At 58.7% G+C, this 57,671-nt stretch carries 49 protein-coding genes and 7 tRNA genes (1 of these 56 running past the window's edge); 27 read left to right on the top strand and 29 right to left on the bottom strand.

Features of this window, described 5'->3' with window-relative positions; genetic code table 11:
* The 10 genes from HMPREF9463_RS00275 to rpsF all read right to left on the bottom strand — a co-directional run.
* Positions 1 to 201 carry the beginning of a hypothetical protein gene (locus tag HMPREF9463_RS00275; RefSeq protein ID WP_035136527.1) on the bottom strand. 762 nt of this gene lie to the left of the window's left edge, so 201 of the gene's 963 nt are visible here — the first part of the coding sequence; its start codon is at positions 199 to 201; its stop codon lies off the left edge, out of view.
* A 19-nt stretch (positions 202 to 220) separates the two neighbouring features.
* On the bottom strand, positions 221 to 1,993 hold the full coding sequence (locus HMPREF9463_RS00270) for an ABC transporter ATP-binding protein (protein WP_035136520.1): 1,773 nt from the start codon (positions 1,991 to 1,993) through the stop codon (positions 221 to 223).
* Positions 1,994 to 2,075: 82 nt separating this feature from the next.
* Complete coding sequence (locus tag HMPREF9463_RS00265; protein WP_198019881.1) at positions 2,076 to 2,771, bottom strand: NUDIX domain-containing protein; 696 nt, start codon at positions 2,769 to 2,771, stop codon at positions 2,076 to 2,078.
* 21 nt (positions 2,772 to 2,792) lie between these two features.
* Complete coding sequence (gene purD, locus HMPREF9463_RS00260; protein WP_035136518.1) at positions 2,793 to 4,097, bottom strand: phosphoribosylamine--glycine ligase; 1,305 nt, start codon at positions 4,095 to 4,097, stop codon at positions 2,793 to 2,795.
* Positions 4,098 to 4,215: 118 nt separating this feature from the next.
* The gene (locus HMPREF9463_RS00255) at positions 4,216 to 5,502 is read right to left on the bottom strand and encodes an adenylosuccinate synthase (protein ID WP_035136515.1); all 1,287 of its coding nucleotides are present in this window, start codon (positions 5,500 to 5,502) and stop codon (positions 4,216 to 4,218) included.
* Positions 5,503 to 5,595: 93 nt separating this feature from the next.
* Positions 5,596 to 6,993, bottom strand: coding sequence for a replicative DNA helicase (dnaB, locus tag HMPREF9463_RS00250; RefSeq protein ID WP_006235827.1), 1,398 nt, complete (start codon positions 6,991 to 6,993; stop codon positions 5,596 to 5,598).
* A gap of 219 nt (positions 6,994 to 7,212) precedes the next feature.
* Positions 7,213 to 7,752 carry a 50S ribosomal protein L9 gene (gene rplI / locus HMPREF9463_RS00245; protein WP_022094073.1) on the bottom strand — a complete coding sequence of 180 codons (540 nt, stop codon included), beginning with the start codon at positions 7,750 to 7,752 and terminating at the stop codon, positions 7,213 to 7,215.
* Positions 7,753 to 7,767: 15 nt separating this feature from the next.
* Entirely contained in the window at positions 7,768 to 8,034 is a 267-nt protein-coding gene (gene rpsR / locus HMPREF9463_RS00240) for a 30S ribosomal protein S18 (protein ID WP_006235829.1), read from the bottom strand.
* Positions 8,035 to 8,106: 72 nt separating this feature from the next.
* Positions 8,107 to 8,559, bottom strand: a complete 453-nt coding sequence (locus tag HMPREF9463_RS00235) for a single-stranded DNA-binding protein (protein ID WP_006235830.1) — start codon at positions 8,557 to 8,559, stop codon at positions 8,107 to 8,109.
* Between the two features lie 48 nt (positions 8,560 to 8,607).
* Complete coding sequence (gene rpsF / locus HMPREF9463_RS00230; RefSeq protein WP_006235831.1) at positions 8,608 to 8,901, bottom strand: 30S ribosomal protein S6; 294 nt, start codon at positions 8,899 to 8,901, stop codon at positions 8,608 to 8,610.
* A gap of 504 nt (positions 8,902 to 9,405) precedes the next feature.
* Here rpsF and HMPREF9463_RS00225 point away from each other — a divergent pair.
* Positions 9,406 to 9,496 (top strand) — tRNA-Ser (locus HMPREF9463_RS00225).
* Between the two features lie 48 nt (positions 9,497 to 9,544).
* Positions 9,545 to 9,635 (top strand) — tRNA-Ser (locus HMPREF9463_RS00220).
* Positions 9,636 to 9,792: 157 nt separating this feature from the next.
* Here the strand turns inward: HMPREF9463_RS00220 and HMPREF9463_RS00215 are convergent.
* Positions 9,793 to 10,800 carry a PDDEXK family nuclease gene (locus HMPREF9463_RS00215; RefSeq protein WP_035136513.1) on the bottom strand — a complete coding sequence of 336 codons (1,008 nt, stop codon included), beginning with the start codon at positions 10,798 to 10,800 and terminating at the stop codon, positions 9,793 to 9,795.
* Between the two features lie 304 nt (positions 10,801 to 11,104).
* On the opposite strand from HMPREF9463_RS00215, the gene HMPREF9463_RS00210 reads away from it, so the two are divergent.
* Both HMPREF9463_RS00210 and HMPREF9463_RS00205 read left to right on the top strand, forming a co-directional pair.
* Positions 11,105 to 11,794, top strand: a complete 690-nt coding sequence (locus tag HMPREF9463_RS00210; protein ID WP_226812580.1) for a trimeric intracellular cation channel family protein — start codon at positions 11,105 to 11,107, stop codon at positions 11,792 to 11,794.
* Positions 11,795 to 11,900: 106 nt separating this feature from the next.
* Positions 11,901 to 13,046 (top strand): bactofilin family protein, encoded by a 1,146-nt coding sequence (locus tag HMPREF9463_RS00205; protein WP_035136510.1) that lies wholly within the window; start codon positions 11,901 to 11,903, stop codon positions 13,044 to 13,046.
* 127 nt (positions 13,047 to 13,173) lie between these two features.
* Here the strand turns inward: HMPREF9463_RS00205 and typA are convergent, their stop codons facing one another.
* The 14 genes from typA to HMPREF9463_RS00135 form a co-directional block, all read right to left on the bottom strand.
* Positions 13,174 to 15,012 carry a translational GTPase TypA gene (gene typA, locus HMPREF9463_RS00200; RefSeq protein WP_006235837.1) on the bottom strand — a complete coding sequence of 613 codons (1,839 nt, stop codon included), beginning with the start codon at positions 15,010 to 15,012 and terminating at the stop codon, positions 13,174 to 13,176.
* Between the two features lie 117 nt (positions 15,013 to 15,129).
* Entirely contained in the window at positions 15,130 to 15,579 is a 450-nt protein-coding gene (locus tag HMPREF9463_RS00195) for a hypothetical protein (RefSeq protein WP_035136509.1), read from the bottom strand.
* Between the two features lie 30 nt (positions 15,580 to 15,609).
* Positions 15,610 to 15,999 carry a hypothetical protein gene (locus HMPREF9463_RS00190; protein WP_052043970.1) on the bottom strand — a complete coding sequence of 130 codons (390 nt, stop codon included), beginning with the start codon at positions 15,997 to 15,999 and terminating at the stop codon, positions 15,610 to 15,612.
* Positions 16,000 to 16,500 (bottom strand): bifunctional nuclease family protein, encoded by a 501-nt coding sequence (locus HMPREF9463_RS00185; protein WP_035136508.1) that lies wholly within the window; start codon positions 16,498 to 16,500, stop codon positions 16,000 to 16,002.
* A 159-nt stretch (positions 16,501 to 16,659) separates the two neighbouring features.
* Positions 16,660 to 16,736: transfer RNA gene (locus tag HMPREF9463_RS00180), tRNA-Ile, on the bottom strand.
* A 4-nt stretch (positions 16,737 to 16,740) separates the two neighbouring features.
* Positions 16,741 to 16,816: transfer RNA gene (locus HMPREF9463_RS00175), tRNA-Ala, on the bottom strand.
* Positions 16,817 to 16,883: 67 nt separating this feature from the next.
* Positions 16,884 to 16,960: transfer RNA gene (locus HMPREF9463_RS00170), tRNA-Ile, on the bottom strand.
* A 297-nt stretch (positions 16,961 to 17,257) separates the two neighbouring features.
* Positions 17,258 to 19,969 carry a DNA gyrase subunit A gene (gene gyrA, locus HMPREF9463_RS00165; protein ID WP_198019909.1) on the bottom strand — a complete coding sequence of 904 codons (2,712 nt, stop codon included), beginning with the start codon at positions 19,967 to 19,969 and terminating at the stop codon, positions 17,258 to 17,260.
* A 41-nt stretch (positions 19,970 to 20,010) separates the two neighbouring features.
* On the bottom strand, positions 20,011 to 22,041 hold the full coding sequence (gene gyrB, locus HMPREF9463_RS00160; protein WP_022094340.1) for a DNA topoisomerase (ATP-hydrolyzing) subunit B: 2,031 nt from the start codon (positions 22,039 to 22,041) through the stop codon (positions 20,011 to 20,013).
* Between the two features lie 105 nt (positions 22,042 to 22,146).
* Complete coding sequence (locus HMPREF9463_RS00155; protein WP_052043969.1) at positions 22,147 to 22,710, bottom strand: DciA family protein; 564 nt, start codon at positions 22,708 to 22,710, stop codon at positions 22,147 to 22,149.
* Positions 22,697 to 23,803 (bottom strand): DNA replication/repair protein RecF, encoded by a 1,107-nt coding sequence (locus HMPREF9463_RS00150; protein WP_035136507.1) that lies wholly within the window; start codon positions 23,801 to 23,803, stop codon positions 22,697 to 22,699. Before HMPREF9463_RS00150 ends, HMPREF9463_RS00155 begins: the two co-directional genes overlap by 14 nt.
* 10 nt (positions 23,804 to 23,813) lie before the next feature.
* The gene (gene dnaN, locus HMPREF9463_RS00145; RefSeq protein WP_035136506.1) at positions 23,814 to 24,917 is read right to left on the bottom strand and encodes a DNA polymerase III subunit beta; all 1,104 of its coding nucleotides are present in this window, start codon (positions 24,915 to 24,917) and stop codon (positions 23,814 to 23,816) included.
* A 238-nt stretch (positions 24,918 to 25,155) separates the two neighbouring features.
* Positions 25,156 to 26,880 carry a DnaA ATPase domain-containing protein gene (locus HMPREF9463_RS00140; protein WP_035136505.1) on the bottom strand — a complete coding sequence of 575 codons (1,725 nt, stop codon included), beginning with the start codon at positions 26,878 to 26,880 and terminating at the stop codon, positions 25,156 to 25,158.
* Between the two features lie 15 nt (positions 26,881 to 26,895).
* On the bottom strand, positions 26,896 to 28,320 hold the full coding sequence (locus HMPREF9463_RS00135; protein WP_229025827.1) for an ATP-binding protein: 1,425 nt from the start codon (positions 28,318 to 28,320) through the stop codon (positions 26,896 to 26,898).
* Between the two features lie 273 nt (positions 28,321 to 28,593).
* Between HMPREF9463_RS00135 and rpmH the strand changes: the two genes are divergently transcribed.
* From rpmH to HMPREF9463_RS00095, 9 genes are all read left to right on the top strand, one after another.
* On the top strand, positions 28,594 to 28,728 hold the full coding sequence (rpmH, locus tag HMPREF9463_RS00130) for a 50S ribosomal protein L34 (RefSeq protein ID WP_019127408.1): 135 nt from the start codon (positions 28,594 to 28,596) through the stop codon (positions 28,726 to 28,728).
* A gap of 20 nt (positions 28,729 to 28,748) precedes the next feature.
* Positions 28,749 to 29,087, top strand: coding sequence for a ribonuclease P protein component (gene rnpA, locus HMPREF9463_RS00125; protein ID WP_006236191.1), 339 nt, complete (start codon positions 28,749 to 28,751; stop codon positions 29,085 to 29,087).
* Complete coding sequence (gene yidD, locus HMPREF9463_RS10590; RefSeq protein ID WP_082222962.1) at positions 29,084 to 29,308, top strand: membrane protein insertion efficiency factor YidD; 225 nt, start codon at positions 29,084 to 29,086, stop codon at positions 29,306 to 29,308. The genes rnpA and yidD overlap by 4 nt, the downstream gene beginning before the upstream one ends.
* 29 nt (positions 29,309 to 29,337) lie before the next feature.
* Positions 29,338 to 30,108: a YidC/Oxa1 family membrane protein insertase gene (locus HMPREF9463_RS00120; protein WP_035136499.1), complete on the top strand. Its 771-nt coding sequence runs from the start codon at positions 29,338 to 29,340 to the stop codon at positions 30,106 to 30,108.
* Positions 30,109 to 30,152: 44 nt separating this feature from the next.
* Complete coding sequence (locus tag HMPREF9463_RS00115) at positions 30,153 to 30,722, top strand: Jag family protein (protein ID WP_022093802.1); 570 nt, start codon at positions 30,153 to 30,155, stop codon at positions 30,720 to 30,722.
* Positions 30,723 to 30,818: 96 nt separating this feature from the next.
* Complete coding sequence (gene rsmG, locus HMPREF9463_RS00110; RefSeq protein ID WP_229030414.1) at positions 30,819 to 31,556, top strand: 16S rRNA (guanine(527)-N(7))-methyltransferase RsmG; 738 nt, start codon at positions 30,819 to 30,821, stop codon at positions 31,554 to 31,556.
* A gap of 134 nt (positions 31,557 to 31,690) precedes the next feature.
* Positions 31,691 to 32,491 (top strand): ParA family protein, encoded by an 801-nt coding sequence (locus HMPREF9463_RS00105; protein WP_022093800.1) that lies wholly within the window; start codon positions 31,691 to 31,693, stop codon positions 32,489 to 32,491.
* Complete coding sequence (locus HMPREF9463_RS00100) at positions 32,484 to 33,389, top strand: ParB/RepB/Spo0J family partition protein (RefSeq protein WP_198019880.1); 906 nt, start codon at positions 32,484 to 32,486, stop codon at positions 33,387 to 33,389. The genes HMPREF9463_RS00105 and HMPREF9463_RS00100 overlap by 8 nt, the downstream gene beginning before the upstream one ends.
* Positions 33,379 to 33,633, top strand: a complete 255-nt coding sequence (locus tag HMPREF9463_RS00095; RefSeq protein ID WP_035136498.1) for a hypothetical protein — start codon at positions 33,379 to 33,381, stop codon at positions 33,631 to 33,633. The genes HMPREF9463_RS00100 and HMPREF9463_RS00095 overlap by 11 nt, the downstream gene beginning before the upstream one ends.
* A 199-nt stretch (positions 33,634 to 33,832) precedes the next feature.
* Here HMPREF9463_RS00095 and rlmN read toward each other — a convergent pair whose 3' ends face one another.
* Positions 33,833 to 34,885 (bottom strand): dual-specificity RNA methyltransferase RlmN, encoded by a 1,053-nt coding sequence (rlmN, locus tag HMPREF9463_RS00090; RefSeq protein WP_035136497.1) that lies wholly within the window; start codon positions 34,883 to 34,885, stop codon positions 33,833 to 33,835.
* A gap of 85 nt (positions 34,886 to 34,970) precedes the next feature.
* Between rlmN and HMPREF9463_RS00085 the strand changes: the two genes are divergently transcribed.
* Entirely contained in the window at positions 34,971 to 35,936 is a 966-nt protein-coding gene (locus HMPREF9463_RS00085; protein ID WP_035136496.1) for a D-alanine--D-alanine ligase family protein, read from the top strand.
* Positions 35,930 to 38,824: a helicase C-terminal domain-containing protein gene (locus tag HMPREF9463_RS00080; protein WP_035136495.1), complete on the top strand. Its 2,895-nt coding sequence runs from the start codon at positions 35,930 to 35,932 to the stop codon at positions 38,822 to 38,824. The genes HMPREF9463_RS00085 and HMPREF9463_RS00080 overlap by 7 nt, the downstream gene beginning before the upstream one ends.
* Here HMPREF9463_RS00080 and HMPREF9463_RS00075 read toward each other — a convergent pair.
* Both HMPREF9463_RS00075 and HMPREF9463_RS00070 read right to left on the bottom strand, forming a co-directional pair.
* Positions 38,821 to 39,738, bottom strand: coding sequence for a helix-turn-helix transcriptional regulator (locus HMPREF9463_RS00075; protein ID WP_035136494.1), 918 nt, complete (start codon positions 39,736 to 39,738; stop codon positions 38,821 to 38,823). The genes HMPREF9463_RS00080 and HMPREF9463_RS00075 overlap by 4 nt on opposite strands.
* A complete protein-coding gene (locus HMPREF9463_RS00070; protein ID WP_052043968.1) occupies positions 39,725 to 40,747 on the bottom strand; it encodes a helix-turn-helix transcriptional regulator in 1,023 nt (340 codons plus the stop codon). The genes HMPREF9463_RS00075 and HMPREF9463_RS00070 overlap by 14 nt, the downstream gene beginning before the upstream one ends.
* A gap of 198 nt (positions 40,748 to 40,945) precedes the next feature.
* Here HMPREF9463_RS00070 and HMPREF9463_RS00065 point away from each other — a divergent pair, with 198 nt between their 5' ends.
* Both HMPREF9463_RS00065 and HMPREF9463_RS00060 read left to right on the top strand, forming a co-directional pair.
* Entirely contained in the window at positions 40,946 to 44,092 is a 3,147-nt protein-coding gene (locus tag HMPREF9463_RS00065) for a hypothetical protein (protein WP_035136492.1), read from the top strand.
* A gap of 21 nt (positions 44,093 to 44,113) precedes the next feature.
* Positions 44,114 to 44,332, top strand: a complete 219-nt coding sequence (locus HMPREF9463_RS00060; protein WP_022094153.1) for a hypothetical protein — start codon at positions 44,114 to 44,116, stop codon at positions 44,330 to 44,332.
* A gap of 66 nt (positions 44,333 to 44,398) precedes the next feature.
* Here the strand turns inward: HMPREF9463_RS00060 and HMPREF9463_RS00055 are convergent, their stop codons facing one another.
* Positions 44,399 to 47,830 carry a SpaA isopeptide-forming pilin-related protein gene (locus HMPREF9463_RS00055; RefSeq protein ID WP_035136490.1) on the bottom strand — a complete coding sequence of 1,144 codons (3,432 nt, stop codon included), beginning with the start codon at positions 47,828 to 47,830 and terminating at the stop codon, positions 44,399 to 44,401.
* Positions 47,831 to 48,127: 297 nt separating this feature from the next.
* On the opposite strand from HMPREF9463_RS00055, the gene HMPREF9463_RS00050 reads away from it, so the two are divergent.
* The 10 genes from HMPREF9463_RS00050 to HMPREF9463_RS00005 all read left to right on the top strand — a co-directional run bounded on the left by HMPREF9463_RS00050 (position 48,128) and on the right by HMPREF9463_RS00005 (position 57,074).
* Positions 48,128 to 48,202: transfer RNA gene (locus HMPREF9463_RS00050), tRNA-Gly, on the top strand.
* A 425-nt stretch (positions 48,203 to 48,627) separates the two neighbouring features.
* On the top strand, positions 48,628 to 49,974 hold the full coding sequence (gene purB, locus HMPREF9463_RS00045; protein ID WP_035136489.1) for an adenylosuccinate lyase: 1,347 nt from the start codon (positions 48,628 to 48,630) through the stop codon (positions 49,972 to 49,974).
* A 128-nt stretch (positions 49,975 to 50,102) separates the two neighbouring features.
* The gene (locus tag HMPREF9463_RS00040; protein ID WP_006236206.1) at positions 50,103 to 50,366 is read left to right on the top strand and encodes a TIGR03905 family TSCPD domain-containing protein; all 264 of its coding nucleotides are present in this window, start codon (positions 50,103 to 50,105) and stop codon (positions 50,364 to 50,366) included.
* Complete coding sequence (locus HMPREF9463_RS00035; RefSeq protein WP_035136485.1) at positions 50,366 to 51,577, top strand: twin-arginine translocation signal domain-containing protein; 1,212 nt, start codon at positions 50,366 to 50,368, stop codon at positions 51,575 to 51,577. The genes HMPREF9463_RS00040 and HMPREF9463_RS00035 overlap by 1 nt, the downstream gene beginning before the upstream one ends.
* Positions 51,578 to 51,730: 153 nt before the next feature.
* Positions 51,731 to 52,453, top strand: coding sequence for a response regulator transcription factor (locus HMPREF9463_RS00030; protein ID WP_006236208.1), 723 nt, complete (start codon positions 51,731 to 51,733; stop codon positions 52,451 to 52,453).
* A gap of 11 nt (positions 52,454 to 52,464) precedes the next feature.
* Positions 52,465 to 54,030 carry a sensor histidine kinase gene (locus HMPREF9463_RS00025; RefSeq protein WP_035136482.1) on the top strand — a complete coding sequence of 522 codons (1,566 nt, stop codon included), beginning with the start codon at positions 52,465 to 52,467 and terminating at the stop codon, positions 54,028 to 54,030.
* A 118-nt stretch (positions 54,031 to 54,148) separates the two neighbouring features.
* Positions 54,149 to 55,027, top strand: coding sequence for a phosphoribosylaminoimidazolesuccinocarboxamide synthase (locus HMPREF9463_RS00020; RefSeq protein WP_035136481.1), 879 nt, complete (start codon positions 54,149 to 54,151; stop codon positions 55,025 to 55,027).
* Positions 55,028 to 55,603, top strand: coding sequence for an ABC-2 transporter permease (locus tag HMPREF9463_RS00015; RefSeq protein ID WP_035136480.1), 576 nt, complete (start codon positions 55,028 to 55,030; stop codon positions 55,601 to 55,603).
* Positions 55,604 to 55,692: 89 nt separating this feature from the next.
* Positions 55,693 to 56,973, top strand: coding sequence for an aminopeptidase (locus HMPREF9463_RS00010; RefSeq protein WP_035136479.1), 1,281 nt, complete (start codon positions 55,693 to 55,695; stop codon positions 56,971 to 56,973).
* A gap of 28 nt (positions 56,974 to 57,001) precedes the next feature.
* Positions 57,002 to 57,074: transfer RNA gene (locus tag HMPREF9463_RS00005), tRNA-Lys, on the top strand.
* Positions 57,075 to 57,671: the final 597 nt, after the last annotated feature.

Raw genomic sequence — 57,671 nt, 5'->3', positions numbered from 1 at the left:
GATATGTTTTGCCTGGCTCGCGCGGTCCTCGCTGCGCAGCTGCGCTAGCGCCGCTTTGTCACCGCGCTTGGCCGCAGCCTCCTTCTCACGCATGCGCTCGGTACGCTTTTTGGCGAGCGTGGGATCCAAGACGCCGGATGCATCGATTTCGGAGAATAACTCCGTCACTTCTTCCGGAGTCAAAGGGTTCTTGTCAGCCATAAACTTCCTGTCACATCAATCAGTCGAGCTCGTGCGCACGCGCACCTTCGAACTGCATTCGATAGTAACGGGCATAGGTGCCGCCACGGGCGAGAAGCTCCTCGTGCGTGCCACGCTCCACAACGCGACCATGCTCAACGGTCGCAATCTCATCGGCATGCTTAATGGTCGAAAGACGGTGGGCGATGATAATCGTGGTGCGGCCGCGTGCCAGCTCTTCGAGTGACTCCTGCACCGCCTCCTCGCTCTCGTTATCCAAAGCACTCGTCGCCTCGTCCAAAATCAGGATCTTGGGGTTCTTGAGAAACACGCGCGCGATGGCAACGCGCTGCTTCTGTCCGCCCGAAAGACGGCTGCCGCGCTCGCCCACCACGGTGTCGTAGCCCTGCGGAAGCGACTCGATAAAGGCATCGATGTTGGCGCGACGGGCGGCTTCGGCGATCTCTTCTGCCGTGGCGCCCGGCTTGCCGTAGGCGATGTTCTCGCCAATCGTACCGTCAAATAGATAGACATCCTGCTGCACCAGGCCGATGGCGCGGCGCAGGCTCTGCTGCGTCACATCGCGCACGTCCTGGCCGTCGATGCTAATGGATCCGGCAGCCACGTCATAAAAGCGCGGCAGCAGCGAACAGGTCGTGGACTTGCCACCGCCCGAAGGGCCAACCAGCGCGATGGTCTGCCCGGGCTTGATGGACAGATTCATATGGTCGATAACGGGACGCTCGTCGGCATAGCCCTCGCCCAGCTCGACATCCTCGTAGTTAAAGCACACGTCGTGATACTCCACGGCGCCGGCAGTCACCTGCAGATCCGTAGCGCCCGGCTTGTCCTGGATATCCGGCGCGGTCGAGAGCACCTCGTCCATACGTTTAAAGCCGGCGATGGCCTTCTGATACGTTTCGGCCGAATTGACGAGCGTCTCGAGCGGCGTGCAGAACAGCGAAATATAGAGTGCGAAGGTCGCCATATCGACCGCCTGTAGCTGTCCCTGGGCGACCAGCCATCCGCCCAGCAGCACTACGATCACATAGAGCACACCCGAGAGCAGGCCATACGTCGCGGTATAGACGCCCATGGCGTGATACATGTTCTCCTTGGACGAAAGATAGCGATTGTTGGAGGCGCGGAACTTGAAGCGTTCGGTCTCCTCATTGGCAAAACTCTTGACCACGCGTATGCCCGCCAGCGAATCCTGCAGCTGCGCATTGATGCCGCTGATCTTTTTGCGGTTGTCGCTAAAGACCTCGCGCATGCGCATGTTCTGCCAAAACATGATGACCGCAAACGCTGCCGTCACCACAGCCATGGCAAGCGCCAGCACCGGGGCGATGGTAAAGAGGATCACAAACGAGCCGATGATTTCGATGCCGCAGATGATGATCCACTCGGGCACGTGATGCGCCGCCTCGCAGATATCGAACAGGTCGTTGACCACGCGGCTCATCATGTCGCCCGAGCTGTTGCGGTCGAAGTACGCAAAGCTAAAGCGCTCATACTGGTCGAACAGGTCCTCGCGCATTTTGGACTCCATACGCGCGCCCATCACGTGACCCCAATAGCTCACAAAATAGCGGCAGGCGCAGCGGACGGCATACATCAGCACCAAGCCCACCGCGATCATACCGAGCGCCTGCATAATGGCAGTCTGACCCTGAGTAAACAGTCCACCGGTCAAATTGCGCAGGATAATGGGGAACGCCAGGTCAATGGCGGCAAGCACCAGAGCACAAACAGTATCAGCAACAAAAAGCCCCATCTGGCGCTTGTAGTACGAAAGAAACCTCTTCAGCATGTGATCCTCAAAGAAATATCAGCAACGTAAGGCCCTGGGACAAAGCAATCAGTAGTACTTGTCCCAGGGCTATCCCCACTCGTTAAAGCTCCGTGCCCCCAAGGCGGTGCGCGATGCTGTCGCAGGCAAGCGCGCCTACAACGGTCTTGGCGTCTTCGATCTTGCCGTCGAGCACGGCATCGATTAGCTCGTGCAGCGGCACCAGGTCCACGTTGACAAACTCGTCATCATCGGGGTTGGGCGCATCAAACTCGAGCTTGGTAGCCAAGTAGATGTGGATGATCTCATCGCAAAAACCGCAGGACGTGACAATCGACGTCAAAAAGCGAATACGACCAGCCCTAAAGCCCGTCTCCTCATGCAGTTCGCGCTTGGCGCAATCGAGCGGGTCCTCGCCCGGGTCGAGCTTGCCGGCGGGAATCTCGACCGTCACGCGGTCGATGGCGGTGCGGTACTGACGCACCAGTACGATCTTGCCGCTCTCGGTCAGTGCCACAACGGCCGCCGCACCCGGATGGCGAACGATATCGCGGGCGCTGCGGTGACCGTTGGGCAGCTCAACCTCAAGACGATGGACGTCGAGGATCTTGCCCTTCCAGGCGCACTCCTCCGAAAGAATCTTCTCGTGCAGCTCGGCATCGTGCGGGTCGTCATCGCCCAGCACCAGCACCGGCTCGTCAGCGACCTCGCCGCCAGACTCGCCCTCGGCGTGCCCATACACGCGGCTGTCCTCCTCGACGATCTGCGCGTCCACGAGCTCTTCGTTCTTCTCGTCCATCCGTCTCATCCCTCTCGGACTTTAGGCATCCCAGGCGTCGCGGCCACGCAGCGCGCGCAGGCCGATGTCATGACGCAGGGTCTTGCCCTCAAAATCAATCTTCTCGCAGGCCTCGTAGGCAAGGTTGCGAGCGTTCTCGAACGTGTCACCCAGAGCGGTCACGGCAAGCACACGGCCGCCGTTGGTCACGAGCTGACCGTCCACCACGGCGGTGCCGGCATGGTACACGGTCACGTTCTCCATGGCCTCGGCGTCGGCGATGCCGGTGATGACCTTGCCCTTCTCGTAGCTGCCGGGGTAGCCCGCACTCGTCAGGACAACGGCAACGGCCCACTCGTCACGCCAGTCGAGTTCAATCTGATCGAGCTCGCAGTTGGCACAAGCCAGCATGACCTCGACCAGGTCGTTCTTAAGGCGCGGCAGCACGACCTGCGTCTCGGGGTCGCCAAAGCGGGCATTGAACTCCAGCACCTTGGGGCCGGCAGGCGTGAGCATAAAGCCGCCGTACAGGCAGCCGCGGTAGTCGATACCCTCAGCAGCGAGCTCGGCCACGGTCTGCTCCATGACCTTCACCATGGTGGCGTGCTCCTCATCGGTCACGATGGGCACCGGGCTGTAGACGCCCATGCCGCCGGTGTTGGGACCCTTGTCGCCCTCGAGCGCACGCTTGTGGTCCTGCGAAGTGGCCATGGGGCGCACGGTCTTGCCGTCGGTAAAGGCCAGCAGCGAGCACTCGGGGCCGGTCAGCATCTCCTCGATGACCACGGTGTTGCCGGCATCGCCAAAGGTGCCGCCAAAGCACTCGCGCACGGCCTCCTCGGCCTGCTCAAGTTCGGTCGCCACGATAACGCCCTTGCCGGCGGCAAGGCCGTCGGCCTTCACGACCAGCGGGGCGCCCTGCTCACGCACGTAGGCGAGAGCCGAAGCCTCGTCGGTAAACGAACCATAGGCTGCCGTCGGAATGCCCGCACGCTCCATGAGCTGCTTGGAGAACAGCTTGGAGCCCTCCATCTGGGCACCCTCGGCACCCGGGCCAAAGCAGGGAATACCCGCCGCGCGCACGGCGTCGGCCACGCCCGCCACGAGCGGAGCCTCGGGGCCAATCACCACGAGTCCGCATCCGTGGCTCTGCGCAAACGCCGCCACGGCCGCAGGATCGCAGTCGTCGAGAACAACGTTCTCGCCGCAGCTCGCGGTGCCGCCGTTACCCGGCGCGATGTAGAGCTTGCCGGCGCGCGGTGATGCTGCGAGCTTAGCTGCCAAAGCATGCTCACGGCCGCCGCTGCCCAACAACAGGATGTCGATGGTTTGAGTGTCCGCCTTCAAGGGTGCCTCCTCTATGGATGAACGGCCCGCTCCGCGCGAGCCCTTTGCAAGCAAATATACCCCTCGGCCGCCCGTCCGGGCTGCAAAGGGGTATATCGCAATAACCAAATAGTCCCGATTACTTCCAGAATCGGTTGATGATCTTCTCGCGACCAGCGCCAACGCCAATGAACGTCACGCGGGTGTGTGCCAGATCCTCGATAAACGCCACGTAGTCCTGAGCCTCCTGCGGCAGCTCCTCAAAGCTGCGGCAGCCGGTGATATCGCACTTCCAGCCAGGAAGCTCCTCGTAGATGGGCTTGGCGTGCTCAAAGCGAACCTGATGCTCGGGCACGCTGGTATAGCGCTCGCCATCGACGTCGTAGGCCACGCACACCTTGATGGTGTCGAAAGCCGAAAGCACGTCGAGCTTGGTCATGGCGATATCGGTGAGGCCGTTGACGCGCGAGGCGTAGTTGGCGATGGGGCCGTCGAACCAGCCGCAGCGACGACGGCGACCGGTGGTCACGCCGTACTCGTAGCCCTCCTCGGTCAGCGTGTGACCGGCCTCGGACTCATAGGAAAGCTCGGTGGGCATGGGGCCCGAACCGACGCGGGTGATATAGGCCTTCATGACGCCCAGCACGCGGTCGACGTTCTTCATACCGACGCCGGAGCCGGTGATGGCGCCGCCGGCGGTGCAATTGGAAGACGTCACGTACGGATAGGTACCGTGGTCGATGTCGAGCAGCGTCGCCTGGGCGCCCTCAAACAGCAGGTCCTTCCCCTCGTCGATCATGTTGTTGAGCAGCAGGCTCGTCTCGGTGATGTAGGGACGCAGGCGCTCGGCCATCGGCAGGTACTCGTCGCAAATCTGGTCCACGGTGTAGGTGGGCAGGTTGTAGATGAGCTCGAGCTCGGGGTTCACGCGGGCGAGGGCGGTCTCCAGCTTGTCGCGGAACAGCGCCTCGTCCAGCATGTCCTGCATGCGCAGGCCAATGCGGGCCATCTTGTCCTGATAGCACGGACCGATGCCACGCTTGGTGGTACCGATGTTCTTCTTGCCGAGCTTCTGCTCAAAGGCGCCATCCAGATCGATGTGGTACGGCATGATGACATGCGCGTTGCCGCTAATCTTGAGGTTCTTGGTGGTGATGCCGTCGGCCTCGAACATGTCGATTTCCTCAAGGACAACCTTGGGGTTGACGACGCAGCCGTTACCGATCACCGACACGTGGTCGGAATACATGATGCCGGAGGGCACCTGGTGCAGGCCGTACTTCTTGCCGTTGACGACGATGGTGTGACCGGCGTTGTTGCCGCCCGAGTAGCGCACGACGGCATCGAAGTCGCCGGCGACCAGGTCGCAAATCTTACCCTTGCCCTCATCGCCCCACTGGGCACCGACCAAAACGGTTGACGGCATGTTTACTCCTTACATTCATGGACTGTCTACGCGCCACGCCGGCACGCAGAAGCACAAAACATTCCCAGTATACCCGTGCAACGGGCGCCTGTCCTACTCCTCGGCATGTGCCCCATCAAGCTCATAGAACTTGGTGGATGCCGGCAGGAACATCAGGTCGACGTCGCCGATCGGGCCCGAACGGTTCTTGGCCACGACGATACGCGTAACGCCCTCGTCGGGTCGATCGTCGCGCGAGGCTTCGGCCTCGTCGGCGGAGCGGTCCAAGAACATAACGATATCGGCGTCCTGTTCGATGGAGCCCGATTCACGAAGGTCGGAAAGCTGTGGGCGCTTGCCGGTACGGGATTCGACCTGACGTGAGAGCTGTGACAGCGCGATGAGCGGGATCTTGAGCTCCTTGGCCATGATCTTCAAACCACGCGACATCTCCGAGACCTCGACGGTACGGCTCTCGGAGCGGCGTCCCGGCGGAGGACTCACCAGCTGCAGGTAGTCCAAGATGATGATTGCCTTCTCCTTGTTATGGAGCATACGGCGGCTCTTGGCGCGAATCTCGGTCACTGTGGTGCCGGGCGTATCGTCAATCAGAATATCGAGCTTGGACAAGGTCTGCGTGGCCTCGTTGATATTGGCCCACTGCTCGGGGCTAATGCGGCCCATGCGGAAGTCACTGATCGAGATCATGGCGTAGGCACAAATCAGACGCTGGGCAATTTCCTTGCCCGACATCTCCAGCGAGAAGAAGCCGACGGTATAACCGGCAGCGGCAGCGTTGAGCGCCAGATTCAGGGCGAACGACGTCTTACCCACAGCAGGGCGGGCGCCGATAATGATGAGCTGGCCCTCGCGGAAGCCCATGAGCATACGGTCGAGTGACGGAAAGCCCGTGGGCACGCCCGCCGCCTGACCACCGGCCTGGCACACTTCCTCGGCCTCGTTATAGGCTTCGACCATAAACTCGGTCAACGTCTTGTAGCTCGACTTGACCTCGCGCGCCGTAACCTTGAGCAGCTTGCTCTCGGCCAGCTCGACAACCTCTTTGGTGTCGGTGGGGGCGTTATATGCCAGCGCGTTGATCTCGTTGGTGGCGCCGATCAGCTCACGCAGCATCGAATCGCGGCGAACGATGGCGGCATGATGCTGCCAGTTGACGAGCGACAGGGTCTGACCCATCAACTCCAAAATGTACGCTTCGCCGCCCACGGCATCGAGCTTATTGATGCTTCGCAGGTAATCGATCAGCGAGATGGAGTCGATGGGAATGCGGCTGTTGTACATATCGACCATCGCGGTATAGATGGTCTTATGAATGGGCCGGTAGAAGTCATCGGGCTGCAGCTCGACCTGGGCCTCTTCGACCACCTCGGGCGATAGCAGCATAGCGGCCAGTACATTGGCCTCTGCATCTTGGTTTTGGGGAAGACCCAACTTTGAGCCGCGGTCCTCAACCGTCAGCCCGGTCTCCCTATCGTCATATGCCATGAGCATCCTCATTCATATCGCTTGCGAGCATCCATAGTATCAGCCACGGTCCCAAAACGCGCCGCGCGCGACCAATCATCACCGAACCAAACGGATGAACGGTCCCACGAATAGACCTCACCGCAACGCCCTCTATGGCGCTCGCATCGCGCTAAAAAGCAAAAAGGGCGCCCTGGTTTCCCAGAGCGCCCTTCTTAGAACAAGATTGTTGCGTTGCAGCAAATGCTACTCGGCAGCAGCCTCAGTCTCGACCTCGGCGGTCTCGGCCTCGGCGACCTCAGCGGCCTCCTCGACCTCAGCCTCGGCAGCGAGCTCCTCGGCGGTAACGCCGACGAGAACGACAACCTCGGCCTTGATCTCGCGGTACAGCGAGATGGCAACGGTGTGGGCGCCGGCAACCTTGATGGGCTTACCGAGCTCGACGCGCTTGCGGTCGATGTCCATACCGAGCTGAGCCTTGATGGCGTCAGCGATCATAGCGGCGGTAACGGAGCCAAAGAGGATGCCCTCGTCGCCGACCTTGACGTCAACGGTGACCGTCTTGCCCTCGAAGGCAGCCTTGGTCTCGTTGGCGGTAGCCAGACGGACGGCCTCGCGCTTGGCGATGTTGTTGCGACGCTCGTCAAGCTGCTTGAGGTTGCCCTTGGTGGCGGCAACAGCGAGCTTCTTGGGGAACAGGAAGTTCTCAGCGTAACCCTGAGCGACCTCTACGACGTCACCCTCGCCGCCCTTGCCCTTGATCTCATCGAGAAGAATAACCTTCATGATGCGTCTCCCTTCTTAGCCGCGGTCGCGGTTGCCACGAGAGGAAACCACGGGGACGGTGTACGGCAGGAGAGCCATCTCGCGGGCGCGCTTGATGGCGTTGGCGATGTCATGCTGATGCTGCGTGCAAGCGCCAGTGACGCGACGGGGCTTGATCTTGCCACGGTCGGTCATGTACTTACGGAGAAGCTGAGTGTCCTTATAGTCGATGAACTCAGTGTTCTCCTTGCAGAACTGGCAGTACTTACGACGCGGCTGACGTGCAGAAAAATCATTAGCCATGTCAAAATACCTTTCGTTTGGCAACTTCGGCGAACCGAAGCCGCCTCTCACTCAAAAATAGGTGAACAACCCTTAGAACGGGATGTCCTCATCGTAGACGTCGACCGCGGGCGGCGTAGCCACCGGTGCGGCAGGACGTGCTGCGGGCGCGGGAGCTGCGGGGGCGTAACCGCCCTGATCGTAGCCACCCTGGCCACCACGGGAGCTCATAAACTCGATCTCATCGACGATGACCTCAAGCTTGCTCCGGCGCTGGCCGTCGCGCTCCCAAGAGCTGTAGCGCAGCTTGCCCTCGATCGCGACCTTGTTTCCCTTTGCCAGGAAACGGCTCACGGCCTCGGCGCGGGTGCCGAACATGGTGCAGTCGACAAAGTTGGGATAGTCCTCCCACTCGCCAGTCTGCGCGTTGCGGCGACGATCGTTCACGGCGACGCCAAAGGACAGAACCTGGGTTCCGCCGGCGGTGGCGCGCAGCTCGGGATCGCGGGTGAGGTTACCGGTGATGTTCACTCGATTGATGCTCATAACTCACTACTTCCTCTTGGGGCACAAGCCCAGTCCAAAACGACAGTCTTACTCCTGGTCGTCGCGACGGACGATCATGTGGCGGACCACAGCGTCGGTGATGCGCAGGACGCGATCAAGCTCGGCGATCTGGGTAGGATCTGCGTGGAAGTTGATGAGGGTGTAGTCACCATCGGTGAGGTCGTTGATCTCGTAGGCGAGCTTGCGCTTGCCCCACTCGTCAACGGAGTCGACCTTGCCAGCGCCCTCAGCGATCGTGGTATCGATACGCTTCATAACAGCGAGACGAGTCTCGGGGTCGAGCGACGGGTCAACAAAGAACAGCAGTTCATAAGCCTTCATATTGTCACCTCCTCTGGGCAAATGTGGCTTCAGGTCGTGAAGGTGCGCCTGAAGCAGGAAAAGACTTGGTAATAATATCTTTCAACCTCCTAGGCTGCAATAATTTGCAGCTACAACCTCATGACCTCCACATATACCCATACTCGCACGACGTTTCATGCGCATTCCAACCAAATGCTGACCAAAAGCTTGACGAATCTGTGGACAAGATACGGTGCCGTGGAGACAAGCTGAGCCAAGCCACAGGTCGACGGGCACAAGGCTGTGGTCGCAAAATGCATACCAGTGGCCCACAGCACCACCCAAAGATTTTTATATTCATTGCCAAGTCGCTTATGAATACCCCTTTTGAACAATTGAGTTGATCAACCACACTGGTCGGAAGCCGTTTTTTGGCACCTCAAACCCCACTGCAACGCCAAACGCGGCCAAGCGTTTTAAAAAATGCCAACTTTTCTGTTTGCACTTTGCGATTCCTCGTGTATACTGACTTTCGCATTTAACGGAGAGTTGTCCGAGTGGCCGAAGGAGCACGATTGGAAATCGTGTAGGCGTCAAAAGCGTCTCCAGGGTTCAAATCCCTGACTCTCCGCCAGTTAATTCCAAAGCAGGCCTTCGAGCCTGCTTTGTTTTTACCCCACGCGGAGGGGTGGCAGAGTGGTTGAATGCGGCGGTCTCGAAAACCGTTTGGCCTGTATAAGGTCACGAGGGTTCGAATCCCTCCTCCTCCGCCATTAGATGGTATGAGCCCCAGCAATGGGGCTTTTTTGTTATCGAAATACGTCTCGATCCCACGCTTCCCCAAACATGTACGTCACCCTCCAAAACCGACATTTTTCGACATCTTTGAAGGCTGGCGTACACGTTTGGATTGAGTTCACGGGAGTGGCACTATTCGGAAGGTGCCTCTTCGTCTCGCATGCCCTTCCAGTTGCGGATAAGCGCCTCGCGTAGTTCGTTTTGCTCTCGCTGGTACCCGGTGTCGGTACAGCGAGGCATGCCGAGTGCTTCGCGAATGTTGTTCATGGCGCGGTGAAAGGCGAGCTGGCTGCCGAACTGAGCCGAAGTGAGCGTAACGATTCGATATCCCATTTGGGAGAGAACGGCCTCTCGCTCCGCATCTGCTCCCTTGCGCTCGAGCTCATCGTGAAAACCGCCCTTATATTCGATACCGAGCTCCCTGCGCTTATAGGTAATGAGGGCATCGATTTTGAGTGTTCGGGCTTTTGTGCAATGCCAGAGACGTTGAGGGATCTCGAGCGGTTTGTTGAGTTCGATACCTCGGATACCAACGCCGCCTTCGCTTGTTGGGAGCGAGAGGGCGATTGCCGAAGCGGTCTCCATAGGCGAGGCCGAGTGATCGTAGATGTGCCTGAGCGCGAGCCGTGCACGTGTGGCACCGGGTTTGCCGGGGTGCCGATCGAGCAATTTGGTTATTTCATCCTTGGAGGTAGTGGCTGGTTGCCCGGTATAAGGGTCGGCGGGATTGAGCCTCATGCGATAATCGCCGCAAACTTCATAGCCATATTCGAGATATTCGATCCTATCCATCCACTCGGCAGCGAGCACAAAGGTGAAGGCTTCGTCGGTGATGAAGATTCCGGGCGTCAACTCGTTAATATGCTCGTAGGGAAGATTTTGTCCAAGAATGTGACAAACGACGCCTTTGGTACGAATTCGCTCGAATTCGAATACAACCGCGATATCGATAGTCTTAAGCATATCGGACGGAATGCCGCAGTCGGTAAGAGCCTGTCGTATGCGCGCAACACGTTGCTGGGTGGAGATGCCTTGTGCGCCTATCTGGTAGTCGTGCCGCGCAAGAGACTGAACCAAATTCTGGGGTGCATGATGGACAAGCCATGCGGTTTTATGCGAAATGAGAACAGGGGTATCCATTGAGGGCCTCTCGCTCTGAGCCGGTATCCAACTCTTATGTCCGTTGAAGTGGGGAAATATACCGGATGTGAGTAAATCGACTCATGCATGCCGCGCATGATATGCAAACGCGTACGTCACCCTCCAAAGATGCCGAAAAATGTCGTTTTTGGAGGCTGACGTACACGTTTTGGACCCCCGGCATTCCAACAACGCCACGCCCGCATCCAGTCCCGACCGTTTGCCGAGCAATAGGGTCGCAATCGGCGCCGAACATGTACTATGTACGGGCATTGTCAAAATCCGTAACCCAAAGGACCCCATCTTGCCCGTCGTCGCCGCCATAACCATTACCTCACATGCCTCGGATGCCATGGTCGCTATTCCGTTTTGGCTCGAGATGTTCGCTGTTGTCGCTGCATCGATCTCGGGCGTGCTGGTTGCGCGCGAGCATAAGCTCGACCTGGTGGGTGCAGTTGCGCTCGCCGTGGTCTGCGGACTGGGCGGCGGTCTTTTACGCGATATGACGCTGCAGGTAGGCAACGTCTACATCCTCAACCAGCCGATGGCGCTCCCGCTTTCCATTGCCACGGCAGCCATCATCTATATCTTCCCGGCTATCGTCGACAAGCCCGAAAAACTCATCCCCTTGCTCGACATCATCTCGGTCGGCATCTATGCGGCAACCGGCGCAGACAAGGCGCTGGTCTACGGCTTTGCGCCGGCGGTGTGCATCATGATGGGCTTTTTTACCGCGGTGGGCGGCGGCATGCTGCGCGACGGCTTTATGGGCGTGGTTCCGGGCATTTTCCAACGTACTAACTTTTATGCCATCGCCGCCATCGCCGGATCGACAAGCTATGTGTGTCTCGTTATGAGCGGCATCATGAGCAATGTCGCCGCGCTGGTCGTATGCGTTGTCGTGACCATGGGTCTGCGCTGGCTCTCGCTGCGCTTTGACATCAAAAGCCCCACCGAAGAAGATATCGCGCGCTTTTTGCACCGTAAAAAGTAGACAGCACGGCACGACCCTTCGAAATGCAACCGAGAGGTTCTTTTAGAACGCCCACGCGTTGGGTACCCTGTTAGGTATATGCCGAGTATCTAACAAAGGATTCACTATGCCCTGCAATCAATTCCCGTCGAGCCAGCGCCGTAAAGCGTGGGGCCGCATCACCATCCTATTCGCGCTCATCGCGCTGGCGATCACCGTGCTTCCCACGGCGTCGTTCGCCGGCACGGACACCGCAGGCAATGTACTTGCGACCGACAATGACGCCAATCCGTCCGGCGTCGATGGTGACCTGTACTGGGCCGGCCAGGCCCTCAACTTGGACGATGCCTCCATCGGCCGCGATATTATCGCGGCGGGCGAGAGCCTATCGATTCGCGACTGCACCGTAGGCGGCGCCATTCGCCTGGCGGCGCGCACCATCGACATCGCCAAGACCACGGTTGATGGCAGCGTCACGGTGGCCGGCCAGCACGTTGTGCTCAACACCGGTAGCACCGCCAACTGTTTCTATGCGATGGGCGAGACGGTTGCCCTGCGCGGCTCCGCCAGGTCGGCAGCGCTTGCGGGCGACACGGTAACCATCGATGGCACCGTCGATGGCGATGTCGAGGTTTGGGCCGACAAGCTCATCCTGGGCAAGAACGCCCACATCACCGGCACCGTGAACGCGCACGTCTCCGAGGACCCCGAGCGCGCCGCGGGAGCCGAGGTCGGCGCGCTCAAGATCGACCGCACCGAAAACGAGGATACTTCCACCGTTAACGATGTCATCGGCGGCACCGTCGCCGCGGCGCTTTCCACCTGCTTTGTCGCCCTGCTACTCGAGCTCGTCTTTCCGCGCGCGACCGCCAGCGCCGCCAGCATGCTCCACCAGCGCCCCACGCCCCTGTGGGTGAGCGGTCTTCTGGGCACGATTGCTATCGTCCCCGCCGTCCTACTGCTGATTATCTCCATCGCTGGTCTATCGCTTGCCGGAGCCCTCATGTGCGGCGTTATCGGCATCGCATTGGTGTCGAACGCCTTTGCGGGGTGCGCGATCGCCCGCATGGTCGGACACAGCCAAAACCGCTACGCCATGGCAGCCGTGGGTGGCATCGCCGCAGGCGCCCTCACAGGGCTTCCCCTCGTAGGCGGCTTCATCAGCGGTGTGGCCTTTGTCTTTATGCTCGGCTACATCATCCAGATCATCTGGCGCAACGCCCGCCTCAAGCCGCAGCAGCCGACTAACACGCCGGGACTCCCCACCGCTTAGCAGCTAACTGCCACAAAGATGCCAAGCACCTTTGTGGCGGCGCAAACGAACCTGCCCCCTGAACCAAAAAGGGCGCCGACCATCGCGGTCGACGCCCTTTCTTGTTAGACGCTATAAAGCCCAGCGCTTATTTGTTGACCTGGCCGGCGCGGACGGCAGCCTTCTTGCGGTCGGTGGCGTTGAGCAGACGCTTGCGTAGGCGGATGTTCTTGGGAGTGATCTCGACCAGCTCGTCGTCGGCGATGTACTCCAGCGCCTCCTCCAGCGAGAAGGTGCGGGGCGGCACCAGCTGGACGGAGATATCGGAGGTCGAGGAACGCTGGTTGCCCAGGTTCTTGGTACGGGCGATGTTGACGACCATGTCGCCAGCCTTGCTGCGCTCGCCCACGATCATGCCCTCGTAGCACTCGGTGCCCGGCTCAACAAACAGCTGGCCGCGCTCCTGCAGCGTACCCAGAGCGTAGGCAACGGCCTTCTCGGTGGTCATGGAGATCATGGCGCCGTTCTGACGGTTGCCGATCTCGCCGGCGTAGGGACCATACTCCAGGAAGGTGTGGTAGAACACGCCCTCGCCGTGGGTGACATTCATAATGCGGTTCTTAAGACCCATGATGCCGCGGGTCGGGATCTTAAACTCGAGGTGCGTCACGATGCCCGAGGTGTCCATACTCGTCATGATGCCGCCGGAGGTACCGAAGACCTCAACGACCTTGCCCGAGTACTCGTCCGGGCACTCGACGACGGCCTGCTCGACAGGCTCCATCTTGTTGCCGTTCTCGTCCTTCTTAAACAGGACGCGGGGACGGCCGACCTGGAACTCAAAGCCCTCGCGGCGCATGGACTCCATCAGGACGGACAGGTGCAGGATGCCGCGGCCCGAGACCTCGACGCCGCTCTTGTCCTCGAGCTCCTCGATCTTCATGGTCACGTTGTTCTCGGCCTCGTTGAACAGGCGCTCCTTGAGCTGACGGGCGCCCACGATGTCGCCGTCGCGGCCGACGAGCGGGGAGGTCGAAGCCTCGAAGACGATGGACAGGGTCGGCGGGTCGATCTCGATGGGCTCGAGCTCGACGGGGTTCTCGGGATCGGTGTAGACATCGCCGATATCGGTGCGGTCGATGCCCACGACAGCGGCGATGTCGCCGGCGCCGACTTCCTGGCACTCGGTGCGGCCCAGGTAGTCGAAGGTAAAGAGCTGCTTGACGGTGGCGGTAGCGCTGGAGCCGTCGTTCTTGACAACCAGGATCTGGTCGCCCTGGTGGATGGTGCCGGAGTACACGCGGCCGATGCCGATACGACCAACGAAGTTGGAGTGGTCGATGGTCACGCACTGCATGGCCAGCGGGGCGTTCTCGTCAACCTCGGGCGCGGGCATGTCGTCGATGATCATATCGAGCAGCGGATACATGTCCATGTTGCCGTCGTTGGGATCAAGGCGGGCAAAGCCATTCATAGCGCTGGCGTAGACCACGTGCTCCATGGCGAACTCAAGCTGGTCGTCGGTGGCGCCCAGGTCGGCCATAAGGTCCAGGCAGTCGTTGTAGGCCTTCTCGGGGTTAGCACCCGGACGGTCAATCTTGTTGATGACGATCATGATCTTGAGACCGGTGTCGATAGCGTGACGCAGCACGAAGCGGGTCTGGGGCATGGGGCCCTCAAAGGCGTCGACCAGCAGCAGGGCGCCGTCGGCCATACGCAGCACGCGCTCGACCTCGCCGCCAAAGTCGGCGTGGCCCGGAGTGTCGATGACGTTGATCTTAACGTCCTTGTACTCGATAGAGATGTTCTTGGCGAGAATCGTAATGCCGCGCTCGCGCTCCTGGTCGTTAGAATCCAGGACGCGGTCCTCGACCTGCTGGTTGGCACGGAAGGCGTCCGTGGCACGCAGGAGCTTGTCGACCATCGTCGTCTTGCCGTGGTCGACGTGAGCGATGATGGCGATGTTCCTCAGATTGTCTACGCGCATGTAGTTCCCCTATCTTCTATCTATATACAACCGGCACGCGTATGCGACCCGCCCAGCAACACAACGCTCAGCGGGAATATTGAGCCTTTTACCGAAAACTCGTTTATTTTAGCGATTTTAGATTAGAGGGGTTTCCTCACCTGCAGGTTCAGGGTCGCTCCACATAAAACCATCGCCGGCGCCCACACCCTCGTACAGTACGTATGCCGAAAAGCCGCTCTCGAGCGTGGTTTCGAAGAAGCTCACGAGCAGGGCGTCATGGTAGCCGCCATCGATCTCGACACAACCGGTGTAGCCGATGGCGTAACGGGCGATGCGGCCCAGGCCCTCGTCCTTAAGGCCCATCTTGTGCTCGGAGATAAAGTTGGTGGCCGCCTCCAGGCACGCCTCTTCGCCGTCCTCGTCGAGCGCCGCCAGATATCGGTTGGAAGCAGCGTCCTCGATTGCCACGACCACGCCCGGGTTCTCGCCCGCGGCCAGGTCGTCCAAGAAGGCGCCGATCAGATCGCACACCATGGCGTCGAGCTCGGCGGAGACGTTACCGGCGTCCTGCATATCCTGTGCCATCTTTAGACCTTCCCATCGAGTCCGGCGTCGTTACAGTTCCTGTGCCTCGGCGGCGATCTTAGCGGCAGCGTCGCGGGCGCGCATCATATCCATCGCGCGCTTGTCGAGCACCTTGATCTGACTAGTCAGCATTACCGCGTCGACCACACCCCAGATCACCAGGCCCGTAGAGATCGAAAACCCAAGCGCACCAACTGTACCACGAAGGCGCGAGCAGATTGCCGCGACAAGGACGGAGATGACAACCATCTTGATAAACAAGCCGCGGCGTTCACGAAGCGTGCGGGCCTGCGTCACATAGGCAATGCGAGCCGCCTCGGATGCCTCCGAGCGCATCTGGGCTTCACGCGCGATAGCCGCCGCCTCGGCAGACATGCCGCCGGCCATCAGCGAACGCTCCGCAACCTGGCCGCCCCGCATTTAGAAATCATCGGGGGAGAGCGTATGGACGAACTCGTCGAACTTCTCGAACTCCTGCTCGTCGTCAACTTCCTCGGCATGGGTAGAAACAGTGCCCAAGCGATTCATGATGTCATCCTCCACAAACATGGGAGCATTGCTGCGCACGGCAAGGGCAATGGCATCACTGGGGCGGGCGTCGATCTTGCGCTCGTCGCCATCGACCAGCACAACGATCGTCGCGTAGAACACCGGCGGCTCGGCGCGAACGATCTCGATGCGCTCGAGCTTGGCGCCCAGGGCGCTAACAGTATCGAGCAGCAGGTCATGGGTAATCGGGCGCTCGGCGCGGCCACTATCGATGCCACGGCTAATGGCAGCAGCCTCAAACGAACCAGTCTGAATGGAAAGGGAACGCAACGGCGCGGGCGAGTCCGATTTACTGCAGCGCTCGCGAAGCACGATAAGCGATGGCACGGGACCGGCGGCCATGACGATGGTCTCTATGTCGACACGAACCATGGAACACCTCCGGTACGTAGCGGTTAACACGCGGCAGGGTTGCCGCATTGAATAGCTATACTACCCAATCTTTCGCACAGCACACAAAACCAAAATGAGATTTATCGCAGACAAGAAAAAAGCCCCGAGGCAACGCCTCAGGGCTCTTCACAGTTTTGATGGTGGACCTGACAAGATTCGAACTTGTGACCTCCCGGTTATCAGCCGGACGCTCTAACCAACTGAGCTACAGGTCCATCATGGTGGAGGTTAGGGGGATCGAACCCCTGACCTCAGGCTTGCAAAGCCCGCGCTCTCCCAGCTGAGCTAAACCCCCACGGAGACAGTAATAAACACCCCAGCGGCGACTCGGCTCTCGCTGGGGTGTTTATTGCGAAAGAAAGTGGTGGACCTGACAAGATTCGAACTTGTGACCTCCCGGTTATCAGCCGGACGCTCTAACCAACTGAGCTACAGGTCCATCGCGCAAGGGATATATTAGACGAGTCGTTACGCGCGCGTCAACAACTTTTTTGAAAATCTTTGAGGGGTGTCGGCCCCGGCTGCCCGGCGGCATGCGAAGTCGCCTGCTCGGACAGTCCTGCTCGCACGGAGAGCACATTAAGTGCTCTCCGGCTCGTGCGGAACTCGCGATCGACTTCGCATGCCGTCGGGCAGCCGGGGCCGACGCGGGGTTCAATTTTCAAAAAAGCGGTCGGCGCGCAGTGCGCCGACCGCCGATATATGGGGTCTGATATTTTCTAACAGTTAGGGCCTCTTACTCGTCAAGGAGATCTTCCGGCATGTCGTTGCCGTCGCCTAGATCGACAGGGGTTTCTTCGGGGGCGGAGCCGTTTTCTATGGCTTCGCCCTCGGGCTTCTCTTTGGCGGTCGTCATGCGGGCCACGGCGCAGATGCGGTCGTTGTCGTCGACGGTCATCATCTTGACGCCCTGGGTGGCGCGGCCGGTCTGGCTGATCTCGTCGGTCTTGACGCGAATGACCGTCGCGCCCTCCGTCACGATGAACAGCTCGTGCTGCGGGCCCACCGTCTTCATGGCCGCGAGGTTACCCTTACGCTCGGTCATTTGAATGGTGTAGACGCCCTGACCGCCGCGATTCTGCTCCGGGTAGTCCGCGACCGGCGTGCGCTTGCCGTAGCCGCGCTCGGTGATGACGAACAGATCGCCGTTGCCGTTAGTGACTTCCATGCCCAGAACGCTCACGCCGTCCTTCATACCAATACCGCGAACGCCGCTGGTATCGCGGCCGGTGGCGCGCACCTGCTCCTCGGAGAACATGATCGCCTTGCCCGCGGTGGTGGCCAGGATAATCTTGTCGCCCTCGCGCACGCGGCGCACGTTCAGCAGCGCGTCGTCGTCACGCAGGTTGATAGCGATCAGGCCGTCGCGACGGCTGCGGTCATATGCGCTCATCACGGTCTTCTTGACCATGCCGCTCTTGGTGGCAAACATCAGGTACTCGTCGGCTGGGAACTCGCGGCAGCTGATGACGCTCGCGATCTTCTCGCCCTCCTCGAAGGGCAGCAGGTTGACGATCGCGGTACCGCGCGCCTGGCGCGTACCCACCGGCAGCTCGTGCACCTTCAGGCGATAGACCTTGCCCTTGCTCGAGAAGAACAGCACGTACTCGTGCGTGGACGCGATGAACATCTCGTCGATGACGTCGTCCTCTTTGAGGTTGACGCCCGACACGCCCTTGCCACCGCGCTTTTGGGCACGGTAGGCGGCCACCGGGATACGCTTAACGTAGCCGGTGTGGGTGATGGTCACGACCATATCCTCGTCGGCGATGAGGTCCTCGACATCCAGGTCCTTCTCAACCTGGCTGATCTCGGTGCGGCGCTTGTCGCCGAACTTCTTGGAGATCTCGCGCATCTCTTCCTTGATGACGCCCAGGATCTTCTCCTCGTGCGCCAGCAGGTCCTCGTAGTAGGCGATGGCGCGGCGCAGGCCGTCCAACTCTTCTTGGATCTTGTCGCGCTCCAGGCCGGTCAGGCGGCGCAGCTTCATCTCGAGGATGGCCGTGGTCTGCTCGGGCGTAAAGCCAAAGCGTTCGATCAGTCGGCTGCTGGCCTCGGAGTCGGTCTGCGAGGAGCGGATGATGCTAATGACCTCGTCGATATGGTCAAGGGCCATCAGGTAGCCCTCGAGGATATGCGCGCGGGCCTGGGCCTTCTTAAGGTCGAAGCGGGTGCGGCGGGTGACGACGTCGACCTGGTGGTCGATGTAGTGCTGCAGCATCTCGCGCAGGCTCAGGCATTTGGGAACGCCGTTGACGAGTGCCAGGTTGTTGGCGCCAAAGGTCGTCTGCAGCGAGGTGTACTTATACAGGTTGTTGAGCACGACCTGCGGAATGACGCCCTTCTTGAGCTCGATGACCAGACGGATGCCCTTCTGGTTGGACTCATCGCGCATATCCGAGATGCCCTCAATGCGCTTGTCGTTGACGAGTTGGGCGATCTTCTCCTGCAGGGTGCCCTTGTTGACCATGTAGGGAATCTCGGTAAAGACCAGGCGGCTGCGGCCGGTCTTGGTGGACTCCACATGTGCCTTGGCACGCACGGTAATGGAGCCGCGGCCGGTCTCGTAGCTCTGCTTAATGCCGGCGCTGCCCATGATGATGGCGCCGGTGGGGAAGTCCGGACCGGGCATGATCTGCATGAGCTCGTCGGCGGTGGCGTCGGGGTTGTCGATCAGGTAGCAGGTGGCCTCGATCGCCTCGGTGAGGTTATGCGGGGCGATGTTGGTGGCCATGCCGACGGCGATGCCCTGGCTGCCGTTGACCAGCAGGTTGGGGAAGCGCGCAGGCAGTGCCACGGGCTCGGCGAGCGATTCGTCGTAGTTGGGCTGCCAGTCGACGGTATCCTTCTGCAAGTCACGCAGCAGTTCCATGGCGGGCTTGGCCAGGCGGCTCTCGGTGTAACGCATGGCCGCCGCGCCGTCGCCATCGATGTTGCCGAAGTTGCCGTGACCGTCGATGAGCGGCGTGCGCATGGAGAACCACTGCGCCAGGCGGACCATGGCCTCGTAGACCGCATAGTCACCGTGCGGGTGGTACTTACCGATAACTTCGCCGACCGTCCAGGCCGACTTTTTGTGTGGGCGGTTGGGGTAGATGCCGCTCTCGTTCATCGCGTACAGGATGCGGCGGTGTACCGGCTTTAAGCCGTCGCGCACGTCCGGCAGGGCACGCGCTGTGATAACCGACATCGAATACTCGATGAACGACTGCTTCATCTCGCGACCGAACTCCGAAATCTGGAGCTGGCCGCCGTTGATGTCCTCGCCGGCCGAGGCGCCACGATCGACTTCGCCAAAGCTCTCCTCGAGCTCACCGTCGTCGTCCTCTTCCTCATCATCATCGGCATCGGGGTTATAGGCGTCCGGATCGCCGTCCTCGCCCTGCTCAGCACGGGCAAGCAGGCGCTTCAGATCATCGGGCATACCGGCATCGCCGGCCTCGCCCATACCCTCGTTGTTGTTGATATCGTCTGCCACGTTACCTCCTCTTAAGCGTCAAGGAATCGTGCATCATGTGCATGCTTCTCGATGTACTCGCGGCGATAGCCGACCTCGGAACCCATCAGCTCGCGCACGGCGCGGTCCGCCACCACGGCGTCCTCGATCGACACACGCTGCAGAATGCGGGTCTTTGGGTCCATCGTCGTCGAGGCAAGCTGTTTGGGGTCCATCTCGCCCAGGCCCTTGTAGCGCTGGACGGTATAGCCCTTGCGCTTTTTGGTGATCTTGCCGTCCTTGGCCTTGCCGTCCTCGTCGTTATCATCGGGGTTCAGGCCCAGACTCTGGATGGTATCGCGCAGGATCTCGTCTTCGGGCTGGCGGCCGTTGGGATACACGTAGTGGATCTTGTTGCGCACCTTAATGCCAAAGATGGGCGGGCAGGCAACATAGACGTAGCCGGCATCGATCAGCGGACGCATGTACTTGTAGAAGAACGTCAGCAGCAGGATGCGGATATGCGCGCCGTCGACGTCTGCATCGGTCATGATGATGATCTTGTGGTAGCGCGCCTTGGTGATATCGAAATCGCCGCCGTCGCCGGCACTCGTCGTGACGCCACAGCCGATCGCGGTAATCAGCGACTGGATGGTGTCACTCGAGAACGCGCGATGGTCACCAACGCGCTCGACGTTCAAAATCTTGCCGCGCAGGGGCAGAATCGCCTGGATGTCTCGGCGACGGCCGTCCTTGGCCGAACCGCCTGCCGAGTCGCCCTCTACGATGAAGAGCTCGGTCAGCTCGGCATCGCGCACCGAGCAGTCGGCGAGCTTACCGGGCAGGGACGCCGTCTCGAGCAGGCTCTTGCGGCGGGTCGCCTCGCGCGCCTTGCGGGCGGCATTGCGCGCCTTGCAGGCCTGCTGCGCCTTCTTGACGATCTCGCGAGCGGGCTTAGGGTGCTCCTCGAGGTAATCGGCAAGGCCGTCGGTCACGATCTTGAGCGTCAGCGCGCGCATATAGGAGCTGCCGAGCTTGGCCTTGGTCTGGCCCTCAAACTGCGGATCGGGCAGCTTGACCGAGATAACGGCCGAAAGGCCCTCGCGCACATCGTCGCCGGTCAGATTGGCGTCTTTTTCCTTGAGCAGGTTCTGCTTGCGCGCATAGTCGTTGATCACGCGGGTGAGCGCGGTGCGGAAGCCCTCAAGGTGCATGCCGCCCTCGGGGGTGTAGATGTCGTTGGCAAACGACATGACGTTCTCGCCGTAGCCGCTATTCCACTGCAGGGAAACCTCAACCTCGCCCATCTTGGCCACAGGTGCGTCCGGGTCCGATTTGCCCTCGATGTAGATAGGCTCCTTAAAGGCCTCGGGGACGTCCTTGCCCTCGTTAAGGAACTTGACGAAGTCGATGATGCCGCCCTCGTAGCAAAACTCCTCCACGTGGGGAGTAGACTCGCGCTCGTCAGTCAGCACGATTTTGAGGTTCTTATTGAGGAACGCCGTCTCCTGCAGACGGTTGTGCAGCGTATCGAAATCGTAAATGCAGGTCTCGAAGATCTCGTCGTCGGGCCAGAAGGTGACGGTGGTGCCCGTCGAATCCGAGGTGCCCACGACCTCCATCTTCTTAACGGTCTTGCCGCGCGAGAACTCCATCTCGTAGGTGTTGCCGTCGCGACGAACCTGAACGACCACGCGCTTGGACAGTGCGTTGACGACGGAGATGCCAACGCCGTGCAGGCCGCCCGAAACCTTATAGGCCGAGTTATCGAACTTACCGCCGGCGTGCAAGATCGTCATGACGACCTCGAGCGTCGGGATCTTTTTAACAGGGTGCTCGTCGACGGGGATGCCGCGCCCGTTGTCGACGACCGTGATGGAGTTGTCGGCGTGGACCGTCACCTGGATCTCGGTGCAGAAACCGGCCATGGCCTCGTCGACGGAGTTGTCAACGATCTCCCACACCAGGTGATGCAGACCGCTGGCGCTCGTCGAGCCGATATACATGCCCGGGCGCTTACGAACGGCCTCGAGACCTTCGAGAATCTTAATCTCGCCGCCATCGTAATCGTTTTCGTTTGCCACACGTCCTCCTTCAGTCAAGAAAATGTGTACAGCCTTACTAGTTTATCGTAAAAAAATACCCTCGGGAACGAGGGTATTTGGCTCTACAAGGCCACCAGATGCGATTTAAGGCTCTTTTTTGCTTTCTACGCCCTTGGCCCACTCGGCACTGGCTCTCATGGCATTCTCGAGGGCCTCGCGCAGTTTTTGGTCTTCGATGGGCGCCACTTGGCGCTCAATCTCGGTGCATTCGGCCTCACTTAGGTCGGCGTGCGGGGCCGGCGGGCGCTCGGTCGTCGCCGGGCGCAGGCGCTGCTTGGCGGCGGGCGGCGTGTGACCCGGCGCGGTGGTTTTGAACACCAGGCCGTCCACATGCGCACCGGCGCGCTCCATGCGCGCGCGGATGATCTCGCGCAACAGCGTCATTTCCTGCGTCCACGAGGGCGAATCGAGATATACCAGCAGCTCATTGGACTCGGGCAGGTAGCGCAAGCCCGTCACATGCCGCCCCTCGCGCGTGCCCGAGCACACCGCGTTCCACGCGCGATAGACCGCGCGCGACTCCTCGGCAGCCTCCATCTGCGCGCGGCGCTCAGGTGTCGCGGCCGCCAGGATGCGCTGACGCTCTGCGTTCAAAAATCCACTGAAGGCAACCGTTTCGCTCTCGCGCTCGTAATTAGCACGTCTCACCCATGCTCACCACCTTGGCTCGATCAAGCAGGTCATCGGTAAAATACCCCAGGTTGGTCGTGGTTATGACCGTCTGGATATCATCGCCGATCAGCCGCAGAAAAGCACCGCGGCGTTCGCCGTCGAGTTCGCTCATCACGTCGTCCAAAAGCAGCAACGGGGCGGTGCCCAGGACATCGCGAGCCACGGCCACCTCCGCCACCTTCCAGGCCAGAACCAACGTTCGCTGCTGACCTTGGCTGGCAAATGAACGGGCGGAGCGACCCGCCACGGTAAACTCAATCTCATCGCGATGCGGTCCCACCAACGTCACGCCGCGGCGAATTTCCTCGTCGGCGTGCTCATCAAGGGCAGCCAGCATGCGCTCGTACGCCCAGCCCTTCAGCTCTTCGCGATCATCGACCTGGGGCAAATCCCCCAGCGTGGACGTATAGGTCACGTTGGCAGCCTCACCGGATGCCACTTGCCCGTAGGCAGTGTGCACATGGCCCGCCAGCCGGTCGAGCAGGGCCAACCGGTGCACAAGCAGGGCCGAGCCCGCGCGGGCAATCGAATCGTTCCACGCGCCGAGCATCTCGCGACAGCACCAGGTCTCCTTGAGCAGGGCGTTACGCTGGGTCACGCAGCGTCCATAGGTGCTCGCAAGATCGGCATAACGTGCGCTCAGCTGCATGCCAAAGTCATCGAGGGCGGCGCGGCGCACACTGGCGCCTCGCTTAACCATGTCCAGATGGTCGGGGCAAAACAGCACGCTCGGCAGAGCCCCGCGCACACCGGCGGCAGAGCACCTCTTGCCGTTGCGGCTAAACGAGCGCTTACCGTCCTCCACGCTCAATCTCATATCAAGCACGCGGCCGTCGCCCTCGAGCCTCAGCTCGACCTTGCACGAGCCCACGCCATCATGGACGAGCTCGGCTGCGGTCGGATGCCTAAACGAGGCGCCGCTCGTCAGCAGCTGCAGCGCCTCTATGAGATTGGTCTTTCCCGCCGCGTTGGGTCCCGCAAGTATCGTCACGCCCTCGTCCAGGGCAAGGCGATAACTATCGAAGCTGCGGTAGTGCGCGACGGAAAGATCGCGGGCGAACATGGTCATAGGGCGGTTGCTAGATGCGGACCGGCATAACCAGGTACAGGTAGTTGATCTTGTCGTAGGACTTGAAGATGCCCGCCTGCGAGTAGCTCTTGAGCTCCAGCGTGATCTCCTTCTCCTTGGACAGGGCATTGAGGCAGCCAAAGATGTAGTGGTAGTTGAAGGCGATGGTGCCCGACTCGCCCTCGGCCTCGACATCGATCGTCTCCTGCGCAAGGTCCTGGTCATTGGAAATGGAGGACAGGCCCATCTGCCCGTTCTCGACATCGATCTCGAACTTGACGGCGGGGTTGGCGCTCGCGATAACGGCCACGCGCTTGAGGGCGGCGTTAAAGGCGGCGACGTCGATCTTGACGCTCGTCACGCACGAATCGGGGATGAGCTGCTTGTAGTTGGGGTACATGCCATCGATACGGCGCGACACGTAGGTGGTGTTGCCGGCCTCGAAGACGACCTGGGTGTCGGTAGCCCCGATCATGATGGTCGCCTGGCTGGCCATGATGTTCAGCGCGTCGTTAAAGGCGTCGGCCGGAACGTTGAGTTCAAAGGAGCCCTCGAGAGTCGAGGTCTCGACCTGCGTATCGCACACGGCCAAGCGGAAGGAATCGGTCGCCACCAGGCGCACGGTGTTGTTCTCGACCTTCATGTGCACGCCACCCAGAATGGGGCGGGCCTTGTCGGTCGAGGTGACGCGCCACACGCGGCCGACCATTTCGGACAAGATATCGGTCGGCAGCTCCACGGCACTCTCGATGGCATAGGCCGGAAACTCGGGGAAGTCATTGACATCGAGCGTGTTCAGGCGGAAAGAGCTCTTCTCGCAACCAATCAGCACCTGGCGCTCGGACAGCTCAAAGGTGACCGGGGCATCGGGGAGGGTCTTGGTGATATTGGAGAGCATCTTACAGGGGATAACCATCTCACCCTCTTCTTCGACATGCGCCGCGATGCGATGACGGATCGAGATGGTGTAGTTAGAGGTCTGGAATTCCAAGATGCCGTCTTGCGCCTTGACGAGCACGCCCGACAGGATGGGAAGGGTGGACGCCGAAGCGACACCCTTCATAACGACGCCGATGGCTTGTGTAAGCGAGCTCTGGCTGACGGTGAACTTCATCTTTTAATACCTTTCTTTAGATATAAATATCTTAATAATAGTAATAGCACTGACGAAACTGTTGATTACTCCCAAAGACGCAGGTCAGACCCAGAAAGAGAATCGACAGCAACCTGTGTGCAACGGGGGTGGTTTTCCACGTTCAAAACCTGCGCAAAACTTTTCACCACCGCGGGTTGGGTTTTAGACACCTTATGCCCATGGTTTCGACAAGTTTTCAACAGGTGTCTCTATTTCCCTACGAGCGCAGTGTAATTTTATCGCGCAGCGATTTGAGGTCTTCGGTGACGGTACGGTCTTCCTGGATCATCTTCTGGACCTTTTTGTAGCTCGTGCTGACGGTCGAGTGGTTGCGGTTGCCAAATTCGGCGCCCACCGCCGTGGTCGTCATCTCGCACATCTCGATGGCCAGGTAGATAGCGATATGGCGTGCTTTGGCGATATTGGCGTTGCGACGCGGGCCGATGAGCTCCTCGTGCGTCACGCCGTACTGCTCTTCGATGACGGACTGAACCGTCTGGACGTTGATCTTTTTGGCCGATGTGTCGAAGTACTGGCTGGCGATGGCGTCGATATCGTCAAAGGTGAGCTCCCCGCCCTCGCGCTCGCGGTCGCCCGCCTCGCCGGCGCAGCGCTCGCAAAAGCTCTCGAGTTCGCGGATGTTGGTGCCCGAGACCTCGGCCATGTGTTTAAAGTGCTCGTCGGTCAGGTGTCCGCCGTCGCCCCCATAGGCCGCCAGCAGCGAGTCGTCGCCTGCCTCGGGAGCGGCGACGATGGTGTTCTCGTAATAGCGCTGCAAGATCTTGTATTTCATCTCGTAGCTGGGCTCTGCGACCAGGCAGAGCATGCCGGCGTTGAAGCGGCTGGTCAGACGCTCGTCCATGCTCAGGTCCTTGGGGGCACGGTCTGCCGCGATGACGACCTTCTTGTTGTTGCGGATGAACTCGTCCATGAGCTGGAAAAAGTAGTCCACGCTCGCGCGCTTGCCGATGATGTTTTGGATGTCATCGATGATGAGCACGTCCACGCCGTGGTACGCCTGCATGATGGGGGCGTTGCTCTTCTTTTGGCGGTCGAACTCGGTCATCAGGTCGTCCAGATATGCCTGGGAGTTGGCATACTTGACCTTGATCTCGGGCGACTTCTCGGCGAGCTCGTTTTTGATGGCAAGCAGCAGGTGCGTCTTGCCCAGGCCCGATTTGCCGTAGATGAACAGTGATGTGCATGTGCCGCGCTCGTCCGCGAGGGCGGCAAACTTGAGTGCCGAGCGATAGGCATGGCTGTTTTCGGGGCCGTAGACAAAGTTCTCAAAGGTAAATTTTGAGTTCGCGGCGAGCGGGGCTCCATCCGTATTCTGCTCGGCCGGCACGGTCGGCGCCGGTATGGGTGAAGCGGGGGCCGCAGCTTGCGTGGATTTAGTCGGCGCTCCGCCCTTCATCTGGTTCATCATGCGACGAAAATCATCGGCCGAGAGCGTGTTCTTGATTGCAATGCCCGAATCCGCGCCCGCCGCTGCGTCGTGAGCGATAGGCATGTGCGTGACGGGTGCGTTCGTTGACGTCGCCGCCGCGGTCGGCAACGGTGCCATGGTTTCACGGGAAACATCGCTGTGCTGGTGCTCGATTGTCGGCACGTCGCCTGCGGAGGTCGGTGCCGCCGGGGAAGCGGCGGGAGCCGTGGCGGGCGCCGTCGCGGCAGCGGATTCCGTTGCGGCGCCTTGCGGTGCCACGATGTCGAGCGCGATCGGTGCAAAGGCGATTTCTTCCAGATAGGCCTCAATAGTCGGCTGATGCTTTTTGAGCTGCGCGATGGCAAAGCGCGAGGGGGCCTCGATCGTGAGCGTATCTTCGGTCAGGCTTATGGCCCGCGATTGCCCCAGCATGTTGATGAGGCGTGCATCTTGGCCGTCGCGCTGGCAAAAGGCGATGGCATCCCCCAGGATGATGCTTGCTTCCTCGTCCACTGTCTCTCCCGTTCTTTAGCTCTGAGCTCGCACGCGAGCGGCGCCGAGTTCGGTCAGATGGTATTTCTGGCCATGCTTGATGACCAAGCCGGCCTGCGCCAAGTCATTGAGCGTGCGTGACCAAGTGGGGGCCGAGTTTCCAAACGCCCTCGCCAGATCGGTTGCACCGCACGCTTGATTTTGCGCCAGATAGCCCAGCGCGGCGTTGCCGCGATCGCTTACGAACACGTCCGGTTGTGGCTGCGCATACTGATTTGCTGCATTAGGATACATCATTTGAGCTGCTGGTTGTTGAGAACTCTGCATCGGCGGCATTTGCTGTTGAAAACTTTGAGGCCACTGTTGGTAAGGCTGCAGAGGCATCTGTTGGGCCCAGGGGTTGTACTGCTGCTGCGGCATCTGCTGGTACGGCTGCTGATATCCCTGCTGGTACTGCTGCGGGAACTGCTGGCCATACCCCAGTGGCGGCATCTGCTGATATGGATATCCCCGTTGGTACGGCTGATAGCCCATTTGCTGGCCACCCGGTGCCCCCGTCGCCTGCTGCATTGCTGCTGCATCCTGATCTGCCAGCGGCATGGCCTCTGGCATGTTTGGCGTCATCGACATAGATGCCGCCTGGGGCTCTTGTGTGGGAAGCATTCCGGGCTGCTGCATCTGCCCCACGGGGGGCTGCATCTGCTGCGTTGCCATGGGCTGCTGCGCAAAAGCTCCCGGCAGGGGATATGTGGGCTGCTCCGTCTCGGGCCGCACGGCAGCACCGCGTCCGCCGGCACGCTCGATTTCCTGCACGCGTTTAGGGTTCAGGCTTACCGTAACCACGGTGCCGTTGCCCATGTTGTCCTCGATGGATACGGCACCGCCGGCGTTTTCCAAATACTCCTGCACCATGGGAAACCCTGCTCCGGTTCCACGGATATAGCGCTTCATCTTGCTGTTTGCGCTGGTAACGCCAAAGTCGAAAGCGCGTTCCTTGTCGTCGATGCCGGGTCCTTGGTCAGCAAAGCGGATGGTGTCTCCGCCGTCCAGAATCGAGATGATGGGCTCTGCAAAGTGTGCGTGGATAAAGTTTTCGACAATCTCGCGGATGACCATGAGCGAGATATGGCCACCTTGTTCTTTCATGCACTGGTAGACGGTGTTGGTCGTCTCTTCCAAATACGTGCGGACATCTTGCGGATCGATGACGATCACACGCGGTGTCGACAGCATGTCGTCATAGACGGCGATGCGCGCGGCGTACATGGCTTTTGGCGCCTGCGTTGTCGTCTGTTCACCTTCGTCACGCTCTTCGCGCACGCCGGTGATGTGCTCGTTGTCGGGTGCCGGGTCTCCGGAATCGACCATGGTGTAAAAGTCGTCAGACATGCCGCTCGCAATCTTCCAAAAGGTTTCGAACAAATAGTAGCTCACCGTGCAATGTTTCTCATCTTTCGACAAACTTTCAAAACCTGTTGAAAACTTTGGAAAACGGACGAAAAGTTCTCAACATTGCCAACATGACCTGTTGAAAACTCGATGAAATATCGTGAAAAGTTGCCATGCACCGCTAAATCGAGCTTGGCTTATGGGGGAACCGTGTGAACTGCGCAACCTTTTACCTTTGATTTCTTGACATTTGAACATTGATTTCCCTACAATCTTCAAGCTCACGTGTCTATATCTGCGTCCGCGTCCCCGCGGACACTCGAAATGCAGCAGGAGGAACTTAAGATGAAGCGTACGTATCAGCCTAATAAGCGTAAGCGTGCCAAGACCCATGGCTTCCGTGCCCGTATGGCCACTAAGGGTGGTCGTGCCGTGCTCGCCCGTCGTCGCGCCAAGGGCCGCAAGCGTCTCACTGTCTAGCAGCGATACACACATCTCGCATGAAGACTATTAAGTCTCGGCAAGATTTCGAGCATGTGTTCAGTCAGGGGCGTCGTTTCAATCACCCTCTGATTCGAATGACCATATGTGAATCGGTTGGCGAAGGCGACTCCGGAAGGGTCGCCTTCGTTGGTGCTAAGCGACTCGGTTGTGCCGTCGTGCGCAACCGATCTAAGCGTGTGATGCGCGAGGCCGCCCGCAGCTGCGGATTTCCCGTTGCGGGTTATGACATCATCTTGTTTGCAACTCCCAAGACGAGGGTTTCCTCGCCGCAGGAGATGGACAAGGCGTTGCGTTCGCTTATGAAGCGCGCCGGCGTTGCCGGGGAGGAGCGATGAGCAATCACGTTTTGCGACGTGTTGCCATCGCTCCTATTCGCATATATCAACAGGTTATTTCGCCCTTATTGCCTGACGCCTGCATTTATTACCCAACGTGCTCGCAATACGCCATCCAGGCGATTGAGAAGCACGGTGTTTTGAGAGGCTGCTGGCTTGCCGTGAGGCGCATCGCTCGCTGCAATCCCCTGCACGTCGGCGGTTATGACCCTGTGCCCTAGCGGGCACTCGCTATCGGAGGAAAACTTACATGTGGGATTGGATCGTTAACATCCTTTTCGAGCTGCTCAAGCTCATCCAGACCTTTGCGGTCGACTGGGGCCTGTCCATCATCATCCTGGTGGTCATCATCCGTCTGCTGCTGACGCCGCTTATGCTCAAGTCGACCAAGTCGACGGCTCGCATGCAGGTGCTGCAGCCCAAGATGCTCGAGATCCAGGAGCGCTATGCCGACGATCCCCAGCGTCAGGCCGAGGAGATGCAGAAGTTCTACAGCGAGAACAAGTTCAACCCCATGGCTGGCTGTCTGCCGCTGCTGATTCAGATGCCTATCCTGTTCGCCCTGTTTACATTGCTGCGCAACCTGCCGCAGTACTTTAACAACGGCACGTTCTCGTTCTTCAACATCCTGCCCGACCTGACCACCACGCCGAGCGCTTCCTTTGCCGATGGCTTTATGGTTGCACTGCCTGCGCTGGTTTGCCTGATCCTGTTTGCCGTCCTGACCCTGATTCCGCAGCTCTATATGTCGCGCAACCAGACCGGCCAGCAGGCTCAGAGCATGCGTATGATGGCCGTTGTCATGACGGTCATGATGCTTTGGATGGGCTGGAGCCTTCCCGTTGGTGTTCTGCTGTACTACGACGTCTCGTCTGCTTGGCAGGTTATCCAGCAGATTTTTGTGACGCAGAAGGTCATCGACAAGGCGAAGGCCGATGAGGAGGAGCGTCTTAAGAACGCTCCGCTGCAGGTTGAGGTCACTCGTCGCGAGAAGAAGCCGCGCCCGCACAAGAAGAAGTAGTGGGATATCAATCTTATTTAGGTACCTAACTTTTGGAGTACGTTATGTCTGAAGAGATCATCGAGGATATGCTTGAGGAGGTTGCCCCGCAGGTCGCGGGCGATTATCCCGAGATTGCACAGCGCTACAAGGCTGGTGAAGAGCTGACCGATGAGGAGCTCGACACCATTGCCGATGTTGCGATTTCCATCCTGCGTTCCATCCTTTCGCACTTCGATGCCGCCAACTCTCCTATCGATGAGTATGAGGGCGACGAGGGTGAGCTGATTTTGGATGTAACGGCTCCCGACCTTGCTGTTCTCATTGGCCGTCATGGTCGCACTCTTGATGCTCTTCAGGTTATGTTCTCTTTGCTGGTGAGCCGCAAGCTTGGCTTTAGGTATCCGGTTGTAGTGGACGTCGAGGGATACAAGAGTCGCCGTCAGGATAAGGTCGCCTCCATGGCTCAGTCTGCTGCCGAGCGTGCCATCCGCACTCATAAGAGTGTTTCGCTTCCGCCCATGAATGCCTACGAGCGCCGACTGGTTCACATTGCACTTCGTGGCAACGATGCAGTCGATACTCATTCTGAGGGTTCTGACCCTGATCGCCATGTGGTGATTGTTGCTCGATAATCTACTCGAGCTTATGCTAGGGGGACGTGGTTTCCACGTCCCCTTTTTTTGTCAAAAGTTCTCGATACGCTGATTTTTGTCAGAAAGGAGCTTCTGTTGTTTGTACTTACCGATCAGCAGGCTGACGAGATGTTGAGTCGCCTAACTTCCTATTGCAAAGAATATTCCTTGAGCGTAACTGATATTGAGCTGAGGAAATGTATCCAGCATTTGGATTTGGTTCTAGAAACAAATAAGACAACCAATCTCACCCGTATTCTTAACGTAGAAGATGCTGCCGTACTTCATATCCTCGACTCACTTGTTTTGCTCCCCTATATCAATAAGGCTCCTGAGGGGGCTTTGCTCGATATGGGAACAGGTGCGGGCTTCCCTGGTATTCCATTAACCATAACCACGCATCGTAAAGCTACTTATATTGACTCTGTTGGCAAGAAGGTTGATGCGGTTAATTCCTTTGTCCATGCTCTTGGATTGAAACATGCTCATGCGGTTCATGATCGTCTTGAAGAATATGCTCGAAGCCATAAGAAGCAGTTCTCCGTTGTAACCGCCCGCGCACTGGCCCCTCTACCGATTCTTGTTGAGTATGCGGCTCCGTACCTGAAGGATGGAGGGCTATTTGTTATCACCAAGGGCAATCCTTCGGATGAGGAGCTTGCTTCCGGCATGTCAGCAGCTAAGATTTGCGGCTTCACTTTGCTTCTGAATGACGCAATTGATTTGCCTGAAGGCTTGGGTCACAGGGAGTTCATTGTTCTTAAGAAGAGTCATTCAGCATCCGTTTCATTGCCTCGTGCAAATGGCATGGCAAAGAAGAATCCGCTTGCCTAGATGTTTCACGTGAAACATAATGGTTACTAACAGCTTGCAGTGTTTCACGTGAAACATAGCAGTTGCTATCGATTCGGAATGTTTCACGTGAAACATCCTCCGTTTGACAGCTTTAATACACACCAGGAGGGACCGTGGGATTTCGCGACGTTAAGCGTTCTAAGAGCGCAAAAGACACGCGTATCATTGCAATCATCAATCAAAAAGGCGGCGTCGGTAAGTCAACGACGGCTGTAAACCTTGCAGCAGCACTGGGTGAGCAGGGTCGTAAGACACTGATTGTTGATTTTGATCCGCAGGGAAACAGCACCAGTGGATTCGGAATTGAAAAAGAAGACCTTGATCACTGCATCTATGATGCATTGCTGAATGATGTGCCGGCAGAATCGCTTGTTCTTGATACAAATTGCAAAAAGGTATTCGTAATTCCGGCTACAATTCAGCTTGCAGGCGCGGAAATTGAACTCGTAAGCGCAATTGCTCGTGAAACCCGTCTCAAAGATTTGCTTGAGCCGATTCAGGACGAGTTCGATTTTATTTTCATTGACTGCCCTCCTTCGCTCGGCCTGCTTACTATCAACGCTTTGACCGCAGCAGACAGCGTTTTGATTCCGATCCAGTGCGAGTATTACGCACTCGAGGGCGTTACGAAGCTGCTTGAGTCAATGAAGATGGTCAAATCTCGTCTGAACAAGGGCTTAGACACCTACGGTGTGCTTATGACCATGTATGACTCGCGTACTTCTCTATCGAATCAGGTTGTTGAGGAGGTTCAATCGTACTTTGGTGATAAGGCATTTAAGACGTTGATCCCCCGTACGGTTAAAATCTCCGAAGCTCCGTCTTTTGGGGAACCGGTAATTACCTATGCACCTCAAAATAAGGGTGCAAAAGCATATATGAACCTTGCAAAAGAGGTGATCAAGCGTGCCTAGTGTAAAGAAACGTGGCGGATTGGGACGTGGACTCAATGCTTTGGTCTCAGAGGCCGAGTATGAGACCGGTGGTTCGGCTGCATCGGCTTCGAATGCCGCATCTGAAACAAAACTACCTATTGAGGATATCGTTCCCAACCCTAATCAGCCGCGAATTCACTTTAACGAAACTGAACTTCGTGAGTTGAGCGAATCAATCCAAGAACATGGCGTCTTGCAGCCGCTTTTGGTTCGCAAGCATGGAAACGGCTATGAGATCATCGCTGGTGAGCGTCGTTACCAAGCGTCAAAGCTTGCTGGTCTTGAGGAGCTGCCTGTCATCATTAAAGATGTTAATGATGAAGAGATGCTGGCTCTTGCTCTGATCGAAAACCTTCAGCGTTCTGATCTGAATCCCGTCGAAGAGGCTAAGGGCTATCGCCAGCTTATCGATGCCAGCGGTATGACCCAGGAGGCATTGTCGAAGGCAGTCAGCAAGTCACGCTCTGCAATTACAAACTCGCTGCGCCTTCTCGATCTCCCTGAAGTTGTTCAGCAGATGATTTTTGAGGGCAAACTTACTGCTGGTCATGCACGTGCGATTCTTGCAGTTCCCTATGAGGACGCTCGAATTCGACTTGCAGAGAAGGTTGTTGCAGAGGGCCTTTCCGTAAGAGCGACAGAAAATCTTGCTCCGTTGTTTTCTGCCGGAGAGACACCTAAGACGCCGAGGCCTGCAACGCCTCAGTCTTTTAAAAAGGCTGCCCGCGTGCTTCGTCAGGTTTTTAATACCAACGTGCGTGTTAAGAGCTCGCGTGGAAAGAATAAGATTGAGATTGAGTTTAAAGACGAGGAAGAGCTCTCTCGTATTCTTGGCGAAATGATTCAGTTTGATCAAGGAGGCCAAGATGAGGAATAGGATTTTAACTGCGATTGCATTGGCGACGACTGTCGCGGCTGGTGCCTTTGCTGGCTATAAGATCGCGACAGACGATGAACTTCGAGGTCGTTTGCTTCGTAGTGCGCAAGATATTGTCGATACATCCAAGAAGAAAATGGATGTTATGACAGAAGATGTTGCCATGCGTACGGCTCAGGTAACGAAGAATCCCAAGATTAATCAAGGTTGGATTAGTAACCAATGGGAAAATGTAGGCTATTAGGTACCTAACAATTACTTAGCATATTTTGAGGGGTCCTTGTCTGATTCACGAGACAAGGACCCCTTATTTTGGCCGTAAAAAATGGGACAGGTAGCAGCTGATTCAAAATTAAGGTCAATAAATAAAACGGCCCCGGTTGCATCTCCTGTAACCGGGGCCGTTCGATGTTTCACATGAAACGTTTTGGGGTGCGACTCCCCTATGCGTTCTTCTGAACTTTGAAGCGCTGCTTCAGCTGTCCGCAAGCGGCGTCAATATCGTTACCACGGGAGTTACGAATCGTGGTCTCGATGCCACGGGACTCAAGACGACGCTGAAGATCCTCAACCTTATGAATCGGCGACGGCTTGAGCGGGCTGCCCTCGATGTCGTTAAGCTGAATCAGGTTAACGTGGCACAACGTTCCCTCGCAGAAGTCGCAGAGCGCCTGCATCTCGGGATTCGTATCGTTGACGCCTTCGATCATGGCATACTCATAGGTCGGGCGGCGGCCAGTCTTCTCGGTGTAGAGTTGAAGCGCCTCGTGAAGGCGAAGTAGCGTGTACTTCTTAACACCGGGCATTAGCTTATTGCGTGTCGACTGGATGGCGGAATGCAGGGAAACGGCAAGCGTGAACTGCTCGGGGATGTCGGCAAATTTGCGAATACCGGGAATAACGCCGCTGGTAGAGACGGTGAGGTGACGAGCACCGATACCGATGCCATCGGGGTCGTTGAGGATTCGCAACGCCTTGAGAACCTCGTCGTAGTTGGCAAACGGCTCGCCCTGGCCCATGAAGACAACGCTCGTGACGCGCTCGCCAAAGTCGTTGGATACATGAAGTACCTGGTCGACGATCTCTTGAGCGGTCAGAGAGCGCTTGAGGCCGTTGAGACCGGTAGCGCAAAAGGCACAGCCCATGCCGCAGCCTGCCTGGGTGGAAACGCAGACGGAAAGCTTGTTGCGACGGGGCATACCGACAGTTTCGACGGAAATGCCGTCGTGGTACTCGAGCAGATACTTGCGCGAGCCATCTTTGGAAACCTGCTTGGTGAGTTCAGTCGGCGTATCAAAGGCAAAAGCCTCTTTAAGCTGCTCGCGGAAAGCCTTGGGAAGGTTGGTCATGTCGTCGAACGAACAAACGTTCTTCTCAAAGACCCATTCGATGAGCTGCTTCGCGCGGAAGGCGGGCTGGCCAAGCTCGGCCACGAGCTCGCGAATATCGTTTTGGCTCAAGTCGCGAATGTCCTGAGATTTAGTCCTGGGATTCATGGAAGCCTTTCGATTTTGGGGAAACGTAGAGGGTATCGCTACAATATGGTATCAGCTGCAGAAATTATAGAGGAGGAGTCTGCCCATGCCGGGTAAAAGCCTAGAGAACATGCACGTAGCGGTCTTGGCGGGCGGTCATTCCGCTGAGCGCGAGATCTCGCTTAATTCGGGAAAGAACGTTGTGGTGGCACTGAAGGAAGCCGGCTACACCTCGGTGGAGCTGCTCGATACGGCCGCTGATGACTTTATGGTAACCATGGCAACCGGCGGCTTTGACGTGGCGTTTATCGCCATGCACGGTGCCGGCGGCGAGGATGGCGCCATGCAAGGCGCCATGGAGACCCTGGGTATCCCCTACACGGCTTCGGGCGTGCTTGCCAGCGCCTGCGGTGCCGACAAGGAGGTCTCTAAGCTCCTGTACGCCAAGGCGGGCATTCCCATTGCCCCCGGCCTTGCGCTCGAGGTGGGCGATGAAGTCGATATCGATCATATCGTCGAGGTTTGTGGCGAGCGCTGCTTTGTGAAGCCGGCCGTCAACGGTTCCAGCTATGGCATTTCCCTGGTCCATGAGCCCTCCGAGCTGCCCGCGGCAATCGCCAAGGCGTTTGAGTACGGCGACAAAGTGCTGGTCGAGAAGTGCATCGAGGGTACCGAGATCACCGTCGGCGTGTACGGCGAGGACGACGTGCGCGCCCTGCCGATTGTCGAGATTCGCAAGCCCGAGGACTGTGAGTTCTACGATCTGGACGTGAAGTATGTCGACCCTACGGACATCCATCGTATTCCGGCGCAGATTTCACCCGAGAATTACGCTCGCGCTCAGGAGCTTGCCTGTGCTGCTCACAAGGCCCTCGGTTGCCTGGGCATCTCGCGCAGCGATTTTATCGTGAGCGAGGACGGCCCCGTCATCCTCGAGACCAACACCATTCCCGGCATGACCGATACGTCGCTGTATCCGGATGAGATTCGCCACACAGACGACATGACGTTCCCGCAGGTCTGTGACAGCCTGATCCGTATGGGCCTTCGTCGAGCGGGCATTGCATGCTAATCGAGGACGCGGTTTCGTCAGGAACGCCGCAGTTTGTCATCGACTCCTATGCCACGCTTGCCGAACGCGCCAAAACGCAGTCCTTCGGCCTTATCGAGGAAGATGTGATTGTCCTCGATACCGAGACCACAGGTCTTTCGGTGCAGGACAACGAGCTGATCGAGATCTCGGCGGCCCGTCTTTCGGGCCGCGAGATCGTCGACCGCTTCGATACCTTCGTGCATCCCAAGCAGCTAATTCCCGCCGAGATTACCGAGCTCACGAGCATTACAAATGCCGATGTGGCAGATGCCCCGTCGGCCGCTGAGGCCGTCGCCGCTCTCGCCGATTTTGTCGGTGGTTGCCCGGTGATCGCACATAACGCCACGTTCGATCGCTCGTTTATCGAGTCGGTCAAAGGCGGCGTCAACGTGAGCGATATCTGGATCGATTCGCTGGCGCTGTCGCGCATCGCGCTTCCGCGCCTGGCCTCGCACAAGCTGTCTTTTATGGCCGATCTGTTTGGCTGTGACTCGGTATCACACCGTGCCAATGCCGACGTCGACGCCCTGTGTGGCGTATGGCGTGTGTTGCTCGTGGCGCTCACCGACTTGCCCCAGGGCCTCATGGCGCGCCTAGCCGACATGCATCCGGATGTGCCTTGGTCCTATCGTCCTATCTTCTCATTCTTGGCGGGGCAGGACCCTGGTTCTATCTTCTCTCTCAGCGCCGCTCGTGCTGACGTTCTCAAGGCCGATCGCGCCGACGATCGGGTGGACGCCGACGAACTGCCGGTCCTCAAGATGCCGAGTCGTGAGGAGATTGAGGCAGACTATGCGCCGGGTGGCCTGGTCAATCGCATGTATCCCACTTACGAGCCGCGTGATGAGCAGATCGCGATGGCGCTCGAGGTCCGCGATGCGCTGGTCACGGGCACACATCGCGTAATTGAGGCGGGCACGGGCGTCGGCAAATCGATGGCCTATCTGGTGCCTTTTGCCGAGGCAGCACGCCGTAACAACATCACGGTTGGTATTGCGACCAAATCGAACAATCTTGCCGACCAGCTCATGTACCATGAGCTGCCAAAACTTGCCGAGCAACTGGACGGTGGTCTGTCATTTTGCGCTCTCAAGGGCTATGACCACTATCCGTGCCTGCGCAAGCTTGAGCGCATGAGCCGAGGCCAGGTCGAGATTACCACCAAGCGCGATCCGGCGGACACGCTCACGGCGGTCGCGGTCATTATGGCGTACGTCTGCCAATCAGCCGATGGCGACCTCGACTCGCTCGGCATTCGGTGGCGCAGCGTCAACCGTCCCGACTTTACGACGGCCTCGCGCGAGTGTGCTCGTCGCCTCTGCCCGTTTTTCCCTGATAAATGTTTGGTCCACGGCGCTCGCCGTCGTGCGGCGCATGCCGATGTGGTGGTCACCAACCATTCCCTGCTGTTCCGCAATGTCGCGGCCGAGGGCAGGATTTTACCTCCGATTCGTCATTGGGTAATCGACGAGGCCCATTCCATCGAGCGCGAGGCGCGCCGCCAGTGGGCGCGCGTGGTGTCGGCGGACGAATCACGCGTTCTGTTTGAGCGCCTGGGTGGCTCGAGCACCGGCGCGCTAAGCCAGGTTTCCCGTGATTTGGCAACCTCCGAGGGCTCTACGCTCTATCTGGGCCTTACTGCCAAGGCGACGTCGACGGTTGCGCGCGCGAGCATGGCAATCGCCGACGTGTTCGATGGCGTTCGCGAGCTCGGCCGCCGTGCGCGTGGGGGTTATGACAATGCCAATCTATGGATTGGCCCCGAGCTGCGCGAATCTGACGACTGGCATGATTTCTTACAGTCGGCCTACACTGGCATCGACGCATTGGAACAGGCTGACAAGAGCGTCGACGCGCTGGTGCAAGCCGTCGCCGCCGACAAGCCCGAGGTTGTTGTTGACCTGGGTGATATCTCGCGTCGCCTGCACGAGCTGGTCGAGAACCTCAAACTCATCATTGATGGCACCGATGAACACTACGTGTATTCGCTGCAGGTCAATCGCAGGCTGCGTGCCGGCGGAGAGTCGATGACCGCAGAGCGCATCGACATTGGCGAGGCCTTGGCAACCGAGTGGCTGCCCGAGGTTCACACGGCTATCTTTGCCTCGGCGACTATGACGGTGGCCAAAAGCTTTGAACACTTTAACCATGCGGTCGGCCTCGATCGCATCGGTGCTTCAACATCCTCATCGCTGCACTTGGACTCGAGCTACGACTTCGATTCGAACATGGCTGTAGTCGTTGCGGGCGATATCCCCGATCCGCGCGATCGCGAGAGCTATCTTACGGCGCTCGAGCGCGTGCTGGTCGACGCCCATCTTGCCATGGGCGGATCGGTGCTCACACTGTTCACCAATCGGCGCGACATGGAAGACCTGTACGCCCGCGTTGAGCCCAAGATGGCCCGTGCGGGTCTGGAGCTCGACTGCCAGCAGCGCAACTCATCTCCTCGTCGCCTGCGCGACCGGTTTATCAACGAGCCGACCTCGTCGCTTTTTGCGCTTAAGGCCTTCTGGGAGGGGTTTGACGCCAGCGGCGAGACGCTGCGTTGCGTCATCATTCCCAAGCTGCCGTTCTCGAGCCCCACGGACCCGCTCTCGTGCGAGCGCAACCTGCGCGAAGACCGCGCTTGGGCGCGCTATTCGCTGCCCGAGGCGGTGCTCGAGGTTAAGCAGGCGGCCGGCCGCCTTATCCGCTCGTCGACCGATTGCGGCGTGCTGATTCTGGCCGACCCGCGCCTGGTGACGAAGGGCTACGGAAAGAAGTTCTTAACGTCGCTGCCCACGAGCTCCTACCAGCGCATCGAATCGGCGCAGATCGGTCACTATCTGCAACTGTGGCGCGCACGTCACGAGCGGCGGCGCTAAAGCGGACAGACGAGGGTTTTTGCCATATCGCACAGACGCTTTGACAGGGCGGGGTCATCCAAGATGCGGATGGCTCCGACCGCTGCGATTACCTGGCTCAGTAGCCAACGCTCGGAGCCGTAATGCACGGTTACCGTTGCCATGTCTGCCCCGCTGCGCTCGATTAGGGTGATGCCGGCCCAGTCCAGATGCTCCGCCATATCGAATGGCATCAAGAGCTTTGCGCTACGCTGCGTCCGGGCAAGGGAATCGTGGAGGGATGCGACGCCCGGTGTGTGAGGCACGACGGAGTCTTCCGTCAAGGTGAGTCCCTCGATTTTATCCATGCGATAGGTGCGCTGCTCATCGATCGCGATGTCCCAGGCAATCAGGTATGTTTGGTCGCCGTTTGCCGTAATGCGCAAGGGGTCGACCAGACGCTCGCGTGGCCGCGCATCGTCCATCGAGCGATACGAGATGCGGCAGCGAACACCGTCCTGAATGGCGCAGCTCAGCTGCTGCCAGTGCGACCCGTGGTTGACGGTGTCAAAGACGCGCTGGTTATAGCCGAGCTCTTCGGGTAGAAGGGCATGTCGAATCCGAGCTGCCGTCTGCGGCTCGATCCCCAACGATTCAAGTTCATGGTTGAGCACGGCGCCCTCGGCGGCACTCAGGCGCAACGGTAGCACGCGCCCGGCGTCACCAGTGAGGGCCACGCGCTCGCCGCGGCATTCGCAGATGATGCGCGCGCCCGATTCTCGGTCCGCGAGCGTCGAGACGATCTCGAGAATCTCGTCGAGCGACGCCCCCGTGATGTCAAAGCGGCTGCAAATCTCGGTTCGTGTCATGCCGCCATCGCCGGCGGCGTAGAGGGCCTCCATGATGTCGATGGCGCGCGAGAGTCTCTGCTCGCTGGTGAGTTTACGCACGGGCATGCTCGTGCACCGTCCTTTCTATGAGGTGGTTCCACGCCTGCTTGAGCGATTTGGGGGCCATGGGCCTCATGCCGTCCATGGCGTGGGCCATGCAAAATGAGGCGGCAGCTTCAAGGTCGCGCACGTCAACGGTCCAGATCCATCCCGCATCGGTGTGTGTGAACTCACCTCGCCCGCGCGTGAGGCCGTTGATCATATCGATCTGCGTCTGAGGGGCGAACGAGAACGTGGCTGCAACGGGCGGTCGGTCGGCAAAATCGAATTCAAAGAACAGATAGTCGTTGAGATTGAAGTCCGCAGGGATGGCGTAGGCCTTCGAAGGACGCCATGCGCGAACGATACGGTCGCAGCGGAATGTCCTGATGTCGTCGGTGACATTGTCGAGGCCGCAGAAGTACGCCACGCCCTCGCGTTCGAACATGCCGTAGACACAGACGGTACGTTCTTTCTGCTCGCCGCGTCCGTTCTGATATAAAAATCGCAGCGCGCATCGCTCGGCAAAGGCGCTCCATACCGCATCGACGGTGGGAGAGCGGCGGATCGGTACTTCGTCCACCGCCGACATGCCGGTGAGGTAGGCAATTTTGGAGCGAATATCGGCAAGCGGCGCGGCAAAGGTGGAAGAGCCGGCCGCTAGCGTCTGGTCGATGGCGTTGAGTAGGATATCGGCGTCGTCTGCGGTGATGAGGCCGCCTGCAGCAAACGTGTGCTCGCGGTCGATTGTCCACGAGCTTTCCTCGGTCTCCTGCGCACCGGCGGGGCGAACCTCCTTGATTAAGATGCCACGCTCGAGCAGTTTGTCACGATCGCGCCGAAACTTGCGCTTATCCGAGTCGATACTGCCCGAGCCATATCCCAGGTCAGAATCCAAGACGATCTGCTCGGTCGTCAGCGGTTCGGGGGAGCTGTTGAGCACAAAGAAAAGATTGAGGATGCGCTGAGCCGTTTTATCGAAACCGGGCTCCGAACTTCCCTTTTTAATTGTCGCGGTCGCGTCGCTTGCCGTCATAGAATCCTCGCATGAGAAGGTAGTTTGCTGCCATGATTTTAGTCCGATATGGAGATTAGGCTATATCCTTGTCCGCTCGGGGCGTTAAGATGGCCCGAATTCGGTCGTTTGCGCTCGCTCGGGGTATACTTTCGACTATATACGGTTCTAATGTGCATGCATTGGGCCTATTTGTCGGATTATGGATGTGGAGCGCACATGGCGAACACCCAGAACTATATTAACCACCTGCTGCAGAACACCGGCATTACGCCGGCATGCAGCGAAGAAGAGCGCTTGGCTGCCGAGGATATCGCTCAGATCTTCCGCAACCACGGCTTTGATCCCGAGGTTCAGGAGTTCAATGCCCCGGCGCCCAGTAGATTGGCATTTGCCGTTACCGGTATTCTTGCGTTTGCCGGCGCCCTGCTGATGGGCATCGGCGCCGGTATCGGCTTGGTCGGCACCTTGCTGGCTATTGTCGGCGCCGTTCTTTACGTGCTCGAGCGCACGGGCCACCCCGTGGTTTCGCGTCTGGGCAAGACGGGCGTGAGCCAAAATGTCATCGCCTACCACAAGGCCTCGGGCCCGCTCGCGTCCCCGCGTAACCGCCCGGTGGTCGTTGTCGCACACTACGACTCTCCCCGTGCTGAGCTGCTCGCCCGCGAGCCCTATGCTTCGTATCGTGCGCTCATCGCCAAGCTGTTGCCCGTTGCCACGGTTGCCCCCGCTGCCGTTGCCATCCTGCGTATCCTGCCGCTCCCCGGCGCGCTCAAGGTTCTGCTGTGGATTGTCGCGATCCTCGCTTCCCTCGTTGCACTTGCCAACGCGGCAAACATCATCTCTAACCGCCATATTCTTCCCTATACGTCCGGCGCGGTGTGCAACAAGTCTTCTGTCGCCGCTATGCTCGGCGTTATGGACAACGTTGCTTCCTTCCAGGGTGAAAACGAGTTTCCCGACGATGTTCCGTTCGATACCTATTTTGGGGAGCAAAAGCGTCGTGCCGAGGAAATGGCGCGTGCAGCGGCGGAGTATGCCGCGGCCCAGCAGCAAAACGACTACGGTAACACCATCGAGTACGAAGAGCCTACCTGCGCCGAGGACGAGTTCGGTCAGCCGATTGCTCCCGACACTCGGACCGAACCCGAACAGGGTGAGGCTTTCGACGAGCAGATCGAGGGCTTTGAGGGTGCGTCTGCCGACGAGACGCTGATTGGCGCCATCGTGCCCGAGGATCAGAATCAGGCTGTCCAGGCTGAAGAGTTCAATGACGAGGTTTCCGCTGCCGAGCCGGTGGAGGAGCCTGTCGCGGCCGAGCCCGAGCCCAAGCTCTATCGCAATGCCGCCGGCAACATCCGCTTTGGTTCGGATGCCATCCGTGCGCTCGGAATGCTTCCCGAGTCCTGCACGCTCGATTACGAGGAGGGCGAGGAGCCGACGTTTGAGCCCGAGCCTGCCCCCGTCGTGACTGCGCCTGCGCCCGCTGTCACCGTGGATGATGAGTCTGCCGCGGTTACCGCTGCCGTTGCCGAGCCCGAGGCAGTGTCCGCGTTCGATCCCGCGGCAGGACTGGACATTTTGGCTCCCGCCGCGCCGGCGCAAGACGTTGCGGACGAGTCTGACGACGATTACGTTGAACAGCCGAGGCGCGTGTCTTACGAGAGCGATACTGATTTCTCGGCCGAGATTCCCGCGGCAACGCCCCATGCCGACATTGCATCGGCGTTCTCGTCGATTGGCGCCAGCGCTTCCAACTTCTTTAAGGGTGCGCTTGCAAAGGGCAAGAAATTTGTCGACGATTTCGAGGAGAAGCGCGCTGCCGCACGCGAGGCTGCCGAGCAGGAGGCTATCGCTCAGCAGCAGGCAGCCGAGGCGGCACGTGAGCTCGCGGCGCAAGAGTTCGAGCAGAACGAGGCTATGCAGTCCGTGCCCGTCGACGCCGCCGAAGCTACAACGTCTTTCGAGGCCCAGCAGCACGTCGATAGCACCATGTCGTTTGATGCCGCGCAGTTCGATTCCACGATAACGTTTGAAAAGCAAGGCACCGCGATTGCCGAGCCCCTTCCTGCTTCCGATGAGCAGGACGACGTGGCAGACGATGACGAGCCCATTGATGCTGCCGAAATTCAGGATGCTGCTGAGGACGAGCCCGTCGAGGCCAACTCTGACGAAGAGCAGTACGCGGTAGCCGAGCAAGATGATTCGACCGAGGTCGAGCAGGAGGAAGTGTCTGCGGTTTCCGAGACTCCCGAGACGGATGAGTCGAGGCCTTACTCCACGCAGATTTTCACCATGCCGACCCCGAGTGGTTCCGGTGCCACGGTTGCCAATGTTGCTCCCACCCAGGACGAAACGGTCGATTCCCTTATGGCCCAGATTTCCTCCCAGGCATCGCCGCGTCCGCAGATGAATGTTCCCGATCCGGCGTCGGCACCGTCGCCTGCACCTTCCTCGTCTCCGCTGGCTTCGGTCCCCGATCCGTCGCTGCCGTCTATGAAGCAGGCAAACGTTGCGTCTCGCACGTCGCTGTTCGACCTCCCCGATCCCTCTGCCCAGGTCAACGACCCCTTTGCTACCGCCCAAGGTCCCGAACCCACATCGGCACCCGTTGCGCCTCCTATGCCCGTCGCGTCGGGCGCGCAGCCGATCGAGACCATTTCAGCTCCCGCCCCGGCGGCACCCAAGTCTCGTAAGCGCGGCCTGGGCGGTCTGTTCGGTCGTAAAAAGAAAAACGAGCAGGACAGCATGAGTGACTGGCTGGGCGTCGAAGACGATTACGATGCCAAGAAGTCCGGTCGCGGCATCGGTTCGTGGGATAATTTCGAGGACGATAACGATGGCTGGAAGGGCGGCGCTACGTCTTCCGACGGCGCTTCTTCCGAAGATATGCTCTCGGCTGTCGCCTCTATGGGCGATGATGAGCTGCTCGGTCACGATATCTGGTTTGTGGCAACGGGCGCCTCGGATTGTGATGGCGCCGGCATGAAGGCCTTCTTGGCTTCGCATCGCGATAAGCTCCGCGGCGTATTCTTTATCAATCTTGAATCCGTCGGCGCCGGTAGGCTTTCGGTGGTGACGGTTGAGGGCGAACAGCAGCTGCTCAAGGGCGATCGCCGCATCATGAACCTGGTCAGCAAGGTGTGCAAGTCGTTCCATGTCGATTGTGGCGCGCTCGAGATGCCCTATGCCAAGACCGATGCCTATGCCGCGCTCGAGGCGAGCCGCCGAGCCCTCACTATCGCCGGCGTGGACGGCACGCGTCTGGCTTGCGCTCGTACCGAGGACGACCTGCCCCACAATGTCAACCCGACGAACATTGCTACGGTATCCGAGGTCGTGACCGAGGTTATCCGCCGTTCGTAGACGGAGCTCTAAGGAGTCAACGTGTTTTCGTATATTAAGCGCCATTGGCCTGTCTACGTGATTTTGACCTTGATTGCCATTGCGTTAGGATTTGGGGCTGCCTACATCGTGGGTGCAAAGGGTTCGACCCCCGCCTCCGCAATCAGCGAAGAGGTGGAGCAAGAACAGAGCACGGGTGCCGATGGGATTCCTGAGTCCGAGCAGGCAATCGTTGATGGTGGATCTTCGTCTGCAGAGTAGATACGGCGATTTACATGATTGAAAGCGGGTGAGCCAGGGGACTGGCTCGCCCGCTTTTTCATCGCGCTAGCGCTTCTTTGGGATCGACCTAAGGCGAGCGAACCATAGGGCTGCGGCACCCGAGGTCAGGAGCGCGGTGATGCAAGCGGCGATGGGAACTGATCCTGTTGCCGGTAGGTCCTGCGGTAGGGTACAGCGTTGAATAACGCTGTCCTCGTCATGTGACTCAAGTTTATCGCCGCCACCATTGCGGCAAAGATCGACGCGCGCGCTGTTGGTGAGTGCGGTTTGGGGCGTATAAGCCGACGTCGCCTGCATGTGCACGATTGCGCCCCGAGCGTCTGTGCCAAGGATTGCTTTGGCATCGTCAAGGTCGTCGTGCTCATCTTTGAGATCATCGCGGGTCCAAGAATCCGCATCGCTTCGAGTCGTAAAGCCGGCGGCTACCGCACCGTATTCAATGCGAATGCCCGTTACGACGGTATTGGACGCAAGGTCGAGTTCTTTCGCCTCGAGTGTGGTGGATTCCGTGGTCGAGACATCCGCCTTCCAGAGGTGCCAGCCGTCGTAATCGACGAGGCGGCAATCCTCACCCAGACTTTCCTTTACTTCGTCGGACTCAAGCCAAGGATTTTCGTGCCCATCGTCAAGTGTCGCGTTTGCCGGCTCATCGACGTCTGTCGAGTCCAACGGCGTCGTGCGATACCACACGTTGCACAGACCGTTGAGGTCGCCGATGGCGACGGGGGTTTCGATTGAGACGAATCTCGCCGTATCGTCCTCGGCACACTCAAGATCATCGGTAATTGTAAACTCATCAACCCAGGTAGTTGAATTGTTTCGAGCGTCGATGGTATAGGAGAAAAGCCCATCCGTATTGGTTTGCATCGCGGCACGGTTTTTACCATCGCCGTTAGCCAACAGGCCCTTTTCGATAGGTTGGACAAGTTCCTGACGCTTGTCGACCTGCCCCTTGATCTCGATGGGCGCATCCTTCATCGCGACGGATTGGACTTCTCCCGTATCCTTTATTTCAAACGTTATCTCCTCGGCAAGGTCATAGGTCCGCGGAGACATCATTTCGCGCAACGAGTAGGTGCCGGGTGCAAGATGTTCGACGCGGTGTGGCTTGTCGGATGAGGTCCAGGAGTCTATTTCGGTTTTATCGGGACCATATAAGGTGAGCCGTGCGCCTTCTACTTCCTGCTCACCGCTTGCATCGACCTTGGAGATATCAACCTTGGTGTAATCGTCGGATACGTTAAGCCGTGCTTCTACAACGGGTGTTTTCTGGTCGGCATAAGTAAGGTCGACAATATGGGTTGTCTGATCGAGCAAGAAGCCTGCCGGCGCTTGAGTCTCGACAACCTCGTAGCGTGCGGTGCCAGATCCCAGTGGGAGGTTGTCCGCGCGTGCTTCTCCAGTTTCATCCGTCGTGACGGTAGCGACAGTCTCACCGTCGAGTGCGGCAATGCTACCGTCGGGGCGCACGATATCACCCGAGGCACGGATCTCAAAGATGGCGCCCGCGAGGCTGCTGCCGTCTACGGCATCGGTTTTAACGATCCTGATATTTCCGGTCGCGGCGCGGTCATAATACGAGGCGATTGCAACGGGCGTTAGGTTCATGTCGGCGGGTATGTTTACCTCGATTTCTTCGCTGACAAGATAGGGCTCTTTGGCCGAGGTTTCGCGTACATAATAGGTGCCCGGCACGAGCGATTCTGGCAGTGTGACGGTCCCGGTCGCGTCAGTCGTAAAGGTGTCCATTACGTTATGTGCTGGATACCAGCAAGTTTGTGAGACAGGTTCGTGATTGCTGTCGAGGAGTTGGAAGGTGAATCCGGCTAGGGGAACAGAAGCGCCTGTTTGGGCATCGCGTTTTACAATCTGGAGATGCGTCGACAGAGCGTGGTTGTCCACGATATATTGAAGCTCGGCGCCGTCGGAAATCTGATTTGCCCCGACGGTCCATTCCCCTGCACGTTTAAAACCCTCGGGGACGGTTTCCGGAACCTCACGAACCGTGTAGCCGGCACGGTCGTATGGGACGGCTCCGTGGACACCGGAGGGTCGCTTGCCTGTGCCGAACCATGCTTCGGGCTGATCTTCGGTGGAGGCAAAGCCATAGATGTTTGTGGTCAGTGTGCCAACAACCTGCTGAGAGCTGTTGCTGACAACCTCAAAGACAACACCACCCGCCGGCTGCTCCAGGCCGGATTGGTCGCTATTGCCGTAATCCTTGAATTTGGAAATCTCAAGGTTAAACGCAATGGGGATATTGGAAACGCGAGATTCGATCTCGACCACGCCTGAATCGCCGAGCTGGTCGGCTCCAACGGTATAGGTCCAGCTGTCGTTGGATGGCAGGTAGCCCTCGGGGGCTTTTGATTCGTAGATGGTAAAGGTTCCTAAGGGGACATCGGCGAGGGTGGCCCGACCGCTTTCGTCGGTCGTGAGGATTTGTGCCCATCCAGGGGTTGATTGCGACACACACGTGAACTCTGCTCCTGCGAGCGAAGCTCCCACCTGGTGGCCGGCATTCGTCGCGGCATCGAGTTTTACGATACGCAGGTTGATGGTGCCGGGCTGTTCATCAATGGCGACCCGCCCGCCGTCATTCCCCGTGGTAAAGGCAATACGATCGTGGCGGGGGACATAGCCGGCCGGCGCCTTCGTTTCAACTAGGTAGTATGCCGTGTTGGGCAGAAGTGTTGCTTGCGCTCGACCGTTGCTGTCCATCTGGACGGTGCCGACATGCGCGCCGCTGGCGCTCTCAAAAATATCGAATGTTGCCCCGTCAAACTGATAAGTATTGTTTCCGCTGGTAATGGCGGCGTTTGCAGACTGTTTTTTGAAGGAAACAGAGACTGCCGGCAGTACATAGAGCATGTCTTGACGTTTCCTGCCGCCCGATACGGCTCCTAGATAGCGCCGCGCGCGGTGCGGAGCGGCTTTGATGCTTCCTGATTTTGCGTTGTCGTGGAGCCACCGCGCAGCCGCCACGACTTCATTGTCGGCGGTAAAGTGCCCGCTCTTGGTTTTGCCCTGAGCGGTCGTGTAGGAATAGGTACCGTCGACATGGGTAGTGCCGTTGAGCATCCATACGGCAAGCTGGGTTGCGGCGCGGGCGCGATCGGGTGAAAGATGGTAACCGCCAAACGACGTGGCGGTAGGATATCCGTGACAAACGATTGCCGCAAACTCGTCGTCGAGCCACACCCAGCCTTGATCAAAGTTGAGCCATGGGCCGCCCGGCTTGGTGGGGCCGGGGCGCTCCTGGTTCATGCAGTAGGCAATCGAGGCGTCTTGAGCTTCATACTTGCCGATGAAGAAGGGCCCACAATCATCGCTAATAGTGCGGAAGCCGAGTTGGTCGTAGCCATCGACGGCAAATGCGGCTCTCGGTGCCAGGCAGCCGAAAAGCAGGAAGAGGAGCAGGAGCAGCGGACCTGTTGCGATTGCGCTGTGGACAGAGTGCGTGGGTGCGTTGGACATGGCTGCTCCTTATCCCTCGTGCGCCGCATGGGGAGGCTGCGACGCGTAGGATGAGGCTACCCCCGAGGTTCATGCGGGTAAGTACCGGAGCCTGACCAAAAGCTTGCCCAATTCCTGACAAATTGAGCTCAAATACAACAATCAAGCAAAAGCGCAGGTAGAAGATAGGGAGAACAGGAGGTCAAAGGTCCTCATCTCCACAATTGACGCGATTTTCAAACGAATCTCCACAGCTAAAACAAGCATCGCCACCCTTGTATCGAACAAGACAACCGCGTTATACTAGCCAACACACAAGCGGGCATCGCCAAGTGGTAAGGCATCAGCTTCCCAAGCTGACACTCGCGGGTTCGAGTCCCGTTGCCCGCTCCAGTAAAAAGCACAAGCACGGCAGCGTTACGTTGCCGTGCTTTTTACTACCAAGCGCCGGGACTCGAACCCGCCAGGGTGCGAGCGTTAAGCAAACGCGAAGCGTTTGTAGCGAGCAGGCGAAGGCGCCGACAGGCGCCTGAAGCCGGTGCGTATTTGCGAAGCAAATACGCGGATGTCCCGTTGCCCGCTCCATCGAGTACGGGGGACCTCGGGAACGTCGGGTCCAACCCGCTGTGCCCGTGCGTGTGCGCGGACCGGGTCTGCCGACCGCAGCCGGTGCGTATTTGCGAAGCAAATGCGCGGACGTCCCCATGCTCGCTCCAATTCCAAAATGTTAGGTTAATGCCTGCTGCCCATACTTGCACCTGCGCACGGTACAATGGTTGGGTTACGACCAACGTGCCAATAACCAAAAAGGAGCCGCTATGATCGATCGCTATACCCGCCCGGAGATGGGACACATCTTCTCCCTCGAGAACAAGTACGCCATTTGGCAGGAAATCGAGGTTCTGGCCTGCGAGGCCCAGGCGGAGCTCGGCAAGATCGGTATTTCCAAAGACGAGGCCCAGTGGATCCGCGACCATGCCAACTTTGAGAAGGCGAAGGTCGATGAGATCGAGGAAGTCACGCGCCACGACGTCATTGCCTTCCTGACCAACATGAAGGAATACATCGATGCCGATGTTCCCGAGGGCGACCCCAAGCCCAGCCGCTGGGTTCACTATGGCATGACCAGCTCGGATCTGGGCGACACGGCCCTGTGCTACCAGCTCACCCAGGCCTGCGACCTGATCATCGAGGACGTCAAGAAGCTCGGCGAGATTTGCAAGCGTCGCGCCTTCGAGGAGCGCAACACGCTCTGCGCCGGCCGCACTCATGGCATCCATGCCGAGCCGATGACCTTTGGCATGAAGTTTGGCTCTTGGGCCTGGGAGCTCAAGCGCGATCTGGACCGTCTTGAGGATGCCCGCAAGAACGTTGCCTTTGGTGCCATCTCGGGCGCTGTCGGCACGTACAGCTCCATCGAGCCGTTTGTCGAGGAATATGTCTGCGAGCACCTGGGCCTGGTTCACGACCCGCTGTCCACGCAGGTTATTAGCCGCGATCATCACGCCTACCTCGCCGGCGTTCTCGCCACCGCCGCGGCCACCTGTGAGCGCATCGCTACCGAGGTTCGCAATCTGCAGAAGACCGATACACTCGAGGCCGAGGAACCGTTCCGTAAGGGTCAAAAGGGCAGCTCCGCCATGCCGCACAAGCGCAACCCCATCACCATGGAGAAGGTCTGCGGCCTGTCGCGCGTCGTGAAGGCCAACGCGCAGGTTGCCTTCGACAACGTCGCCCTGTGGCACGAGCGTGACATTTCGCACTCCTCTGCCGAGCGCGTCGCCCAGGCCGACAGCTTCATCGCCCTCGACCACATGTTCCAGTGCCTCATTCGCGTTATCGACGGCCTGCAACTGTATCCCGCCCGCATGATGGCCAACCTCAATAAGACCCGCGGCCTCATCTTCTCTTCCAAGGTACTGCTCGCCCTCGTCGACACGGGCATCACCCGCGAGGACGCGTACGCCATTGTGCAGGAGAACGCTATGGCAACCTGGCACGAGGTACAGGATTGTGTCTCCGGCCCCACCTTTAAGGAGCGTCTCGAGGCCGACCCGCGCTGCACCGTCAGTCAGGAGAAGCTCGACGAGATCTTTGATCCGTGGGACTTCCTCACCCGTATCGACACGGTCTTTGATCGTCTGGAGCAGCTGAGCTTCGAGTAGGTTCGGGCATAACGTTAGCTTTTTAGGGCGCTTTGCTGGTAATGTGTGTTGCCGGCAAAGCGCCTCGTTGCATTTAGGGAAAGACGGGGATAATAGTCGTCTCGAATAACATTCTGAGAGGGGATCGCATGATTTCGTTTGATTACAAGCCTCAGGGCGTGTGTGCTCGCAATATTCACCTTGATCTTTCCGATGACGGCAACAAGGTGATGGGCGTTGAGTTTACCGGCGGCTGCGACGGCAATCTCAAGGCTATCTCCAAGCTGGTCGAGGGCGCTCCTGCCGATCGCGTAATCGAGGTTCTCGCCGGTAATACCTGCGGTATGAAAAAGACCTCCTGCGCCGACCAGCTTACACGCGCTATCGAGGCCGCTCGCACCGAGATCGCCTAATGGGTATCGCCGATCACATCAAGAACGGAATATCGCGTCGCGGCTTTGTACTCGGTGGGGCTGCCGCGGGCGCTGCCACGGTGCTTGCCGGATGCTCGAAAAAAACGGGCACCAGCGATGATGCCGCCGGCGAGCCGCAGGTTATCAAGGATGATTCCAAAATCATCTCGATTACGGATGAGTACGAGGCAGTCGACATCGATCTTGAGCCGGCGGCGTCGTGGACGCTGCCTCTGGGTACGCTGCTGTACTACTGCGACGGCGATTACGCCGCGGCAATGATGGCGCCCGCATCGGCACTGCACGCCAACACGCTCGGTGTGCTCAACCTGGGCGATGGCTCGCTTACCACATTAATCGAGGATCCTATCGAGGGCACGGGATATGCATTCTACGATGTCCGTGCCGGCGACGGCGTATTCGCGTGGGTTGAGATGAACTTTGCCAATTCATCGTGGAAGCTCTACGCTCAAAATCTGTCGGGCGCTTCGCTCTCTGGCGACGTGGTTGAGCTCGATCGAGGTGGCAAGGACTACGATCCGCCGCTGTTTACGGCGTTCGGGGCATCAGTCATCTGGTATAAAATGCCTTCGGCAGGCGGCAATAAAACGAGTAGTGATTCGTTTTGCTATCGTCGCTCGCTTGATGAATCCAAGGCCGAGGTAATTTGGAAATCGACGGGCCGCTTTGCATCGGCCCCGCGCGCGAGCGACGGCATTTTGACCATCTCGCCGCGTGTCCGCAACGACGAGGGCGTCTACTACGGCATAACGGCAATCGATCTGACCGACGGCAACAACACCAAACGTGCCCAGCTAGTCCTTCCCTCGTCAGTCTCGCCTTTCGAGGCCGTATATATGGGCGATACCTTCGTGTTTTCTATCGAGGCGGCCTATAGTGGCGTGGGCAGCCTGGGCAATATGGGCACATATATCGGTAATGAGGGAGGGCCGTACCTCTTCCTGTCCCGCGAGCCGCTCGCATGTGCGGCTGGCAAGAAGAATAAATACCTTGTTAAGGTACAGGCGTCGCATTTCCTGATCGACACCTCTGCCAAGACCTATGGCTCGCTGCTGTCGCCCGACCGCGCTTTGGAGTATGGCGATTATCCAGCTACGGCGGGAAAATCGGACTCATTCCTTACGTACGCCACGGTGCGCAACAGCCAGGGTATACCAGAGACGGTCACTGCACGTCTATTCTCTCTTTAAGCTTAGAGGGGTTAAAAAGGCGCCAACAGGGGAATAAACGCGTTGTAATTGTGAGTACCGCCCGCCGAGCTGCCGCGTCATAGCGGCATCCGGCGGGCTCAGGTGCGTTAAAATGGGCTTGTTCTTAGCTAATTGAGACAGGGGGGCCGTGTTATGGCTTCAGATGCAAAAAAGATTCTGCTGGTCGAGGATGAGAAGGCAATCCGTGACGCCGTCGCTGCCTATCTCGAGCGCGAAGGCTACTGGGTTGTGGGCGTCGGCGACGGCCAGTCCGCGATCGAGGAGTTCGAGAAGCATCAGTTCGACCTGGTCGTGCTCGACCTTATGCTCCCCAAGATTCCCGGCGAGCGCGTTTGCCGCACCATTCGCGATACCTCGGATGTCCCCATCATCATGCTGACGGCTAAGGGCGAGATCGAGGACCGTATTATCGGTCTTGAGCTCGGCGCCGACGACTATCTGATTAAGCCGTTCTCGCCGCGCGAGCTCGTCGCCCGCGTTCGCGCTCTGTTCCGCCGCGCCCATCAGGCCGACGAGCCCGCCGTCGAGGTACTCGACTTCGGCGATCTGGTCATCGATATCTCGGGCCACAAGATCTTGGTCGAGGGCAAGGAAGTCGATCTGACGGCTTCCGAGTTCAAGCTGCTCACCACGCTTGCCCGCCATCCCGGCCGTGTGTATAACCGCATGGAGCTGGTCGAGAAAGTGCTCGGGTATGACTTTGAGGGCTATGAGCGCACCATCGATAGCCACGTGAAGAATCTTCGCGCCAAGCTGGGCGATGATCCCAAGAAGCCCAAGTGGCTCTACACCGTCCATGGTGTCGGCTATCGCTTCGAGGCTCCGGCCAAGACCGATAAGTCGGACGAGAAATAGGGAAATCACATATGACACCTGCGCGCTTTGAAATCGGACAAAAGCACAAGCAGGAGAGCGAGGCGGGTTCCAAGGCTAGTTGGAACACGCCTCGTTCCGATTCACGGCCAACGATGAGCTATCCCTCGCGCATGGCACTTGCTTTTGCTCTGACATCGCTCATGACAGTATTGGTGCTGGTGGGCGTTGTCTCTGTTGTGTGGGGCACGGTCTTTTCGGATTACACACGCTCCAATATCGTCGAAATCGCAAATTCCGCTGCCGAGAAGTTGGCGACCTCATATGAGGAAAACGGCTCTTGGACCGCGGGAGAACTGCGCACGGTCGCAACGTCGAGTTTGGTTTCCGACGATCTGGGCATGCAGGTCGTCAATAAAAAGGGCGTGATCGTTTATGACGATTCCTGGCCCTCGGCAAGCGCCACCGCCGATGTACGCGAAAACCAGGCTACGACCGACGACACGAGCGGCAAGAGGGCATCGCATAGCCCGGTCTCGTCTGCTCCAACCGACTCCGATAGCGTTGCTAACGTCGAGATTGTAACGTCTTCCGGCGAGCATGTCGGACAGGTAAAGCTGTGGGCCATCGGCTCCGACGCTCTGCTCACCAAGGCGGACTCTGCGTTTAGGGAGAAGACCTTTAACGCCATGGCCCTCGCCGCGGTTGTTGCAATCTGCATTTCGGTCGTTATCGGATCGCTCGTGTCGCGCATGCTCACCAAGCCGATTCATCGCATCACCAGTACCGCAAAGCAAATCCGTGACGGCGACCTGTCGGCTCGCACGGGACTGCGCGGTGATGACGAGATCGATCAGCTGGGTGAGACCTTCGATGAGATGGCCACTTCGCTCGAGAAGGATATGAAACACGAGAAGCGCCTGACCTCAGACGTTGCACACGAGCTTCGCACGCCGCTTATGGCCATGCTCGCAACGGTCGAGGCCATGCAGGATGGCGTGTATCCCACCGACGATGAGCATTTGGAGACCGTTGCTTCCGAGACGCGTCGCCTGGCTCGTCTGGTGCAGCAGATGCTCGACCTATCGCGTATGGAAAACAGCACGGCTCCGCTCAATCTAGAACCGGTGGACATGGTTCCGTTCGTGCGATCGATTGTGAATGGCCAGGAGCGCCTGTTTGCCGACCGTGACCTGCGTTTGCGCTTTGCAGATGAGACGCAGGGCCACGATGACGTTGTCGAGGCAGATCCCGACATGATCACGCAATGTGTTATCAACCTCATGAGCAACGCCATGCGCTATACCCCCGAGGGCGGTTGGGTCGTGGTGTCGGTGCTCAGTGACCGCAGGCACGTCAGCATTGCCGTTTCTGATACCGGCATCGGTATTGCCAAGGACGATCTGTCGCGCATTTTCGGGCGGTTTTGGCGCGCCGATGCCAGCCGCGCCCGCGAAGCTGGCGGCCTGGGCGTCGGCCTCGCCGTGACCAAGCAGATTGTCGAGCGTCACCATGGCTACATATCCGTGGAGTCGGAGCTTGGAAAGGGTACGACTTTTACAATTCATCTGCCCCGCGAGCACACGGCAGACGCGGCATCTACTACAATGGAACACTAGCTTTTCGCTATTCGGTGAAGGAGGGGCCGCGTCCCTGCCGCTCCGAGTTTGCGAAAACATGCGGGAAAGAACCCGCATTTCTGTCGTATTTAGGTAAGGAGTGACTCACGTGACAACGATGGAGCGTCGTCCGGATTCCCGTGGCAAGGTTCGTGATATTTACGATGCCGGTGAAAACCTGCTGATGGTCGCCACCGACCGCATTTCTGCGTTCGACTTCATTCTTCCCGACGAGATTCCGTTTAAGGGAGAGGTGCTCAATCGCATCTCGGCATTCTGGTTCGATAAGTTTGCCGACATCGTCCCCAACCATCTCGTTTCCATCGACCCGGCGGATTTCCCCGAGGAGTTTGCTGAGTATCGTGACTACCTCGCTGGCCGCGCCATGCTGGTTAAGAAGGCCCAGACGATTCCTATCGAGTGCATCGTCCGCGGCTATCTGACCGGTTCGGGCAAGAAGACCTACGACGAGAACGGCACCGTCTGCGGCATCCAGCTGCCTGAGGGCCTGACCGAGGCTTCCAAGCTTCCCGAGCCGTTGTTCACGCCGTCCACGAAGGCCGAGATCGGTGACCACGACGAGAACATCTCGTTCGAGCGTTGCTGCGAGATCGTGGGCGAGGACATCGCCACGCAGATTCGTGACCTTTCCCTCAAGATCTACAAGGCCGCTGCCGAGTACGCCGCGACCCGTGGCATCATCATTGCCGACACCAAGTTCGAGTTTGGTGTTATTGATGGCAAGGTCACGCTGATCGACGAGTGCCTCACGCCTGACTCCAGCCGTTTCTGGCCTGCTGCCAGCTACGAGGAGGGCAAGATCCAGCCTAGCTACGACAAGCAATTCGTCCGCAATTGGCTCAAGGCCAACTGGGATATGACGGGGGAGACCCCGCACCTGCCCGCCGAGGTCATCGATGGCACGTCCGAGCGCTATCGCGAGGCCTTCCAGATCATCACCGGCTCCCAGTTCACAAGCATGAAGGAGAACGCATAAGTGAGTACCCGTAGCGCCACGAACAAGCGCACGCAATCCCACGAAGTTACCGGGGTTGCGCGCAAGTCTGCCGCATCTGCTAAGCCCGCCCGCCAAGCAGCGAGCTCCGTTCGCGTCGTGCCGGCTTCGTCTAAGGCACGCCGCAAAGAGCTCGAGAAGGGCGAGAACCTCGAGGGCCTCTCTAAAGAGGAGAAGCGCGCCCGCAAGGCCAAGCAGCGCGCCAAGGAGGACCGCATCTATACGGTGTCGAATATCCTCCTCAAGCAGGACGAGGACTACACCAAGCGCCGTCGCATCTGGTGGATTGTGCTCGCCATTGGCATGGTGCTCGTCGTGGCAATTTGGGCCTCGCTGTACTTCGCTCCCGCTGGCATGGTGTCCAGCCCTGTCCAGATGGTCGGCATCGTTTTGTCCTATGTCATCATCCTAGGTGACTTTATCTACGACTTCGCTCGTATTCGTCCCTTGCGCAACATGTACCGCGCGCAGGCCGAGGGCATGTCCGAGAACAAGCTCAACGCTCTTATTGAGCGCGCGGCTGCCGAGGAGGACCAGAAGGACTCCAAGAAGAAGTAGCGTTTGCATACATACTTATCGCTAAGATATAAGGCGCGTCGTTTTTGCGGCGCGCCTTTTTACTGTTCTATAGATAGATGGAGTGGCACATGATTCGAGCTGCCCTGACGGTCGAAGAGGCTCTGGAGGGCATGAAGGCCCTGGAGCCCAAGATTAAAAACTACGCGCGCCTGGTCGTCCGCAAGGGCGTAAACGTCAAGCCCGGCCAGGAGGTCGTCGTTCAGTCTCCGGTCGAGTGCGCGCCGTTTGCGCGCGTGGTGGTCGCGGAGGCCTATGCTGCCGCCGCCGGCCACGTGACGGTCATTTGGGCCGATGATGCCGTGACGAGGCTCACGTACGAGCATGTCGAGAAAAGCTATTTTGAGCAGACACCCGAGTGGAAGCGCATGCAGCTGGATTCCTTGGCCCAGGATGGTGCCTGCTTTGTCTTTATCGAAGGTGCGGATCCTGCGGCCCTCAAGGGCATCGATCCAGCCAAGCCGGCCGCGGCATCAAAGGCGAGGAATACGCAGTGCAAAGTTTTCCGCCGTGGACTGGATTACAACATCAATCCGTGGTGCATCGCCGGCGCTCCGGTCGTGGCTTGGGCGCACGAGGTGTTCCCAGGAGACGCCGATGAGGTTGCAATCTATAAACTGTGGAATGCGATTCTGCACACCGCGCGCGCCGATGGCCAGGACCCGGAGAGCGACTGGGAACTCCATGACGCCGCATTCGAAAAGAACCTGCGTTTCCTGAACGACAATCGTTTCGACTACTTGCATTACACCGCGGCAAATGGAACCGATCTGACGATTGGCATGACGAAGGGTCACGAGTGGGCCGGCGGCAAGGGCAAGACGCCCGATGGACACCCCTTCTTCCCCAACATTCCCACCGAGGAAGTCTTCACCTCGCCCGATCGCATGCGCGCCGACGGTATCGTGTACTCGGCCATGCCGCTCATCCACCACGGCAATAAAGTCGAAGATTTTTGGATTAAGTTCGAGGGCGGCCGCGTGGTGGACTACGACGCCCGCGTGGGCAAGGCAACGCTTGCGAGCATTATTGACACCGATGAAGGTGCCGCTCATCTGGGCGAGGTCGCGCTCATTTCCAAGAACACTCCGATCCGCGAAAGCGGCGTTCTGTTCTATGACACGCTCTATGACGAGAACGCTAGCTGCCATCTCGCGCTAGGTGTCGGTTTCCCCGAATGCATCGAGGGTGGGTATGACATGTCCAAGGAGGAGCTCCTGGAGCATGGCGTTAACGTCTCGAGCACGCACGTCGATTTTATGATCGGCACGGACGACATCGATATTACGGGCATTACGCCTGATGGACGTGAAGTTGTGATTTTCCAGAACGGCCAATGGAGTTGGGAATAGTCCCAGACCGTGGTACAATGCCACCCGCGGGCCGTTAGCTCAGCTGGCAGAGCAGGGGACTTTTAATCCCAAGGTCCAGGGTTCGAACCCCTGACGGCCCACCCAAAGATTGTTGAGACGGTCAACTTCGGTTGGCCGTCTTTTTTGTCGCCCTTTCATGGGTTCGAACCCGTCGGGGCGCGGAGCTGAGTAAACGCGTGAGCGTTTGCCAGCGCAGCGCGCAAGGCGCGAAAGCGCCGCAGCGGCCGCCTGCGAAGCAGGCTGAACCCCTGACGGCCCACCATAGAAAAGAAAGCGATCGACTCCGGTTGGTCGCTTTTTTGTTGCCGGTGCACGGGTTCGAACCCGTATCTATCTATATATAAGAACGCTTGGCGAACAAAACCCGCCTTTTACCGATGGGAAACAAATAACTGATGCCTTTGGAGTAAAGTAGCGCTCCAGAGATGACCGATGTCTCAATACACATAAAACAGCTGGTCATCGCCAATATCAGAAGCCAATGCTTCAGTTTTAACCTCAGTGATGCGACTGAGGGACCTATTCATTTGTGAACAAAATATGGAGTGCGCGATTCCCGCCCCCGGGGCCCCTCCGGTCTGGCAATATATCTCCTTGCCGCGCGGCCCGGTCGGACCGGATCAGCCGCGGGGCGTGCACCTTGAGAACCGGATACTGCGAGGATGGACACACCAGTT

It is taken from the genome of Collinsella sp. 4_8_47FAA, assembly GCF_000763055.1.
GTDB lineage: Bacteria > Actinomycetota > Coriobacteriia > Coriobacteriales > Coriobacteriaceae > Collinsella.
This window is presented reverse-complemented; position numbering and strand designations above follow the sequence as displayed.

What these genes read in the sequence shown, in the direction of transcription:
- HMPREF9463_RS00270 (WP_035136520.1), bottom strand. Translation starts at nt 1,993, where the DNA reads ATGCTGAAGAGGTTTCTTTCGTACTACAAGCGCCAGATGGGGCTTTTT.
- HMPREF9463_RS00070 (WP_052043968.1), bottom strand. Translation starts at nt 40,747, where the DNA reads ATGACGGCAAGCGACGCGACCGCGACAATTAAAAAGGGAAGTTCGGAG.
- rnpA (WP_006236191.1), top strand. Translation starts at nt 28,749, where the DNA reads ATGAAGACTATTAAGTCTCGGCAAGATTTCGAGCATGTGTTCAGTCAG.
- HMPREF9463_RS00190 (WP_052043970.1), bottom strand. Translation starts at nt 15,999, where the DNA reads ATGCGGGGCGGCCAGGTTGCGGAGCGTTCGCTGATGGCCGGCGGCATG.
- HMPREF9463_RS00030 (WP_006236208.1), top strand. Translation starts at nt 51,731, where the DNA reads ATGGCTTCAGATGCAAAAAAGATTCTGCTGGTCGAGGATGAGAAGGCA.
- HMPREF9463_RS00150 (WP_035136507.1), bottom strand. Translation starts at nt 23,803, where the DNA reads ATGACCATGTTCGCCCGCGATCTTTCCGTCGCGCACTACCGCAGCTTC.
- HMPREF9463_RS00235 (WP_006235830.1), bottom strand. Translation starts at nt 8,559, where the DNA reads ATGAGCATCAATCGAGTGAACATCACCGGTAACCTCACCCGCGATCCC.
- rplI (WP_022094073.1), bottom strand. Translation starts at nt 7,752, where the DNA reads ATGAAGGTTATTCTTCTCGATGAGATCAAGGGCAAGGGCGGCGAGGGT.
- rpmH (WP_019127408.1), top strand. Translation starts at nt 28,594, where the DNA reads ATGAAGCGTACGTATCAGCCTAATAAGCGTAAGCGTGCCAAGACCCAT.
- dnaB (WP_006235827.1), bottom strand. Translation starts at nt 6,993, where the DNA reads ATGCTCATGGCATATGACGATAGGGAGACCGGGCTGACGGTTGAGGAC.
- HMPREF9463_RS00095 (WP_035136498.1), top strand. Translation starts at nt 33,379, where the DNA reads ATGAGGAATAGGATTTTAACTGCGATTGCATTGGCGACGACTGTCGCG.
- HMPREF9463_RS00195 (WP_035136509.1), bottom strand. Translation starts at nt 15,579, where the DNA reads ATGGCACAGGATATGCAGGACGCCGGTAACGTCTCCGCCGAGCTCGAC.
- HMPREF9463_RS00080 (WP_035136495.1), top strand. Translation starts at nt 35,930, where the DNA reads ATGCTAATCGAGGACGCGGTTTCGTCAGGAACGCCGCAGTTTGTCATC.
- HMPREF9463_RS00020 (WP_035136481.1), top strand. Translation starts at nt 54,149, where the DNA reads ATGGAGCGTCGTCCGGATTCCCGTGGCAAGGTTCGTGATATTTACGAT.
- gyrA (WP_198019909.1), bottom strand. Translation starts at nt 19,969, where the DNA reads ATGGGCGAGGCCGGCGATGCCGGTATGCCCGATGATCTGAAGCGCCTG.
- HMPREF9463_RS00120 (WP_035136499.1), top strand. Translation starts at nt 29,338, where the DNA reads ATGTGGGATTGGATCGTTAACATCCTTTTCGAGCTGCTCAAGCTCATC.
- HMPREF9463_RS00255 (WP_035136515.1), bottom strand. Translation starts at nt 5,502, where the DNA reads ATGCCGTCAACCGTTTTGGTCGGTGCCCAGTGGGGCGATGAGGGCAAG.
- HMPREF9463_RS00075 (WP_035136494.1), bottom strand. Translation starts at nt 39,738, where the DNA reads ATGCCCGTGCGTAAACTCACCAGCGAGCAGAGACTCTCGCGCGCCATC.
- HMPREF9463_RS00035 (WP_035136485.1), top strand. Translation starts at nt 50,366, where the DNA reads ATGGGTATCGCCGATCACATCAAGAACGGAATATCGCGTCGCGGCTTT.
- HMPREF9463_RS00055 (WP_035136490.1), bottom strand. Translation starts at nt 47,830, where the DNA reads ATGTCCAACGCACCCACGCACTCTGTCCACAGCGCAATCGCAACAGGT.
- HMPREF9463_RS00115 (WP_022093802.1), top strand. Translation starts at nt 30,153, where the DNA reads ATGTCTGAAGAGATCATCGAGGATATGCTTGAGGAGGTTGCCCCGCAG.
- HMPREF9463_RS00265 (WP_198019881.1), bottom strand. Translation starts at nt 2,771, where the DNA reads ATGGACGAGAAGAACGAAGAGCTCGTGGACGCGCAGATCGTCGAGGAG.
- HMPREF9463_RS00010 (WP_035136479.1), top strand. Translation starts at nt 55,693, where the DNA reads ATGATTCGAGCTGCCCTGACGGTCGAAGAGGCTCTGGAGGGCATGAAG.
- HMPREF9463_RS00065 (WP_035136492.1), top strand. Translation starts at nt 40,946, where the DNA reads ATGGCGAACACCCAGAACTATATTAACCACCTGCTGCAGAACACCGGC.
- rlmN (WP_035136497.1), bottom strand. Translation starts at nt 34,885, where the DNA reads ATGAATCCCAGGACTAAATCTCAGGACATTCGCGACTTGAGCCAAAAC.
- HMPREF9463_RS00085 (WP_035136496.1), top strand. Translation starts at nt 34,971, where the DNA reads ATGCCGGGTAAAAGCCTAGAGAACATGCACGTAGCGGTCTTGGCGGGC.
- yidD (WP_082222962.1), top strand. Translation starts at nt 29,084, where the DNA reads ATGAGCAATCACGTTTTGCGACGTGTTGCCATCGCTCCTATTCGCATA.
- HMPREF9463_RS00185 (WP_035136508.1), bottom strand. Translation starts at nt 16,500, where the DNA reads ATGGTTCGTGTCGACATAGAGACCATCGTCATGGCCGCCGGTCCCGTG.
- dnaN (WP_035136506.1), bottom strand. Translation starts at nt 24,917, where the DNA reads ATGAAGTTCACCGTCAGCCAGAGCTCGCTTACACAAGCCATCGGCGTC.
- HMPREF9463_RS00205 (WP_035136510.1), top strand. Translation starts at nt 11,901, where the DNA reads ATGCCCTGCAATCAATTCCCGTCGAGCCAGCGCCGTAAAGCGTGGGGC.
- typA (WP_006235837.1), bottom strand. Translation starts at nt 15,012, where the DNA reads ATGCGCGTAGACAATCTGAGGAACATCGCCATCATCGCTCACGTCGAC.
- rpsR (WP_006235829.1), bottom strand. Translation starts at nt 8,034, where the DNA reads ATGGCTAATGATTTTTCTGCACGTCAGCCGCGTCGTAAGTACTGCCAG.
- HMPREF9463_RS00215 (WP_035136513.1), bottom strand. Translation starts at nt 10,800, where the DNA reads ATGGATACCCCTGTTCTCATTTCGCATAAAACCGCATGGCTTGTCCAT.
- purB (WP_035136489.1), top strand. Translation starts at nt 48,628, where the DNA reads ATGATCGATCGCTATACCCGCCCGGAGATGGGACACATCTTCTCCCTC.
- HMPREF9463_RS00025 (WP_035136482.1), top strand. Translation starts at nt 52,465, where the DNA reads ATGACACCTGCGCGCTTTGAAATCGGACAAAAGCACAAGCAGGAGAGC.
- HMPREF9463_RS00040 (WP_006236206.1), top strand. Translation starts at nt 50,103, where the DNA reads ATGATTTCGTTTGATTACAAGCCTCAGGGCGTGTGTGCTCGCAATATT.
- rpsF (WP_006235831.1), bottom strand. Translation starts at nt 8,901, where the DNA reads ATGAAGGCTTATGAACTGCTGTTCTTTGTTGACCCGTCGCTCGACCCC.